Here is a 57,671-nt window from a genome sequence, read left to right as displayed (position 1 = left end):
TCGGACTTCGCTGCGAAGGCTGCCATGCCTATCGAATCAATGGTTATTATTATTTGCTGTTCATTGAATGGCCGAAAGCAGGCTTCGGCAACGGCCGGCGTAGACAAATCTGTTACCGGTCACGGGAATTGCTCGGCCCCTATGAACGAAGAATCGTATTGGATGACGATCTCAGATACCGTAAGAAGGGAATTGCCCAGGGAGGAATATTCGACACGCCGGATGGCAAGTGGTACGCGATGCTGTTCCAGGATCATGATGCCGTCGGCAGAATCCCGTGCTTGGTGCCGGTGGCCTGGGAGGAGGATTGGCCGGTGTTCGGCATGGAAGGCAAGGTGCCGGAACGGTTTGATGTCGACTTGCCGCAAGGCGCGGCGAAGCCGCTCGTGATCAGCGACGAATTCGAATACGAATCGGATAAGCTGGCGCTGAATTGGCAGTGGAACCACAACCCGGATCATCGGCTGTGGTCGGTGACCGAACGCCCCGGTTTTCTAAGACTGACGACGGGCAGCTTGGCTGCAGGCGTGCTTCAGGCGCGCAATACGTTAACGCAGCGTACGGAAGGGCCTGCTTGCATGGGATTGGCCTTGCTGGATACGTATCGTATGAAGCCGGGCGATCGAGCTGGGCTTGTTGCCCTGCAAAGCCATTTCGGCACCGTAGGCGTTAAGGTGGCAGAAAACGGCGACAAGTTCATCGGGATGAGCGTGAACGATGGGGATGGCCTAGAGAAGGAGCTGGAAACCGTACGTTTTCACGGCAGGGATGTGCATTTGAAAATCCATTTTGATTTTGAAAACAGCAAAGATGTGGCTTCCTTTCATTATTCTGTCGACGGGTCGGAGTGGATGCCGATCGGCGGAGAGCTGAACATGCGGTATACGTTAGATCACTTTATGGGTTATCGGATCGGGTTATTTTATTATGCCACCACGCAAATCGGCGGCCATGTCGACTTCGATTATTTCCGCTACGAAAAAGCCGAACGGTAGAGCAGGAGGATGACGAGCCATGGCAGACCATGGGACGACAGCGGCAAATGAAACGGAAGGCCCGGCCGCACCGCAGAATCCGGCAGTCGGACGCCGCGGACTTTACATCCTATATGAGACGATGATCGAAGCGACGATTCGTCCCGATGGGAAGTATACGCAAGAGATTTACCTGGACGGGAGCCAACTCGTCGATAAAGCCCGATTTACGGGAGGTGTGACGGATGAAACCATTCTTGAGCTGCTAAAGAGCAGCAGCGGTCTCCGCCGGCTGGTGGACTGTATCGGGATCTCCGTTCATGCTCATGAACGAGACGTATCGAGCGCCCTATTCACATTTTGGAACTGGGGAAAAGCGAATCCATACGAAACGGGATCCCGGCAGACTATAACCTGTCCAGCCAACGGAACGGAAACGCTCTTGGTTCTGGATAACGACGAGGGTCGATATTCGGATGACCATGTTCCGGGCAAATTCGTCTTGGAGTTTGAGCGAGGGGGCGTGTTGGCAACGGCAAGCATCGTATTCTATCTTCATGACGGTTACCAAGTTCCCGAGGTTGAAGCCGACCCGCCGGTCGATGTGGAATCACAAGCATATCAAGACATGATTAAAAAATCGCTCATAAGCCCTGGCCATAACAAGCGACTAAAAGCGGCGATCGAAAAAGCGAAGCGAGGCGAGCCCGTAACCATCGCCTACATCGGTGGTTCCATCACCCAAGGGGCCGGTGCTGTTCCGCTCCATTCCCAATGCTACGCATACCAATCCTATGACCTGTTCAAGCGAAGGTTTGCACCAGCCGCCGACAGCCCGATGCGTCTGATCAAAGCCGGCGTAGGCGGCACGCCGTCGGAGCTGGGCATCGTCCGCTATGATCGGGATGTGCTTCGAGAAGGGGAGGTGCAGCCGGATATCGTGATCGTCGAGTTTGCCGTCAACGACGCCGGCGACGAAACGAAAGGAAACTGTTACGAGAGCCTGGTCCTCAAGGCTCTTCGTGCCGATCACAAGCCGGCGGTGATTTTGCTGTTCAGCGTATTCGTGAACGACTGGAATCTTCAAGACCGGCTAGCCCCCTTAGGCTGGCATTACAACCTTCCGATGGTCAGCGTGAAGGATGCGGTCACGGAACAGTTTCGATACAGCAAGGAGCAAGGCAACGTGATTACGAAAAGGCAGTTTTTCTACGACATATATCATCCGACCAATGCAGGACATCGGGTGATGGCCGATTGTTTGGGCTGGTTATTCGAGATAACCGATCGTTCCCCCACCGACGAGGAAGACTTCACGGATGTACAGCCTCCGCTGATCGGAAACGACTTCGTTTTAACGAAGCTGCTCGACCGTCTGAATGGCGACCGTTTCGCCCGCATTGATGCCGGCGGTTTTTCGGACATCGACACGGATCTGCAGACGGCGGAAATGGACGATCATGCATACGGGACGCCGCAATTTCCGCACAACTGGATGCACACGGCCGATTCCGGCAAGCACAGCTTCAAGATGATCTTCCGGAGCAAGAGTCTCATCCTTGTTTATAAAGACTCCGGCAGCCGGGAATTCGGGACCGCGAAGATATGGGTGGACGGGGAGCTGAAGAAGACCGCCGATCCGCTTGAAGTGAACTGGACACACTGCAATGCTGTGATTTTATACAATGATCCAAATTCGGATGAACATGCGGTAGAAATCGAAATGGCGGAAGGCCACGAGGATAAGCGATTCACGATTCTGGGCTTCGGTTATGTTCCATAAGGTTGTATTAGAGCACAGTTTGCCAATTCGGTGAGATTGCTTGGATATCGCCCGGCGCTAAACCTATGAACTGAAGGGGAGAGGAACATGAAGGAGAAGGCCCCGGCCGGATTCGACCGGCAACGGGAACATATCGCCAGGGGAATAATCGAAACGGTGGAATATGCATCCGAAACGGTAGGCAACTTTCGAAAGGCGACGATCTATACGCCACCAGGGTATGGCGATGATAAAACGTACAACGTGCTTTATTTATTGCATGGGATCGGTGGTGATGAGTCGGAATGGCACCGCCATGCGGATCCGCAGACGATTCTGGATAATCAATGCGCGGATGGGAAACTCGCGCCGATGATCGTCGTTTTTCCCAATGGCCGTGCGATGCCGAACGATCGGGCTGAAGGGGACCTGTTTGATCCGGACAAAGTGAAAGCATTCGAGACGTTCGAATTCGATTTGCTAAACGACCTGATTCCCTTTGTCGAGTCGCGTTATTCGGTATCGACAGGTCGGGAAAACCGTGCGATTGCGGGGTTGTCCATGGGCGGGGGGCAATCCTTGAATATCGGTTTGAAGCACCTCGACCGTTTCGCATGGATCGGCGCTTTTTCCCCGGCTCCCAATACGAAATCTCCTGAACAGCTCGTCCCGCATCCGGATGAAGCGTCGGCCGGGCTCAAATTGCTGTGGCTGTCATGCGGCGACGAAGACAGTCTTATGCCAATTAGCGACCGGACGCATGCGTATTTGGCGGAGCACCAGGTTCCACATATTTGGTTTGAGGAACCTGGCGGTCATGATTGGTCCGTATGGAAGAACGATTTGTATCATTTCTCACAGCACCTTTTTAAAGATAGCTAATGTGCAAGGAAGCCTTGCCCGTTTATGGCCGGGCTTTTTACTTTCAGCCAAAATGACCGAAAGGCGAAAAGATCATGACGTTACTTCCGAAGGAAATCATGTCCATGTTGGACAGAAAAGGTACAAAAGCCGCTGATCTGGTGCACTGGATGGAGTGTGACCGGTTGCTGGACGGCGGCTATACGGACGGATATCTCGTCTTGTCCAGGGAATATCTTCACATCTTTCGTGGCAGCGTCACTTCGAAGGAGAAGACGTTTTGGAGTGATGCAGCCCGCCGGAGCAAGGACGCTGGCAAGCCGGGGAGAGACCGTTCCGTCGATTGGGCATTGGAACGCATTCCCGTCGAACGATTGGAATCCCTGGTCATCGTTAATCTGTTCGCTTCCGGCATGGTCGTGGCCAAGGAGCGGGAAGAGCGAGTGATCGGCGCATTCACGAGCGGTCAAATGAAACAGGCCGTCCGATTTGCGGGAGCCTTCGACAAAATGAAGAAAAACGAGCGGTTGGAGGCCTTCGAACAAGACGAAGAATCGGAAGGGGCTTCCTGCCCGACATGCGGATTGATATACCCTGAAGAAGGCAGGCCATTCTGCCCGAAATGCATGAAGAGGCATGCCGTCTTCGCACGTTTGCTGTCGTTTGCGGGCAAGTATAAGCTGTCCATCTTATTTATCGTTTTGTTTATGCTGCTCAACTCGGCGACCGGTCTCGTCATTCCTTATTTTCAAGGCACGGTGCTATTTGATCAGGCGCTTGCCGGAAGTGGCGCTTTCGCGGGGAAGATCGGTCTTGTCATTGTGATCATTCTCGCATTCCGAACGCTATCGCTGTTATTCGGGGTCATGTTCGGCACCATTATCGCAAAACTGGCGGCAAAGGTCGCATTCGATTTGAAATCGGCCGTATTTACCGCGTTGCAGCGGTTGTCGCTCGATTTTTTCATGCGTAGGCAGACCGGTCATCTCATGACCCGAGTGAATAACGACGCACAGGAACTACAATATTTCTTCGTAGACGGGCTTTCTTATTTCATCGTAAATGCGTTGAACATCATCGGCATCACCGCCGTGCTTCTTTGGATGGATTGGCGGCTTACGCTGATTTGCCTGCTGCCGATGCCACTGGTCCTTTGGCTTGTCCGGAGCGCGTTTCCGAAGCTGTGGCGCTTGTCCTGGCGAAGGCACCGCAGGGTGAGCGCCCTGAATTCAATCATCAGCGATTCGGTTCGCGGCTCGCGGGTCGTCAAGGCATTCGGTAAAGAAAAGGTGGAGATCCGCCGCTTTCAGCGGGCGAACGATGCATTCTCCGGGGCCGAACAGCGTTTCAACAAATTGAGCGGAACCGTGTTCCCGGTGCTCAATTTTCTGACGCAGGCGGGCGGGATCTTGATCTGGGCGTTCGGCGGTTGGTACGTGATGCAAGGCCGGATGTCGTTCGGCGCCGTGCTGACGTTCGTCAACTATATGATGATGCTGTATGGGCCGATTCAGTTCATGAACAATATCGTCGGCTGGTGGTCCAATTGCATGGCGGCGGCGCAGCGTATCTTCGAGATCCAGGATGCCGTGCCGGATGTAGCTGAGCGTCCTGGCGCCGTTCATTTGCCGGCGATGAAAGGCGATATCGTGGTCGATAACGTTTCGTTCGGCTACGAGCCGAACAAACCGATTTTGAAGCAGGTGTCCTTGTGCGCGAGACCGGGGCAGATGATCGGCGTCGTCGGCCATTCGGGTGCGGGGAAATCGACGCTTGTCAATCTGGTGTCGCGATTGTACGACGTAACCGAGGGGGAAATCCGGATCGACGGCGTCAATGTCAAGGATCTTTCGACAGCTTCACTGCGGCGTCATATCGGGATCGTATCCCAGGATGTCTATGTGTTCTCGGGCAGCATCGCCGAAAATATCGCGTACGCCGATCCCGATTGCCAGGCGGAGGACATTCTGCATGCGGCCAAAATCGCGAATGCGCACGATTTCATCGAAAAGCTGCCGGACGGCTATGATACCCAGGTCGGATCGGGCGGTTACAGCTTGTCCGGCGGGGAGAAGCAGAGGCTGTCGATCGCCAGGGCCGTGCTGCACAACCCAAAGGTGCTCATTCTAGACGAGGCGACCGCCTCGCTCGATACGGAGACGGAGCTGCAAATTCAGCAGGCGCTCGATTCGCTTGTCAAAGGACGGACGACGATCGCGATCGCCCACCGGCTGTCCACGTTAAGGCAAGCCGATTTTTTGGTTGTGATGGATAAAGGCGTCATCGTCGAAGCGGGCACGCACGACGAGCTGATGGCGATGGAGGGCGTCTATAGGGAACTGGTCCGCAAACATGACGAAGCGCTCAGAATGAAGGGGGAGATCATCGCATGACGACGATGGACGAACATCGGGGGACGGAGCTGGCGGATGCGGCGGGCATCCGATATTTGACCCCGGATAATACGGATTTCACGGAGACGAACGGACGTATGCTATCGGTTAGTACCGGGGGCGAAGTGCATTCGCCGGTTTACGTGCATTGTTCTTTTCCGCATACGAACCAGCGCTCATTCTTGTCGATTCGTACGGCGGATAACAAGGAGATCGGCATGATCCGCCATCTTGACGATTTTCCCCAAGGCACGGCCTCCCTGATTGAAAGGCAGATGATAATCCGCTATTTTACGCCGGAAATAACGAAGGTTATTGCCGTAACCGAGGAGTTCGGCTATTCCTATTGGGAAGTTGCAACGACTGCCGGACTGTGCCGGTTTACGGTGCGAAACGGCAGCGGCAACGTCAAGTTCGCCGCGGAGAATCGCCTGCTGATTATCGACGTCGACGGAAACCGATTCGTCATCCCGCAGGTGGACCGTCTGAGCGACAAGGAATACCGAATGGTCGAAATGAGATTGTAAACGGCGGTAACGGAGGAAAATCGATGAATTTGAATTTCACGCTTTCAGAGCAGGATTTAGCGGCGGTACGGCAAGTCGTCGGAGCGGAGATCGCTTATTGCGTCCCGGCCGACCTGTCGCTGGAAGGGCGGCGGGTGGAAGGCTATCTTGCGATCGGCGGTGGCAGGTGGGCCTATGTGCAAGACGGCCAGGTGCGAGACGAGGGAAACATCGCGGACGCCAGCGATTATAAGCTGGTGCCGTTCGTTGGCAATGCAGTGCTCGAAGCCACGGAGAACGAGACGAAGCGAATCGTCGTCCGGGTGACGATGCAGCATGCGGCCAGGTACGGCTATATCGCCCAAATCTTGAATGACATGGCTGCCACTCGCCCCATCCGTATTTATCATGATGAAGCGGATCCGGTTTGTGCAGCTTGCGGACGATCGCTCGTCCCGGGTACGCGGGTGTGTCCCCGATGCATGAGCAGAACAGCCGCTTTCAAACGACTGCTTCTCGTGTCGAGAAGGCACTGGCGAGGCTTAATGCTTGGGCTTGGCGTTCTGATCGTCGCTTCGGGACTGGCGATGGCTGGACCCTATTTCCAGAAGCTACTCGTCAACGCTGCGCTGCTGCCCCCCGCCGGGCAAGAAGCGAACGTTAGGGTGTTCTTCCTTGCCCTCGCCGGGATGCTGTTCGCCCTGGCCTTCGGCGAGCTGCTCGGCATCGCCAAAAACCGGATCATGGCCAGCGTCAGTACGGGCATTGCGGCCGATTTGCGCAAAACGGTATTCGATCGGATTCAGAACATGTCGCTCGGATTTTTGACGTCCCAGCGGGCAGGAGACCTGATGAACAGGGTGACGGCCGATACGGACCGCATCCGTCATTTGATTCAGGAGATGTGCACAACGGCCATCTACCAACTGATCATCCTGGTCGCGTCAGCGGCGCTGCTCTTTACCGCCGATTGGCAGCTAGCGCTGGTCGTGCTCCTTCCCGCTCCGTTCGTTGCTTATCTGCACTACCATATTTGGAGACGCGTGCTGCACAAGCTGTTTCACAAGCAGTGGCGAATCTCCGATAAGGCGAACTCATTCCTTCACGACGTTCTAAGCGGCATCCGGGTCGTGAAGGCGTTCGGCCAGGAAGAGCGGGAAATCCGCAGATTCCGGAAATACAACGGCGAATTTGCCGCAGCCGCGATCAAGAGCGAGCAATTGTACAGCGTTTTATCGCCGATCTCGAATTATTTGATTCAGATCGGCCAATATCTCGTCCTCATGATCGGCTGCTACATGATTATCGGCCGGGAAATGAACGTTGGCGAACTGATTCAGTTCAGCGCTTACGCCGCAATGATATTCGGGCCGATCTCCTGGTTGATGTTCATGCCGCGCTGGATCGCGAATGCCGTCATATCAATGCATCGTGTATTCTCGGTGATCGACGAGCAGCCGGAAGTCATCGATGCAAAGAACGCGGTGGGCCACCGGATTCGGGGCTCGATCGAGTTCCGCGACGTTTTTTTCGGTTACCGATCGTATGAGCCTGTTCTGAAGGAAATCAACCTCACCGTGAAGCCGGGGGAGATGATCGGACTCGTCGGCCATTCCGGATCGGGCAAATCAACGACGATCAATCTGATTTCCCGTTTTTATGATGTGAACGAAGGGGAGATTCGGATCGACGATATCGATATCCGGATGATCCGGCAGGAAGATTTGCGCTCGCAGATCGGAGTCGTGCTGCAGGAGACGTTCCTGTTCAGCGGGACGATCGCGGAGAATATTCAATACTCGAAGCCGGGCGCGAAGCCGGAAGAGGTTATTGAGGCGGCCAAAATCGCCAACGCGCACGATTTTATCATCAGCTTGCCTGACGGTTACGACACGAGGCTGGAAGAGAACGGGAACAATCTGTCGGGAGGCGAGCGTCAGCGGATCGCCATCGCGAGGGCCGTTCTGAACGATCCGAGAATCCTCATTCTGGACGAGGCAACGGCTTCGCTTGATATCGAGACGGAAGAGGCCATCCAGGAGGCACTGAAACGGGTGACGAAGAATCGCACGACGATCGCTATCGCGCATCGCCTCTCCACGCTGCGCCATGCCGATCGGCTCGTCGTTCTCGACAGGGGGCGGATCGCCGAGATCGGCTCGCATCGCGAATTGATGGATAAGCGGGGGATCTATTACAAGCTGATTGCCGCCCAGCGCGGCATGTCCGGCAAGAGCGACCCTTCCGTGGTGGTATGACGCCGCCAGATGCTTACTGTGAAATAGACGGGCTGAAAGATTAAAAGCTCGTTCTGCCGACATATCGAAAGGAGGAACTCAATGAAAGCATTGAGAGGCAAACAGGTCATTTTGAAAGAGCAAGAACTGATTCGCAGGGAACGAGCGAACAGAAGCTATCTGATGAAGCTGGACAGCGGTCATCTGTTGTTTAATTATCATTTGGAGGCCGGAAGATTTCATGGAAGAACGATTCCCGAAGGTGCGCACGGCGGTTGGGAAACGCCGGTCTGCCAATTGCGCGGCCATTTTCTTGGTCATTGGTTGTCTGGTGCGGCGTTGCATTATGAAGAAAGCGGCGACATCGAATTAAAGGCCAAACTGGATGCTATTGTGCATGAATTGCATGAATGCCAACGCGATAACGGCGGTCAGTGGGTCGGTCCGATACCCGAAAAATATCTGCACTGGATTGCAAGCGGAAAAAGCATCTGGGCGCCCCAATACAATTGTCACAAAATATTAATGGGGTTGGTCGATGCCTGGCAATATGCCGGAAATCGGCAGGCCCTGGATATCGTGGATCGGTTCGCGGACTGGTTTGTCGAATGGAGCGGCACATTCACAAGAGAGCAATTCGACGATATTCTCGATGTGGAGACAGGCGGAATGCTTGAGGTTTGGGCCGATCTGTTGCACATAACCGGAGCGGACAAATATCGTGTGCTGTTAGACCGGTATTATCGCAGTCGGCTGTTTCAACCCTTGCTGGAGGGCAAGGATCCGCTTACGAATATGCATGCTAACACTACGATACCGGAAGTGCTCGGCTGTGCGAGAGCTTATGAGGTTACCGGAGACGACAGGTGGCTGTCCATCGTCCAAGCGTATTGGAATTGCGCTGTAACGGAAAGGGGAAGCCTTGCGACAGGCGGTCAAACCGCTGGAGAGGTCTGGATGCCGAAGATGAAGATGAAGGCCCGCCTAGGTGACAAAAATCAGGAGCATTGTACTGTCTATAACATGATCCGACTAGCAGATTTCTTATTTCGTCAATCTGGCGACCCTACCTACGCGCAATATATCGAGTACAATCTATACAATGGCATTATGGCGCAAGCCTATTATCAGGAATATGGTTTGACTGGTAGTCAGCATAACTATCCTAGAACCGGCCTGCTGACCTATTTCCTCCCCATGAAGGCCGGTCTGCGCAAGGAGTGGAGCACGGAAACCGACAGCTTCTTCTGCTGCCACGGCACGATGGTTCAGGCGAATGCGGCCTGGAACATGGGAATTTATTATCAGGACGGGGATATCGTCTATATCAGTCAATATTTCGATTCCGAGTTGGACGCAAGTATCGCTGGAACCCTCATACGGATCGTACAGACGCAGGACAAAATGAGCGGTAGCCTCCTATCCTCGTCTAACACGGCCGGGTACCAAGCTATTAATGATACAGCGTCGATAAATGAAAATATACCTACTTTTCGCAAATACGATTTCATTGTATCTGCTGCCGCACCGACAACGTTCACGCTCCGCTTCCGCATACCTGAGTGGATCATGGCGGGAGCATCCGTGTACGTCAATGACGTTCTGCAGGGGACGACTCTGGACAGCGAGAACTTCTATGACATTCACAGAGCATGGAAGGAAGGCGATACCGTCTCGATCATGCTGCCAATCGGCATTCGGTTTGTTCCGCTACCGGACGACGAACGAACAGGTGCCTTCCGATACGGTCCAGAAGTGTTGGCAGGCTTGTGCGAATCAGAACAGCAGCTCTATATGAGGGATGAGGATATTGCGTCCGCTATCGAGAACGAAAATGAACGTGAATGGGGGAGTTGGCGGTATTTCTTCAAGACAGTCAACCAGGAACCTGCCATCACGTTCAAACGAATTCGGGATATCGGGTACGAACCTTATCAAATTTACTTCAAAGTAACGCGTACAAAATTATAGTGAAGAGAGAAAAATAAAATATTCTGTGTGTCCAGCCGATCAACATCCATTCCTGCGATAGATCTAGGCTGATGACTAGTACGATCAAACAGGCGGATACTGAGATCGGTAAAATTGCCATTTCCGTAATGGAGATTTGAGAGATGTAAGCTGTCGGAGGTCTCATATAACGTTCCTGTTCGGCGGGACGACCGGAGTGAATATTCATTACTCGAAGCCGAGTGCAAAGCTGGAAGAGATTATTCTTGAAAAGCCTTATCCGTTAGGAGGGAAGGAGCAGCGTATGGAAAATGAAATTCTCAGCGTTCTCTGCTATACGAGAGAACCGCTTGAACCGGAAATCTATTCCCCGAAGCTTGCATATAGCATGCATCTCGCTTACACCGAAGACGGGATGAGTTATCGGGAGCTTAATCACAACTCGGGGGTGCTGTTCGCTAAAGCCGCCGAGCTCTCAAACGCCACGCTGTCCGCCAAGAGTTTGAAGAATCCGTACCTGTTCCACTTGGCTGACGGAAACTTTGGCGTACTGGCCATTCGGACGGAAGCGGACGGTTCTCCCGATCAGCAGAGCAAGGGCTCAGTGCTTTTGTTCACTTCCCCGGACTTGCTGCAGTATCGGGAGCTCGGTCTGTTGAACCTAACGAACGGGCTTCATGTACAAGATATCATGTGCGAATATGAACATGCTTCCCGAAGGTATATCCTTCGTTGGCGTGAAGAAGACGGAAGGTATTATCAAAGGGAAATGGCGGATGTGACATGCCCGGACGACGCTGCCAAGCCGAAGCCGTGCGAAGCTTTCACGCTAAGCCCGAGACGCGTCGACATTGAAGGAGCAGTGCCCCGCAATGCGATACGTGTATCGCGAGGCGTGGCTCAGAGGCTGATTCATAAGCTTACGGTACCGGTTCATGTGCGTAATGAACTGCCGGAGCGTGTGGCCGTTACGTCCAAAGAACAGTTACAAGCCGTTAAAGTGACGGCGATATACAGTGATGGCACAACCGCGATCAAGCCGATTGAGTGGGATGCGTCCGAGATCGATTGGAGCCGTCCCGGAACTTATCGCATTTCTGGAAGCATTCGGCAGGATCGCTATACGTTTCCGATGGCGACGAACCGTGCCGACCCTTGCATTGCGCAGTGGGACGGAAGGTATTATTTTGTCGCGACCAATGATGCCGACGGCAACCATACGATATCGATCCGGGAGGCGGATTCCATATTCGGTCTGGTCTCGGCAGAAGAAACCAAAATCCTGGATACAGGCATGCATGATCATCTGAAGCGATTTCTGTGGGCGCCTGAACTTCATGGCATCGGCGGCGATCTGTATATTTTTCTTGCCGGCTGCAGCGGCGAATTCAAAGACATTCAATCGCATGTTATGCGGTTAAAGAATGGCGGCAATCCGAGAATGGCTGCGGATTGGGGGACCCCAATCCGGGTCGCCAGGAATGACGGAAGCCCGCTGTTTCAAGCCGGCATAACGCTGGACATGACCGTATTAGAGCGGAAAGGCCGTTTATATGTGCTCTGGGCGCAAAGGGAATTGGTACCGCATGACCTGGGCTCGTGGATCTATATCGCCGAGGCGGATCCGAGGGAACCGTGGAGACTGTTATCGGAGCCTGTCCTGCTGTCCAAGCCCGATTACGGCTGGGCGAACAATCAAACGTTCGTGGAGGAAGGGCCCTTTGCACTCATGACAGACCGGAAGATCTTCGTGACGATATCCGGTGCTCTGGTCGATGCCACGTATTGCGTCGGCATGCTCAGCGTCAATTCTGACGCTGATTTGCTTGACCCGAACCAATGGACGAAGCGAAATTAGCCGCTGCTAACCTCCAGAAGCGTGCCGGGCGAATACGGGCCAGGACACAATTCTTATGTGAAGGACGAGGAAGGAACGATCTGGAGCGTATATCACGCTCGTCCAGGCATTGGCCAACCCCGCTGCTCGGGTCTCCGTCGCGTGCATTTCGACGTTGACGGTGAACCGATGCTGGGCTTGACGGAAGAGAAGGACCTGAATCCAGCGCTTGCGTCCGTATACCTGGATGTGCAGGTGGAAGCATTGGTGGAAGACTGACGGAACAACAACTTTTCTGGGTTTGTGCGAATTGTTGAACATGAAGAACAAAAGAAGCGCCGTGTTCCCGTGTGCGGGTACGCAGCGCTTCTTTTGCGTTTTGACGACGTGAACCCGAGGTTAATCCTTTGCCAATGATGAATTCAGATTGGGCACACCGTATAGCCGATGCTCAAGCGCTTTCCACTTTCCGGCCCTTTGCGTTGCCCAGAGCATCAACACTTTTAGAATTTACAAATCATGTTTAGTTTCTCTCTGGTCCGTTAACGCAAGCAGTTATATGATCTTGGTAGCTACAAAATGTAAGCGCTGCAACATGAATGCAGCCATGACCAAGGGAGGGGAATAACGCATGTGGATGCGAAAGATCAGCCTGCTGTTCTGCAGTCTGATTCTGGTGTTCATGATGGCATGCAGCAGCGGTTCGGGCGGTGATCTGAAGTTGAGCGAACCCGGCATAGCGAATGAGGCCGTCAACGAGCCTGCAGTGAAAGACGAGGAACCGGCAGACGAACCAAGCGGCCAGGAAGACATATCCGGTTCGCCGGAAATGGATTTTGATATGGGCGGCAGCACCATCAAATGGGTGTCCTGGTATGACGAGTCCATTCAGGAAGACAACCCTGACAACATTAATCGGAAACGAAATTTGGAAGAGTTAATGGAAAAGCATAATTTTAAAATGGAATACGTAACCGTGGATTTCGGCGAGTATCAGGACAAGGTGACAGCTTCGCTGGTAGCGGGCGAACCGATCGGCGATATCATCCGGGTTGCAAGGCCATGGATGATTCCGACGCTGGTAAATCAAGGTTTGTTCGCGCCAGTGGATGAATATACCAAGAATGAGAAGGTATTCATACAGCAGTACACGAACGAGTACTCCCAATACGAAGGAAGAGGCTACGGATTTCGGACCGGCATCAACGGCGCATCATCCGGCATTTTCTATAATCGCACGCTAATGAATCAATTGGGCATAAAGCCGTTGCAGGAATACGTCAACGAAGACAACTGGAACTGGGACACATTCATTCAAGTCGCGAAAGAAGCGAACAAAGATTCAAATAACGACGGCAAGTTGGATATTTGGGGGCTTGCAACCGCTTCCCTTCTGGTTCCTGCCATGGCTTCGAACGAGGCGAATCTGGTCATTCTCGATCAGCAAGGACTCGAGGATCCAAAAACCTTGGAAGTATTGAACTTCTTATCGCGACTTGCAACCGAGGCGGTTGGCAGGCCTACGGAAGGAGGGGACTGGACTGAGGCGGGCCAATTTTTCCGCCAAGGCAACACATTGATGCTTGCCGGCAGCGACTATGAAATGGAGAACTTCAAGCAGGACATGCCGGATTACGATATCGGCTTTCTTCCATTCCCGAAAGGGCCAAGCGCCACAGGGTATCATTCGCATAATACGATCCCGAACTATCTGACGATTCCAAGCGCGGTAGAACACCCCGAACGCCTGGTTTACATTTACGAGAAAATCAACGATATCGACTCAATCTACGATTATCCGAAACAATCCACGCTGGAAACACTATTCAGCAATGAGGACGATATTCAAAATGCCAAGATGGCCGGTGAGAGCATCAAAGTAGTTGATACCAACGCCGGGTATCCATCGATGCCTTATTACGAATTTACAGGGGAAATTCAGGAAGGCATCCCGGTATCAACGGTTGTCGAGAAATACAAAGCGCCGTTCCAGGCCGCGATTGATACAGTTTGGAAAAAGTGAGCAGGGATCGTCAACCATAACAGCTGCCCTCGCATCCTCTTTCGATTAGGAGGGCGGCTTCAGGTAAAGCCATTCGTGTTGGAAAGCGATTTCGATTAATGCCTCTTAATGGCAGAGGGAGGATAGCCTTTCGATTCCTTGAACACTTTGCTGAAATAGGAAAGGTCATAAAAACCGCAGCATTCCGCGGCTTCCGTAACAGTACAATTGCCCGTCGCCAGCATGATTTCAGCATTATTTACGCGAACGCGCTGCAGGTATTCCTTGTAGGTCGAACCGGTGTTCAGCTTGAATAGCTTTCCAAGGTAGACGGGGTGGAGATTGAGCTGCTCGGCAAAATCGTTTAACGTCAAGTCTTCCGCATAGTGCTCTTCGATGAATGCTGTCAGTTTCTTGATCCGCGGATCCATCAGCATCGTCGTTTGGCGATGCATGCAGCGGAGCAGCCGATGGAGAATGAGTTCGAACAATGCGCGCGCATGGATCATATAAAACGGTTGTTTATTCATCCACACGAGGTTGAACTCACGGATGTAGGAAAGAATCTCCTTGGTGATCAATTTCTTTGTGACCACGCCAAACGGAAGCCGGATATAATTATGCGGCTCGGCCCAGAAAAAATTGAACGGATACGCATGCATGGGCGACTCCTTACATGTATGGGCTTCTCGTACGCTTCCTCCGGGAACGTATATCAGGTCGCCTGCTTCAACTGCAAATTTTTTGCCGTTAATGTAGTAGTTTGCCCGGCCCTCAACAACGAACGTCAAATCATGAAATCCGATTCGGGACTTCTGAATTTTCCAATCCGGATAACATTTACGGTCTACGAACAGAAAGATATTCGGTACGAGATGAGGGTGATATTCAAGCTCCATGCGAAAATCGCCTCCTTTTAAAAAAATTGTAACGTCCTAATGAACTTTTACAACCTGTGATTGGATTGTAATTTTACCATGGAATCGCCGCTTGCTATTATCGAAATTTTCAGCTAAGAAAGGGAATGATTGAATGATCACGTTAACCGGGTTTGCGGATGAGATCTCCCAGGATTTGGAGGAACAGCTGGATGTCCTTGAATCCGAAAGCATCCGTTATCTTGAGCTTCGAGGCGTATGGGGGAAAAACGTGCTGCAGTTGAGGGAAGAAGAGTTGTCTGGCATAAAAGAACGATTATCGCAGCGGGGGGTCGGAGTCTCCTCAATCGGATCGCCGATCGGGAAAATCCAAATCACCGACGACTTTGAACCTCATCTCGAACATGCCAAGCATGCCGTTCGTTTGGCTAAGTATTTCCAAGCGCCTTATGTCCGCGTGTTTTCCTTTTACATTCCCGACGGAGACCACGAGAAGTATCGGCCAGAGGTAATACGGCGCATGCTTCGGCTCGCTCAGTTGGCAGAGCAGGAAGGCATTGTACTGCTTCATGAGAACGAAAGCCATATTTACGGAGACACCGGCGAGCGATGCTTGGAGTTGCTTCAATCAGTTTCGTCCCCCCATTTGCGGGCGGCGTTCGATCCTGCGAATTTCGTGCAGTGCGGCGTGAAACCCGTAGGCGAGGCCTACCCATTGGTCGGCGACTATACGGCGTATATCCATGTCAAAGACGCCATAATGGGGAAGGGGATGGTCGTGCCCGCAGGCGATGGTGACGGCGAGCTACGTCTGCTCCTTCAAGAGCTTTGCCGCAGGCGGTATTCCGGCTTTCTGTCTTTGGAGCCGCATCTGCGGGCCGCCGGAAGGTTCGAGGGATTCACCAATCCCCAACTATTCGTCGAGGCTTCCAAAGCGATAAAGCGATTGCTAGCTGTGGAAGGGATGGAGTGGAATTGAAAGGTCGGATATGAATTCAACCGAGTGCATCCTGACACGAATCCAAAAAAAAATTTTTGGGAGGAGCAGTCTCATGAATCGTTTCTTGATTTCACGTTATAAGAAAGCCATAAGTGCATGTTTGGCCCTTGTCCTTGCGTTGTCCCTTTTGCCGGCACCTGGCGATGTTGCCGCAGCCAGCGACGCCGTTGTGAATGTATCGTCGGAGAAACAAGTGATACGCGGTTTCGGAGGCATCAACCACCCGGCATGGATCGGAGATTTGACGGCAGCACAGAGAGAAACCGCATTCGGAAACGGAAACAACCAGTTAGGATTCTCGATATTAAGAATCTACGTGCACGAAGACCGAAATCAGTGGTACCGTGAACTGGATACGGCCAAACGAGCGATTGCCCTTGGAGCTATCGTATTCGCTTCGCCATGGAATCCGCCCGCCGACATGGTCGAGACCTTCAACCGCAACGGCGATACGTCGGCAAAGCGACTTCGCTACGACAAGTATGCCGCGTATGCCCAGCATCTTAACGATTTCGTAACCTACATGAGAAACAATGGCGTGAATCTTTACGCGATTTCCGTCCAGAACGAGCCCGATTATGCGCATGACTGGACGTGGTGGACGCCGCAGGAAATGCTTCGCTTTATGAAAGAAAATGCCGGATCGATCAACAGCAGAGTGATCGCACCGGAATCGTTCCAATATCTGAAAAATATGTCGGACCCGATTCTAAATGATCCCCAGGCGCTTGCCAATATGGATATTCTTGGCGCTCATCTGTACGGTACCCAAGTTAGCAATTTCGCGTATCCACTATTCAAACAAAAAGGAGCGGGAAAAGACCTCTGGATGACCGAGGTGTATTACCCGAACAGCGACAACAACTCGGCGGATCGCTGGCCTGAAGCCTTGGATGTGTCTTACCATATCCACAATGCGATGGTAGAGGGAGATTTTCAAGCTTACGTATGGTGGTATATCCGCAGATCCTACGGTCCGATGAAAGAGGACGGCACGATCAGCAACCGCGGCTACAATATGGCTCATTTCTCCAGGTTTGTCCGTCCCGGCTATGTCAGGGTGGATGCTTCGAAAAATCCAGAAACGAACGTTTACGTATCCGCCTATAAAGGCGACAACAAAATCGTTATCGTTGCCATAAACCGGAACAACTCCGGGGTCAATCAGAACTTTGTCCTTCAGAATGGATCCGTTTCGCAGGTATCAAGGTGGATCACGAGCAGCAGCAGCAATCTCCAGCCAGGAACGTCTCTCAATGTAACAGGGAGCAATTTCTGGGCTCATCTTCCCGCGCAAAGCGTTACGACTTTTGTGGGTGAACTCGGACGGTAACACATCGTCTACGGTACTGTTAACAAAGCGTATGATAAGGGCTGTCTTCAAGTCACAAGGGTGACTTGGAAGGGCAGCTCTTTGTTCTGGGCTGGTAATCAGTAAGGAAATCCACGAAGTGCCGACACAGAGCTCGCAGTGGTTCCTGCCAAACCCCTTAATGTTTATATTAACTCCGATTGATCATATTGCCTCGTAAAGGAATTTGCGTCCTTTCGCTCCTAGCCTATTGCCATATCGTATGCAATTGTACTCCGAGGAAGGAATTGTACCTTTTTCTTGCGAACAGTCAAGTGTATCATCGAATTGCTTCATATTTGAAAACGCTTTCTATTGAGGAGGGTACATATGCAGCGTTTATGGTCCAAGTTCTCCCCGGTGTTCCGCAGATTTCTGATTTCCTACCTGATTGTGCTGTTAATCCCCCAAATCGCAGGTTATGCATCGTACAGGGCTTCGATTGAAGTAGCAAAATCAAGCTCGATCGAAAACAGTCTGAGTTCATTGAATCTGGGAAAAGAGATCATCGAGCGGCATCTGGTGGAGGTGGAAGCCTTCACGAAGCAGCTTGCGATCAATCAGGATTTATATCGTCTGATCGCCGATCCCAAGCCGCTCGACAGCAACAACGTTTACGGCTTGGGGAGGATGCAGCGCAGTCTGTCCATGTACAGCAGCACGAACGATTACCTGTCTAATTTCTTCATCTACATACGCAATTATAACGCCATTATTACGCCGAGCACCGTCTATTACCGGCCTGAGCATTATTACGAGGCGAATCGGCTTGAAGGAATGACGTTCGAGGAATGGGAAGAGGCCGTATTAAAGAAACCTCATCTAAATGAGTTGATTCCGCTTAAGAAATATAGGCGGGAAATCCGCGATACGGTGTTTGTCGAAATGCCGGCAGTCACGTTTCTGCAGTCGATACCGCTTAACAGCTTCAACAATCCACAGGCGATGATCGGCGTTATGATCGATGAAGATCATATGGGCAGCCTGCTGCAAAACATCGTGGACCAATACGGCGGCTGGGCGGTGGTTGCGGACCGGGAAGGCAGCTTGATCCTGTCCCGCGGCATCGGCGAAGAGGAAGCCAAGCGCTTCTCCGAAGCTCCGGGAGACGAGAACGGAGAAGTCAGCCCCACGGGCGACGGCAAACTGTTGATTACCATTCGGTCCGACCTGAACGGGTGGACCTATATGGCCGGAATACCCGAGCAGGTGCTGTTGACGAAGGCCGACAAAATCCAGCGGGTCACGACGACGTTTACGCTGGCTGCGCTGGTCATCGGTTTGCTGATCGGACTTGTGCTCGCGTACCGGCACAGTGCTAAGCTCCATTCGCTCCTGTCCGTGTTTCGCGAGCAAAACCACATTTCTCGGGAGAAGATCGGTAACGAGTATGATTTCCTGGCCGGCAATATCGCGGCGCTGATCGCAAACAATGAATTGCTGGAGTCTTCACTGAACGATCAGCTCCCGCTGCTTAGGGATGCGTTTATCAAGCGGCTGCTGACAGGCGACTTCTATACGCTGCGCGAGATCGAGGCGGTCTCCGGTCAAACCGGAGTCCGCCTCCGCGGCGAGCATGGACGTGCAGGCATTCTAAAAGTTGCCGGATATGGCAGCGCTGACAGTGAGGAAATCATCCAGGAACTCAGCGTCGCAAGGTTGATCGTCCGGCAGGGCTTGAGCCGGCTGGAATCCGATGTGCTGGTTACGGACTGGGGTTCGGACCAGATCGCTTTCGTGCATGCGCTTGCCGGAGAGCCGCTGGACGATTTACATCGTCGCCTGGAAGCCGGTTTGCTCGAACTAGTCGATACCGTATATCGGCAGCATCGATTGTCGATCACGATCGGGCTGGGTTCGGTGTTCGACGCGTGGAACGGCGTAGCTGACTCGTTCAACGAAGCGCAGCAAGCGTTGGAATATGCCGTCCACACTGGGGCAGTCGGCATCACCCGGTTCGAGGATGCGATGAAAGCAACGGAGCTGTACTATTATCCGATTGAATCCGAACAGCGTATGCTCAATACGCTTAAGGCGGGTGAACTGGAGGAAACAAGCCGCCTTCTTGACCAGCTGTTCAGCCGGAACTTTGAAGAAAGGGAGCTGTCGTACGATATGACGCAGCAGTTTGTGACGGAACTCAAGGGAACTTTTTTGAAGCTGGCCGAACAAAAAATATTCCACGACGAGTCGTTGACCGACCATATCAAGGAACAGATCGCGGCCGTTACGACGACGGACGGGGTCGATCAGCTCAGGGACAGATTCGGGAAGCTCATTCATGATATCTGCATGGACGTCCGGAAGAAAAAATGCGACATGCATGCCGAGACCGTGGGTGAGATCATCCGCTATATCCACGAGCGTTACTCCGACGCAGAGTTGACGCTTTATCGTATCGCGGAGCATATTGGCAAGCCCGAAAAGTATATCTCCCAAATGTTCAAGGAACATACGGGAACGAATCCTTCGGACTACGTTGAGCTGGTGAGGATCGGCAAGGCGGCCGAGCTGCTGCAGGAGAACATATTGACGATTGACGAGATCGCCGCGCAGGTGGGGTATAACAGCGCCCATTCATTTCGGAGGGCCTTCAAGCGGGTTCGCGGCGTGTCGCCGAGCACATTCCGGCAAATGGCCGATTAAGGAGACGGCGATCTCGCCAATCTTTTGCGTAAAAGGGAGGTCAGCCGTCTGCTTAATCAAAGGGGATCGAACGTGTTGGCGGACGTTTTTTAATCGAATCCGCCTAATGAAAAACCTAGTAAAATCAAGGCTTAGAAAGCATCCGTTTCCGAAATTGTACGGCAAGGGAGAAAGTGTGCCTTTACGAAGCCGAGCGTGCAATTTTATGATTACGCACAAGAAAGCGCTGCCAAATAAGTTCTGGCTTCATTGGCAGCTACTCATCGAAGGAGGGATGGAACTGAGTACTCTATTTTCCAAGTCCAAAACGGTCAGAGCCCCGAGCGGCAAGCGCTCGGAAATCGGAAGAGCCGCCTATCGAAGCTTCAGAAGACATTGGCAACTGTATCTGCTGGTCATTCCGCCGGTCTTGTACTTCATCATCTTCAAGTACTTGCCCATGGCAAACGCCGTGCTAGCATTCAAGAATTATAACGTAATGAAAGGGATTTGGGGGAGTCCATGGGTCGGCACACAGTATTTCGAGATGTTTTTTCGCAACCCTGCGTTCGTGACACTGATCAAAAATACGCTGTACATTTCGTTCTATCAATTGATCGTCGGGTTTCCGATCCCGATTCTGCTGGCGTTGGCCTTGAACGAGGTGAAGAGCGCAAGGTTCAAAAAAACCGTGCAGATGGTCACCTATGCGCCATATTTCATCTCCACGGTGGTCATGGTGTCCATCATCATGCTGTTCCTGTCCCCACGTCTTGGGATCGTGAATACCATTGCTGGCGCGCTTGGCTTTGAAGCGGTCAATTATCTTGGAGAGCCTGGCATGTTCCGCACGATCTACGTGCTGTCCGATGTATGGCAAACCATGGGCTATTCCGCGGTGATTTATCTTGCTGCTCTGGCGGGAGTGGACCCGTCATTATATGAAGCGGCCAAAGTGGATGGCGCCAATCGGTTCCAGAAAATCCTGAACGTCGATCTTCCCGGCATTCTGCCGGCCGCGGTCATCATTCTGATTCTCAGTGTAGGCAACATCATGGCACTCGGCTTCGAGAAAATGTACTTATTGCAGAATCCGCTGAACTTGTCCTCGTCCGAGATCATTTCCACGTATGTGTACAAAATCGGATTGCTGAACGCGAACTACAGCTTCGCCACGGCGGTAGGATTGTTCAATTCCTTGATCAATCTGGTGCTGCTCCTAGTCGTCAACGCCATTGCCAAGCGGGCATCCAATACCAGCCTCTGGTAAATTTCACGAAAGGGGGGGAGTGACATGAACGCATTGCGGGCCCATTCCGGAAGCCGACGGAGCGTGAGGATCAAGGAGTCGCTGGGGGACCGTATTTTTCTGAGCGTAACCTACATCTTGCTGATCTTGGTTTTAATTGCCGTCCTGTATCCGCTTATTTACATCGTAAGCTCGTCCCTGAGCAGTCCAAGCGCCGTCTCTGCAGGCAAGGTGTGGCTGTGGCCGGTCGACGTATCGCTGGCAGGGTACGAGGCGGTGTTCCGAAACGGCCAGGTGCTGACAGGCTATGCCAATTCGCTGTTTTATACCGTTGCCGGTACGTTCATCAGCGTATCCCTGACCATCATGGTCGCTTACCCGCTGTCGAAGAAGTCGTTTTTCGGCCGCACGCCGCTTATGGTTTTCATTACTTTCACCATGCTGTTCTCCGGCGGGTTGATCCCGACCTATCTGGTCGTCAAATCGATGGGCATGATCGATACCCGCTGGGCGCTGCTCATTCCGAATGCCGTTTGGGTATGGCAGGTCATTATCGCCAGAACCTTCTTCCAGACCTCGATCCCGGATGAGCTTTCCGAGGCGGCAGACATCGACGGGTGCAGCGACATCCGCTACATTTTCAGCGTCGTTCTTCCGCTTGCCAAACCGATTATCGCCGTGCTCTCGCTTATGTACGCGGTGGGGCAGTGGAACGCCTATTTCGATGCCTTGATCTACTTAAAATCGCAATCGCTCTATCCGCTTCAGCTCATTCTCCGCAGCATTCTCATCCTGGGAAGCGGAACGGGCAATATGGACGCCGGGGAGATGGTGAAGCAGCAGCAAATGGCCGAGCTCATGAAATACTCGCTTATTGTGGTGGCAAGCCTTCCGGTGCTGGTGATCTATCCGTTCGTGCAGCGCTATTTCGTGCAAGGCATGCTGATCGGCTCCGTGAAGGGCTGATCGTGGGCAGAGCCCGTTATGTTGCATTACCAATTCATGAGGGGGAGATTGATTTGAGAAAAACAGCAACTCGTCTGCTTGTTCTCATACTGATGCTTAGTTTTGTGCTTGCCGGATGCTCCGGCGGAAATGACAACCCGGGAAGCGCAGGGAAGGAAGGCGGCATGCCGGACTCCGGCGAGAAGGTAACGATCAACGTTTTTTCCCATCAAGGATCGGATATGGATCTGAAAACCAACAAGTTTACGAAAAAAATGGAAGAGCAATTCGGCATCAAATTCAATTGGACAACCGTTCCGTTTGACGGCGCGGCCGAAAAACGGCAAATCTCGCTCGCGTCCGGCGACTATCCGGATTTGTATATGCTTATTCCATGGGTAGACCGTTTCTCGCAGACGGACTTATTGAAATTCGGACAGCAGGGGGTAATCATCCCGCTGAACGACCTGATCGATGAGCATGCTCCGCACATTAAGGAAGTGCTGGAGAACAACGATTATTATAAAGCGATGAACACCGCGCCGGATGGCAACATTTACGGATTGACCGGCTTAAACGAATGCTTCCACTGCTCCTACCCGAATAAAATGTGGATCAATACGAAGTGGCTTGATCAGCTCGGGCTTGCGCAGCCGACGACGCCGGAAGAATTCAAAGCGGTTCTCGAGGCCTTCAAGACACAGGATCCGAACGGCAACGGCAAGGCGGACGAAGTGCCGCTTAGCGGATCCGTCGAAAATTTCGGCGTTCACGTAATCCCTTACCTTATGAACGGCTTTATATACAACGACGACAGAACATATCTCATCATGAAGGAGGGCCAGGTAGACACCGCCGCGAACAAACCGGAATGGCGGGAAGCGCTGGCCTACATCAAATCGCTTTATGATGGGGGGCTCATTGACCCGGGAGCCTTTACGCAAAATGCAGGCGCGTACAAAAAAATCGGGGATAACGCGGACGCACAGCTGTTGGGCGCCGGGGCCGGCATGCATCCCGCCTTGTTCCTGACGACGGGAGAAGACGCGCCGTACAGCAAGGACTATAACCCGCTTTCGCCTTTGCGAGGACCGCATGCCGATTATGCAACATTCAACTATCCGATAGATCCGGGCGCATCCTTCGTCCTGACGAATAAAGCGAGCAAAGAGGCCCAAATTGCCGCCATTCAAATGCTGGACTATTTCTACACGCAAGAAGGCGCGATGCTTTCCTACCTCGGTGAAGAAGGCAAAAGCTGGCGCAAGCCGCAGGATGGAGAAATCGCGCTGAACGATAAAGTGGAGCCGCTCTATAAAGCGATCCCGCTTGAACCCGGGGAGCAGCCCCGCAATGACAATTGGGGAGCATTAACCCAATATAACCATCACCGGGCATACCGCGATGCCGAGGTTCAGGGCACAGATATTTACGCCGATGACGGTTACGAACGCCGCCTGTACGAGGCAACGCTATTGATGGAAGGCAAGGAGCCGCAAGATATCTTCCCGCACTGGGCGCTATGGGTCGACCCGCTGGTTGCCGACGAAGCCAGCATGATGCAGACGAACATCAAGGACTATATTGACCAGAACGCCTTGCTGTTCATCACCGGTGCCAAGAGCCTGGATAAGGATTGGGATGATTACGTGAAAGGGCTGGAGGGTCTGAACATGCCGCGTTATATTGAAATCATGCAGGCTGCTTACGATTCATCGACAATATCGAAATAAACCGTGGCCCGATAAGCCCGGCTTCTTGGAGGCAGGAGTCTTTGCTCAGGACGCGGGGCTCTTGTCTTCCTTATTTTTAAAGTTCGGCGTTTAAGTGATCTTCGATTTGGGACCGTGACATCAAAAAAAGGTACAAATATGCGGAATTCGGCAATTTCTATTCTGTTATCGGATGTTGCAACAAGGTGGAATGGAGGTTGTGTTCGATGCGCATTGACGCCCATCAGCATTTTTGGAAAATCGAACGCAACGATTACGGATGGATGACGCCCGAAATTCCGGTGCTTTACCGCGACTATTTGCCTTCCGGTCTCAAACTGCATTTGCAGAGACACGGCATCGGCCATACGATTCTTGTTCAGGCTGCGCCGACGATCGAGGAAACCGAATTCATTCTGAAATTAAGCGAAACGGCCGTACGAGCAGCGCCTCGTCGATGGAAAGCGCCTTTGGGCTCGTCGGCCACGGCGGTTCCTTGACGTTTGTCGGGTTGGTAAAAAGCACGATTACCTTTAACGATCCCGATTTTCACGCGTGCGAAATGACGGTGCAGGGCAGCCGAAATGCGACGCGGGAGGACTTCGAGCGGGTGATTGCGGCCATAACCGGCGGCTGCATTGACATCGGCATTACATTACCCACCGAAGCTCGCTCGAGGACATGATCGACAACTTCGACAGCTGGCTCTTGCCGGAATCGAAGGTGATCAAGGCGTTGGTGGAGCTGAACTAGTTCAAATTGCGATAGCGGATTGGAGGAGAAGCATGACAAGTTTGAATGGCATGGAACTGAAGCATCGCTTGTGGTATAGGAAACCGGCGGCCGAATGGAATGAGGCGCTGCCGATCGGAAACGGCCGGCTGGGCGCGATGATCTTCGGCGGCACGGCCGAGGAGAAGCTGCAGCTTAACGAGGATTCGGTGTGGTACGGGGGCCCGCGCGACCGCAACAACGAAGATGCGCTGCCCCATTTGCCCGAGATCCGCAAGCTGATTATGGAAGGCAGGCTGCAGGAAGCGGAGGAGCTGGCGGCGATGACGATGGCGGGGCTGCCCGAAGCGCAGCGGCACTATGTGCCGCTCGGCGATCTGCTGCTGTCGTTCGGCCAGCATGGCCAGCTTGCCGAGGATTACATGCGGGAGCTTGATTTGGAGCGCGGTGTATCCCGCGTCAGCTATCGGATCGGCGGGATCAGGTATACGCGCGAGCTGTTTGCCAGTTATCCGGATCAGGCGGTCGTCATCCGCATCACCGCCGACAAGCAGGAGGCGGTCACGTTCAAAGCCCGGTTCAACCGCCGGAACTGGAGGTACGTGGAGAAGACGGACAAATGGGAGGCGAGCGGGCTGGTCATGCGCGGGGATTGCGGCGGCGAAGGAGGCAGCTCCTTCAGCGCCGTCTTGAAGGCGGTCCCGGAAGGCGGCGTCTGCCGCACGCTTGGCGAGTATTTGCTAGTGGACGGCGCAAGCTCGGTCACATTGCTGCTTGCCGCCGGAACGACGTTCCGGCATCCCGACCCGGAGCTTGACGGCAAACGGCGGCTGGAGGAGTTGAGCCGAGTTCCGTATGCCGAGCTGTTAGCCCGGCATGTCGCCGATTACCGCGAGCTGTACGGACGGGTCGAACTGAAGCTGCCCGAGAATCCGGACAAAGCCGCGCTCCCGACCGACGAACGGTTGAAGCGGTTCCAACACGGCGAGGAAGACCACGGCCTGATCGCGACCTATTTTCAATTCGGGCGCTACCTGCTCATTGCCTCCAGCCGGCCGGGCTCTTTGCCCGCGAATCTTCAAGGCATCTGGAACGACAGCTTTACTCCGCCGTGGGACAGCAAATTCACGATCAATATCAATGCGCAGATGAATTATTGGCATGCGGAAAACTGCAATTTGGCCGAATGCCACGAGCCGTTGTTCGAGCTGATCGAACGGATGCGGGAGCCCGGGCGGGTTACGGCCGGCGTCATGTACGGCTGCCGGGGCTTCACCGCGCATCACAATACGGATATTTGGGCGGACACGGCCCCGCAGGATACGTACCTTCCTGCTTCCTTCTGGCCGATGGGCGCCGCCTGGCTGTGCCTGCATCTGTGGGAGCATTACCGATTCGGTCAGGACCGATATTTTCTGGCGCGGGCATACGAGACGATGAAGGAGGCGGCGTTGTTCCTGCTCGATTATTTGATCGAGGACGGCGAAGGGCGGCTCGTGACTTGCCCTTCCGTTTCCCCGGAGAACCGCTATAAGCTGCCAAACGGCGAGACGGGGGTGCTGTGCACAGGGGCCACGATGGATTTCCAGATCATCGAAGCGCTGTTTGATGCCTGCATGCAGAGTGCGGAAATTTTCGGGCGGGATGAGGCGTTCCGCGAGGAGCTCGCTGCCGCCTTGAAGCGGCTGCCCAAACCGCAGATCGGCAAATATGGGCAAATTCAGGAGTGGATGGAGGATTACGAGGAAGTGGAACCGGGACATCGCCACATCTCCCATCTGTTTGCGCTTTATCCGGGCGAAGGCATGAACGTGGATTCCACGCCGGAGCTCGCCGCAGCGGCTCGGACGACTTTGGAACGAAGGTTGGCTAACGGCGGCGGACACACCGGCTGGAGCCGGGCGTGGATCATCAACTTCTGGGCACGACTGTTGGATGCCGACAAAGCTTACGAAAACGTAAGAGCGATGCTTCACCACTCTACGCTGCCTAACCTTTTCGACAACCATCCGCCGTTTCAAATCGATGGTAATTTCGGCGGCACGGCGGGCATTGCCGAGATGCTGCTGCAAAGCCACGCTGGTTTGATCCGTTTGCTGCCTGCTTTGCCTAACAGCTGGAGCGATGGGGAAGTCAGAGGGCTGCGGGCACGTGGCGGCTTCACCTTGAATTTCACCTGGACGAAGGGACAGGTTACTGAAGTGGTCGTGTCCTGCTCAGTCTCCGGTCCATGCCGTTTACAAGCACCTGGACTTGACCCTGTTTCGTTTACGGGGGAAGCCGGCCGCTCCTACATGTTCACCAAGAAAAGGGATGAGTGATCATCAAATAACTTAATAGCTCGTGATACGCATTCTTAATGAGTTACTGACCCGGCTCATAATCTAATGACTGCTGCTGGACTCCGTTTCTGTATTCACTGGGCGCCATCCTCGTCCACCGCTTGAACTGGCGGCTGAAATGCGCATTGGTCTTATATCCTAGCATCATCGCGATATGGTCCATGCTTAAATCCGTTTGCTTTAACAGCCGCTGAGCTTCGCCCAAAAGGGTTTCTGACAAGAACTTGCGAGGTGCTTTGCCGTACACTTCACGAAAGATCCGATTCACCTGCGACGGACTAAGGTTCAGCGACTTGGCGATGTCATGGATCCAGGTTCGCTCGGTCTCCTGAATTTCACCGTGAAGATGGATATATCTTACGGAGTCTTCAATTTGCTCGGCGATCTGACGGGCGATTGCTTCTTTTTTCGATAAGATGACGGATGGGGTCTGAGATAGCTGTCCGACCAGGGAGCCGAGCAGTTCGAATACGGCAGCGTGGACTCTCATCTGTTTGAAGGCCGGCAGCGGGCTGGATAAGTGCTCAGTGGCCAGACTGTAGAGTGTAGAGAGAGAAGAAGACAGTCCCTGGGCTAAAACCGAATCAGCCGGATAATAAATGTCCTTGCAGCGGTTGAGTTCTCTACAAAAGGATGTATCGTGAACGCTGAAATGGACGGAAAAGTAAGTGAAACCTTTCGGACCGGCGCCAGTGCAGGAATGCGTCATACCGGGGCGGATGAACAACAAGTCTCCAACGGACTGTTTGTACAGCTGTCCATTTACCACCATATTCATCTCTCCGTCCATCATCCAATGAATTTCGTACATGGAATGCTCGTGGGACGGATAAGTCCAGCGGGAACCCACTTTTCTTGCATGCAGCCCCAATAATTGAAAAGACATGCGAACATCGGGCAGACGGCCTAAATATACGGCTTCGGAAAACTTGGTCACAGCAAACCTCCTCGGTATGTCCTGTTTTCCAGTAACGGTTAGACTCATCTTAACAGAAAAATCATGCGTGAAAAGGGTAAATCGTCGTAGAGATTAGCGCATCGTCATAGACGATCGGTGGTGCTATGGTAGTAATATCAACCCGAAGGGGAAGAAATGGGGGCAAGCCTGAATGAGAATTATACGATTTCTGGACGGACAACAGAAGCGGCTGGCAGCCGTTACGGATGATGAAGCAGCCTATCGTCTGCCGCAGCCGGATTTTATGACTTTGATCCATCAAGCCAGGGAGCGCGGGATCTCTCCTGTCCAACTGGTTGAAAGCGCTTTTAGTCCTGCGAATGAGTTGGCTGGTGACTGGACTTCTCTGCGCCTTATCACGCCAGTGGAAGCTCCGGAGGTATGGGCGGCAGGCGTTACATATCAACGGAGCCGGGAAGCACGTAATTATGAAGCTACGGATGGAAAACTGGATGCGGAAACATTTTACGACAAAGTTTATGAGGCTGAGAGGCCGGAAATCTTTTTCAAATCCACGGCCGCCCGCACCATCGGACCGAACGAGGCCGTCACGCTGCGCAGTGATTCCACATGGCAGATCCCTGAGCCTGAGCTGGGATTGGTGCTTGGCGCAGATGGCAGCATTGTGGGATATATCGTCGGCAATGACATGAGCTGCCGCGATATCGAAGGGGAGAACCCGCTGTATTTGCCGCAAGCGAAAATATGGCGCAAATCCTGCTCCATCGGACCGGCCATCCGGCTTGCGGAAACGGTGCAGAATCCATATGCATTCAGCATCGTCTGCGAAATTTACCGCGAGGGGCGCATGGTCGTTAAGAGCGAGGCCAGTACGAGTGAATTAAACCGAAAGCTGGATGAACTGGTCTCCTTCCTGGCAAAAGACAATGATTTGTTTGACGGTACGGTGCTTTTGACAGGCACAAGCATTGTGCCGCCTAATGAGTTCACGCTTGAGCCCGGGGACCGGATTGAAATTTCAATCAGCAGTATCGGTACGCTGGTGAACCCTGTTTTATCAAACTAGTTTTTAATAAGGAGGACGTACTTCCATGATGGCATTTCAAGGAGAGCAAGTATACAGGAACTATATCAACGGAGAATGGATGAAGGCGGCGTCCGGAGAAAACGAACCCAGCATCAATCCGGCAAACCGGAATGAGGTAGTCGGGTATGTACCGGTTTCCGGTATAGAGGATCTGAACCGTGCTGTCGCAGCGGCCAAAGCAGCAGGCCGAGCCTGGCGGCGATTAACCGGCTCGGAACGCGGCAATGTTCTGTACAAGGCGGCGAATGTGCTGGAACGCCGGGTCGACGAGGTCGCCGAGGCGATGACGAGGGAAATGGGCAAAACGCTCGCAGAAGCTAAGGGAGAGACGATGCGCGGCGTCGCGATCCTTAGGTATTACGCTGGCGAAGGGATGCGAAAAATCGGCGATGTCATTCCTTCCACGGACAGCGAAGCACTGATGTTTACGACCCGTGTACCGCTTGGCGTCGTGGGCGTGATTGCCCCATGGAATTTTCCCGTAGCGATTCCGATTTGGAAGACGGCCCCGGCTTTGATATACGGCAATACCGTTGTGTTAAAGCCGGCGCAGGAAACGGCGGTCACGGCAGCCAAACTGATGGAATGCTTTGAGGAAGCGGGAATTCCGGCAGGCGTTCTCAATCTTGTATGCGGCAGAGGTTCGGTGATCGGATCTGCGCTTGCCGAGCATCCGGATGTCAACGGGATAACGTTTACAGGTTCCAACGAAGTCGGAAAACGGGTCGGCGCCGCCGCTTTGGGGCGGGGAGCCAAGTATCAGCTTGAAATGGGCGGCAAAAATCCGATCATTATCGCGGCAGATGCGGACCTGGACTTGGCAGTCGAGGCCACCATCAGCGGCGGCTTGAAATCCACCGGCCAAAAATGCACCGCCACCAGCCGGGTCATTGTTGAGCGGAAAGTATATGAAGCCTTTAAAGAAAAGCTCCTGTCGCAAATTCGGGAGATCCGGTTGGGCGACGGCATGTCTTCCGAAAGCTGGATGGGACCGTGCGCGAACGAAGGACAGCTCGAAACGGTGCTGAACTATATTCATAAAGGGCAGGATGAAGGTGCCGTGCTGCTGACCGGCGGAAAAAGAGCGGACGGTCCAGGACTTGAAGAGGGATTCTATGTCCAGCCAACCGTATTTGAGGGTGTCGAACCGCATATGTCCATAGCCCGGGAAGAAGTCTTCGGTCCTGTGCTTGCATTGATCGCGGTGGATTCCCTGGAGGAAGCCATAGAGACGGCCAATGACAGCGACTTTGGCTTGAGTGCCTCCATCTATACGCAAAATGTCGGGGCAATGCTGTCATTCATCCGGGATATGGATGCCGGATTGGTCAGGATCAATGCGGAAACGGCCGGTGTAGAGCTGCAGGCGCCGTTCGGCGGGATGAAGATGTCAAGCTCGCATTCCAGGGAACAGGGTCAAGCAGCGATCGAGTTTTTCACTTCTATCAAAACGGTCTTCGTGAAGTCATAAGCTGCGGGAGGGTGCCATGCACGATCAGATTATGTCGATAATGGGAGAGATGGACTCAAGCCGTTTCGATATTACAGCACAAGCTCCGGGGGCAGCGGGACGGCTGCCTTTAACGGATGATTTGCTGCGGAACGCTCCGAGCGGCGACTTGTTCGGCATGTCCCAGAATGTCGGAATGGGCTGGAAGCCTGGGGAATTGAACGGAAAACAGTTTCTGATCCTGAGCACGCAGGGCGGAATTCGCAATGAGGACGGCAGTCCTGCAGCCCTCGGTTACCACACGGGCCACTGGGAGGTCGGTCTGCTCATGAAGGCCGCGGCGGAAGAGATATCGGACCGCGGCGGAATTCCGTTTGCCGGCTATGTCAGCGACCCCTGTGACGGCAGATCACAGGGCACGACAGGCATGTTCGACTCGCTCCCGTACAGGAACGATGCCGCGCTCGTGTTCCGCAGATTGATTCGCTCCCTGCCGACGCGCAAAGGCGTGATCGGCGTCGCCACTTGTGACAAAGGTCTGCCGGCGATGATGTTAGCGCTTGCGGGAATGCCGCAGCTGCCGGGAGTAATCGTTCCCGGGGGCGTCACCCTTCCGCCTGTCGATGGAGAGGACGCCGGCAAAATTCAGACGATCGGCGCACGGTACGTCAGCGGCGAGCTCTCCCTGGAAGCGGCGGCGGAGCTCGGCTGCCGGGCATGTGCTACACCGGGGGGAGGCTGCCAGTTCCTGGGCACGGCAGCAACGGCCCAGGTCGTCGCCGAGGCGATGGGAATGACGGTGCCGCATGCCGCACTTGCACCTTCCGGGCAGCCGATCTGGATCGAAATGGCGCGCCAATCCTCACGCGCACTGATGGCGATGGAGTCCAATGGGCTGAGAATGGCGGACGTTGTCACCGATGCGGCGATTCGCAATGCGATGGCTGTTCATGCCGCATTCGGCGGCTCTACCAACCTGCTGCTGCACATTCCCGCCATTGCCCATGCAGCCGGTTTAAACGTGCCTGCGGTGCAGGACTGGATCCAGGTCAACAAACATGTGCCGAGACTGGTCAGCGCCCTGCCGAACGGCCCGATCTTCCACCCGACCATTCGGGTGTTTCAGGCTGGAGGCGTGCCCGAAGTGATGCTTCACCTTAGGCAGCTTGGCGTACTGGATGAGTCCGTGCTTACCGTAACAGGTACGACGCTGAGCGAGGTTCTCGACTGGTGGGAATCGTCGGAACGCCGTCATCTGCTGCGGAAGCAGCTGAAGGAGAAGGACGGGATAGATCCGGACAGTGTCATTATGAGCGTTGAGTATTCGCAGCGTCTTGGCATTACCTCTACCGTGACATTTCCAACAGGGAATATCGCTCCGGAGGGCTCTGTGATCAAATCCACATCGATCGACCCTACGGTACTGGATAACCAAGGCGTGTATCGTCACAAAGGTAGAGCAAAAGTGTTTACAACCGAACGCGAAGCGATCCGTGCAATTAAGACCGGCGGTGTTCTGGCAGGCGACGTGGTCGTACTTCTCGGGCGGGGGCCGTCAGGGACCGGGATGGAGGAGACTTACCAACTTACGTCTGCGCTGAAGCATTTGTCTTTCGGCAAATACGTATCGCTCATTACAGATGCCCGGTTTTCCGGTGTTTCCACCGGGGCGTGCATTGGCCACGTTGGCCCTGAAGCACTGGCAGGCGGGCCGATCGGCAAGCTTCGGAACGGTGACTTGATCGATATCGTCGTGGATCGCAACACGCTGGAAGGCAGCATGAACTTTGTCGGTGAAGGGGAAATCGAGGTTTCGCCGGAGGAGGGAGCTCTCATCCTTGCACAGAGGCCCTTCCATCCGGATATGCGGCCGGATGAAGCTCTGCCGGATGACACCAGGCTGTGGGCTGCGCTGCAGTCCGTCAGCGGAGGGACATGGAGAGGGAATGTGTACGACGTGGAACGGATCATAACCGCTCTGGAAGCCGGCAAAAAAGTACTGGGCTGGCACTGAAATCAACCATTTTGTACAATCATCATTTTCATACCGGAGGGAACTTAAATGAATATGATCACGAACCCCGTTCTTCGCGGTTTTCATCCCGATCCGTCCATTTGCCGGGCGGGGGAAGATTATTATATCGCCACGTCCACCTTCGAATGGTTCCCGGGTGTACGGATTCACCATTCCCGGGACCTGGTTCATTGGAAGCCGATACAATCTCCGCTTAGCCGGACTTCGCAGCTGCATATGGAGGGCAACATCGATTCCGGAGGAGTATGGGCTCCCTGCCTTAGCTATGACAACGGCGTGTTTTACCTGATTTACACGGATGTCAAAAGCCGGATCGGCGCTTTTAAAGATACCCATAATTATCTTGTGACGGCAAAGGATATCGAAGGCCCGTGGTCCGAGCCGGTATATTTGAACAGCAGCGGATTCGATCCATCCTTATTCCATGATGAGGACGGACGCAAGTGGCTGGTCAATATGATTTGGGATCACCGTAAGGGAAAGAACCGGTTCTCGGGCATCGTGCTCCAGGAATTTTCCGTTCAGGAACAGAAGCTGATAGGGCCCGCCGTTAACATATTCAAAGGCACGGAATTAGGGCTGACGGAAGCGCCGCATCTGTACAAATATAAGGATTTTTATTATTTAATAACGGCTGAAGGGGGAACCGGTTACGAGCATGCGGTGACGGTAGCACGCTCCCGCATGTTACAGGGACCTTATGAGGTCGATCCTGCCAATCCGATCCTGACTTCATACGGCAGGCCGGATTTAATGCTCCAGAAGGCCGGTCACGGCAGCCTCGTCGAGACGCACACCGGCGAATGGTACATGGCCCACCTGGTCGGCCGGCCTGTCAATGGACAATTTTGCACACTTGGCCGTGAGACGGCTCTGCAGCAATGTGTTTGGAGCGAGGACGGCTGGCTGCGGCTTGCGAGCGGTGACCGCTACCCCGAAGTTCAGGTGCCTGCACCGAAAATTATGCCACACCCTTTTGAACCGGCACCGAAAATGGACCACTTTGATCAACCCATGCTTCGGAGCGATTGGAATACGCTTCGTATTCCGCCGGACTCGACGTGGCTGAGCCTTACGGAACGTCCCGGTTGCTTGCGCCTGCGCGGCATGGAGTCAATGAGCTCGACGCACAGGCAGAGCATGGTCGCGCGAAGACTGCAGGCTTTTGCGTGTGAAGCCGAAACTTGTCTGGAGTTTGCACCGGACCATCCGCAGCAAATGGCAGGGCTGATTCTGTATTACGACACGAAAGACTATCTCTATTTACGGGTAACGTATCACGAAGAGAAGGGACTGTGCCTCGGAATCATTCAGTCCCGATACGGGATATACGACGAGCTGCTGGATGATATCACGCTGAAACCGGTGAACGGGATCCGGTTAAAGGTTGTGATCGATCATGACCGTGCCTGTTTTTACTATGGGTTACAAGATGATCCGTCCTGGCATCCGGCAGGCGGATGGTTCGATATCACGCATCTGTCGGATGAATCTCCTGAATATATCCGGTTTACGGGAACCTACATCGGTCTTTGCGTGCAGGATCTTGGCGGGACCCGGAAACACGCTGATTTTGATTATTTTGTATATAAAGAAATGTAAATGGCAAAGGCGGTATCAGACCATTAAGTGCACCCCTTAGAATAGACATTGGAATCCCCTGGCTATTCCGATGATTTCTAGGGGTGCATTTTATGATGCAAATAAAGAGCAAAATTCAAGCATTTTCAGAAGACTCAAGTAAGAAGCCATCCGGCTTCATGTGTGGGAGAAGTGGAGCTATCGACAAATCAACGAACTCGGCCACTAGCTAGCCTGGATGCATTAAGACAACACGATTTCAGCAACGCAGCAGGCGGGAAGGTGCATATCCAGACGGTTGTCCTTAATTGGAATAACCGGCATCTTTTTTATTTCGACTTGCGGGGGACGTCCGAACGCGTTGTGGCTCGTCATGGTCCCAGAAATGTAACGAACTTCTGCAGAGGAAAACGCTTGACCATCTAACACGCAAAGGAGCTGCTGGGACTCATCTGCGGACAAGTTCACTACTGTCGCGTGAACGCGGCCGTCCGCCCGTTTCGATGCGCTGACGTGCAGAGCCGGCACCTCGGCTTCGGTCGTCCCCGTCAGCTGCGGTTGTATATAGCTTTCGATCCGTGTCGAATCTTGATGCCCTTTATAGAGATCGAATACATGGTACGTCGGTGTGAGCACCATATCCTCGCCTTCCGTCAGGATGACCGATTGGAGCACATTGACCAGCTGCGCCAGATTGGCCATCTGAACCCGATCGCTGTGGGCGTTAAATATATTCAGGGACACTCCGGCGACAATGGCGTCTCGCATCGCATTTTGCTGAAACAAGAATGCCGGGTGAGTCCCAGGCTCCACCTCGTGCCAGGTTCCCCACTCGTCGATAATGATCGACACCTTCCCATTGGGGTCGTAGCGATCCATGACATGTTTATGCCGGGTAATTAATTCATCCATATACAACGCTCGGCGCAGGGTGCGATAATAGGTCGGCTTGTCGAACTCCAGAGCCGGACCTTTGCGCTCCTCGGGATATTCGTCAGATTTGTAATATCCCGGCATGGTGTAATAATGCAGAGACAATCCATCCATATTTGTGCCCGCTTCGCGCATCAAGGTTTCCGTCCAGGCATAATCGTTGCCGTCGGCACCGCAAGCAACCCTGAAAATCCGATGATTGCCGTAATTGCGAACATAAGTGTTGAATTGCTTGTACACATCGGCATAATATTCCGGCCGCATGTGCCCGCCGCATCCCCAATTCTCATTTCCGATGCCGACATATTCAACCTTCCACGGTTCGTGCCTGCCGTTCTGGCGCCTCCAGTTCGCCATTGGCGAGTCTCCGTCAAAGGTCATGTATTCAATCCATTCGCTCATTTCTCTAGGGGTACCGGAGCCGACGTTGGCGGCGATATAAGCCGAGCAGCCGATCTGCTCGCATAGATCCAAAAACTCGTGGGTGCCGAATGAATTGTCCTCCACGACGCCGCCCCAGCCTGCATTCACGATGCGCTTGCGCTCAGCACCTACGCCGTCTTTCCAATTGTAATATTCAGCGAAGCATCCGCCTGGCCAGCGCAGCACCGGCACCCGGATATGCCGCAATGCCTCCACAACGTCGGTGCGTATCCCGCGGATATTGGGAAAGGGGCTGTTTTCGTCGACATAAATGCTGCCATAAATACCTCGTCCCAAATGCTCTGAAAAATGCCCGTAAACATTTTTGTTGATTTTTCCGTACTTCCGCCCTGAATCGATGAACAGTAACGCCATAGCCTTCCTCTCCATTCGGAAAAATATATGTTGCTAGACCTGTGAACTTCCTTGCGATGTTCCATTATAGCGCTTTCATTTTAACGGTTCAACCCGATTTCATGCTCCCGAACGAGGTCGTAAAGAAATGCTAAACTTGTTGAAAACTGCGAGCATGGGGTGAGACAAAAGCGTAAACAAATGTTAGAAATGTAACAGCTCGCCTGTATTCATTCCTAAATTTCAGGGTTAAAATGAAACGTGATTCAAGGTAAAAACGATTTCAAGGGGGTTATTAGCATGAAACGAAGGGTTTACCCGAAAGTCGTCCTCATCTTAGCAACAATACTTTTAACAGGATTGATCACCGCATGTAGTTCCGACTCAAACAATCAACAGTCAACCAATCCGTCAGGAAGCAGTTCAGGCAAATCATCTGAAGGGGGAGCCACCGCAGCGGAAGGACCGTTCGGCAAATATGAAGAACCGCTTACGATTCGATTTGCCCGCGATGTAGACAACGATATGCAGGATAACATCATACCCAAAACACCTGGCGAAACAGTGGAAGACAACCGCTGGTTGAAAGCGTTCTCGGAAAAACTGGGAATCAACGTAAAATACGATTGGACGGTCAGCGGCGGGGATGCTTATACCCAAAAGGTTAACGTAACGTTGACATCCGGGGATATTCCGGACATGATCCGAGTCACAGCCGCACAAATGAAACAGATGGCTGAAGCAGATATGATCGAGGATCTCACACCGTACTGGGACGAATATGCTTCTGACCAAATGAAGGAGCTGTACGCGGTGCAAGGGCCTGCGGTCCTTCAGGCCGCTACGGTTGATGGTAAGATGATGGGGCTTGGTCCGCCGGAGGTATACGGAGACGGCGTATTTATCTGGCTTCGTGCCGACTGGTTAGAGAAACTCGGGCTTTCAGAGCCCAAAACGATGGATGATGTGATTGCAATCAGTAAAGCGTTTACCACGCAGGACCCGGACGGGAACGGGGTCAACGACACCTACGGTCTAGCAATTACGAAGGATTTGTACGGCGGAGCCATGGGGCTGGAAGGTTTTTTTGCCGGCTACCACGCGTATCCGAACATGTGGATCGATGACGGATCGGGAAATCTGGTTTGGGGCAGTACGCTTCCTGAAGTAAAGGAGGGATTGAAAGCGCTGTCTTCGATGTATAAGGCCGGTGAAATCGACAAGGAATTCGGAGTTAAGGACGGCGGCAAGGTGGCTGAGACGATAGCCGCCGGCAAGGTGGGCATGGAGTTCGGGCAACAATGGAATCCGATGTACCCGCTCATCAGCAACTATCAGAACGATCCGGGTGCAGATTGGAAAGGCTACGCCTTGGTTTCGGTGGACGGGGAACCGGTGCTGTCACCGCAGAAATTTGCCGCATCGGAGTTCTGGGTCGTCAGAAAAGGATTTTCCAATCCGGAAGCCCTGGTGAAAATGTTTAATTTGCACATTGAGTTGAACTGGGGAGAAAGCGGAGATTTCGATTATTATTATATGCCTTCCGCCAATGACAGTGTAGGCGTGTGGAAATATTCGCCGGTACAACCCTACCCGCCATTTAAAAACGTGAATGCGTTCCAGGAAATCGAGGAGGCGCGTAAGAATAAAACTTTGGATCAGCTAACCGGCGAGGCACTGTCGATTCAGAAAAATATGGAAGCCTTCAACAATGGAGAAACCACTTTATGGGGATGGCCTAAAATTTATGGGGAAGACGGCGTGTTCCAGCATAGCGTGAAGTACCTGGAGAACGACCATTTCATGCTTGAGGCGTTTGCCGGACCGCCTACCCAAACGATGGCGGAAAAGCAGTCCACACTAAAAGCGCTGGAAACCGAGGTGTTTGTCAAAATCATTATGGGCGCCACTTCGATTGATGAGTTCGACAAGTTCGTAGAGAACTGGAATACGCTTGGGGGAGCCGATATGACCAAAGAAGTCAATGAGTGGTACGCATCTGTAAAATAAGTACCTAGGACCATGAGAAAGGATGCTGCATTGATCTGGGGCATCCTTTCCCTTCCTCATTCTCATCTTAAGAAACGGGTGATTTATTATGCAAAAAAGAAGCTGGAAAAGGGAATTGCCTCTGCATGTTATGATTTTGCCGGGTTTTCTTTTTTTGCTGGTATTCAACTACCTTCCCATTGGCGGAATCATTATTGCGTTCCAAAAGTTTATACCGGCGAAAGGTTTGTTCGGCGATCAGGACTGGATTGGTCTGCGCAACTTCGAATATGTAATGAACCTGCCCAACTTCGATAACATCATGTGGAATACGTTTTATATCGCGATGATGAAAGTCATTCTAGGATTGCTTGTGCCCATTGTGATTGCGATTCTATTAAACGAGGTCCGGCATATGGCACTGAAGAGAGGAGTGCAGACCGCGATTTACTTGCCCCATTTTTTATCCTGGGTAGTATTGGGCGGAATCTTTATCGAAATTCTGTCACCGAATGACGGCTTGGTCAACCGGGCGCTTCAATCCTTCGGGATTGAACCGATCTTTTTCCTTGGGGACAATCGGTGGTTCCCAAACACCATGATTTTGACAGACGTATGGAAAGAGTTTGGATATGGAACCATCATATATCTGGCCGCGCTTACAAGCATCAATCCGAACCTGTACGAAGCGGCGCAAATTGACGGAGCGAGCCGTTGGAGGCAGACGCTTCACGTGACGCTGCCTGGGATGCAGATGGTTATCGTATTGCTTATGGTTCTTAATTTGGGGAATTTGCTGAATGCCGGATTTGACCAGATTTTTAACATGTACAGCCCGATGGTATATGAAAGCGGGGATATTCTCGATACCTTCGTGTACCGCATCGGACTGCTGGATGCGCAATTCGGGGTTGCAACCGCAGTAGGATTATTCAAGTCCGTTATCGCGCTTGTTCTCGTGTCCGTCTCCTATTACATCGCGTATAAAGTTGCGGACTACAGGATTTTCTAAGGAGGGACCGATATGCCTGTAAAAAAGAGGCTGGATTGGTTTGTTGTGTGCAATAGTATATTCTTGATCGCAGTCGGAATGTTGTGTCTGATTCCGATGATACACATCCTGGCCGTGTCATTAAGCTCCAGCGCTGTCGCTGCAACAGGAACCGTAACCTTGTGGCCGAAGGAATTTACGTTGAAATCCTATGAATTTGTCGCACATCGTTCAGCCTTTTGGCAATCGATGCTCGTTTCCCTGGAGCGCATCGCATTGGGAGGGACGCTGAATCTCGTTTTGATCGCTACAGTCGCATATCCGCTTTCGAAAGAAAAGGGAGAATTCCGGCTGCGCACCTTTTATTCATGGGCCTTTTTTATTACAATGATATTTGGGGCTGGATTAATTCCGACGTATATGGTTGTCAAGCAGCTCGGGTTGATCGACACGATCTGGGCGCTGGTCTTCCCAACTGCAATTCCTGTATTCAGTGTCATTTTGCTGTTGAATTTTTTTCGAGCAGTGCCAAAGGAACTGAGTGAGGCCGCGTTTATCGATGGTGCCGGACATTGGCGAACGCTGTGGCAGATTTACGTTCCGGTATCCTTGCCGGCTCTTGCGACCATTCTGCTATTTTCACTGGTCACGCACTGGAACAGCTGGTTCGATGGGTTAATCTATATGAACGATCCCAGCCATTACCCGATCCAGAGCTACATTCAGACGATCGTCGTTCAGCGCTCGTTAGCCACGATGACGCCGGAAGAGGCCAAGCTCATGGCGGACATTTCGGATAAGACGCTGCGTTCGGCCCAGATTTTCCTTGGAGCTCTGCCGATCATCTGCGTGTATCCGTTCCTGCAGCGTTTCTTTGTCAAAGGAATTGTACTCGGGAGCGTGAAAGGATAAACACGAAAGGCCGACCTCGTTTCCCGCAATAATAATCGTGAATAAGGGAGGGAGGGCAGATCAAGAACAGCATTTTCGCACGATTGATCGCGTCCTTCTTATTGGCGATCGTCCTAATTATTTTCTTGGGCATCTATTTGTACAATTGGAGCCTGAACACCGTAAAAAATGAAATTATTAATTCTTCGACTGCACAGGTTTCGTTCTACCTTACAAGCCTGGAGGAGGAGATCGAACGCATTAAAATTTTGCAACACGAAAGCTTGACTGATGAATACCTGGGCAAACTCGCGGTACGGTATTCCATCATGGACGAGTATGAAATCATGGAAAGCATGCGAAAGCTCCATCAGCGTCTCGTCACTATTCATAACAGCAGCTCCTACACCTCGAATGTAAGCGCACACATTTTACCGATTCAAAAAACCATTTCCTCCACCGCTACCGTAAGTCCGATCGATATGGACAAATTCGATCAGATTCGCGTTCCGGCGGGGGAAACTGGCGCGCAGCTGGTACAATACAAAAATAATCTTTACATAACCACTCTACATACCGAGAATGCCGGCTTGCCTCAAAAGTACATGATCGAGATTGAGCTGGATACGACGGCGTTTCAAGAGGCGCTGGGCCAGTTTCATACTTACGACAACAGCGGATCCTTTTTAATTGATCTCACGCACGACATCGTCATTAGCGGCAAAGGCAACGATGCAAATGTACGCTTACAAGATTTGGCGGGAAACTACCATGAACTGAAGAGCGGGAACGTCACATACAGCAACATAAACGGTCAGAAAATGTATGTGGTGTCTGTCAAATCGGATTATTTGAATATGCTCTTACTGCGTTATATTCCCCAAGAGCTCATCTTTGTGCCGCTGCGGGATTTTTATATCTGGCTGTGGGTATTCACCGGTGCAGGCGCAATGATTATGTTGTTTTACTCTATCTACACCTATAACTTAATTCACAAGCCCATGCGTAAGCTTGTCGGATCGTTCCGACACGTCGAGAGCGGAAATTTTAACGTCTCGATCCACGTAAACAGCAAAAACGAGTTCGGTTATCTTTATCAAGGCTTTAATTCCATGGTACAGAACGTATCTGCTTTGATCGAGCAGGTGTACAAGCAGAAAATTCTAAACCAGAGAGCGGAGCTAAAGCAATTGCAATCGCAAATTAGTCCGCATTTTTTATATAACAGTTTGTTTTTGATCAACACGATGGCCAAACTAGGGGACGATAATTTAATCCCGTTTACTAAGCTGCTGGGTGATTATTTTCAGTTTATTACAAGAAATGCTTCGGATTTTTTGCCGCTGCGTGAAGAAGTGGAGCACGCACGGACCTATAGCGAGATCCAGTTCATGCGTTTTCCAAGCCGGCTGACGATCCAATTTGAAGATCTTCCGGATGAGGTCAAGGAAATTCAGGTGCCTAGATTGATTCTTCAACCGATTCTTGAAAATGCATTCAAATATGCCGTGGAACAAACCAAAGTCAAAGGCTTGATCACAATGCGCTTTCAGCAGGAGGACCGCGCTTTGCGTATTATTGTAGAGGACAACGGAACGGATCTGTCGGAGTCCAAATTATCCGCGCTCCAAAAGCTCCTTAACGATACGTCCAATATCGAGACCTCAGGTCTGATTAACATTCATCGCCGGCTTCGTTTGATATATGGTGATGAACACGGCCTGTTTTTGGAACGAAGCGCAATGGGCGGCTTGAAGGTGACGCTGCAACTTGACCCGAAAGCGAGTGTGTAAGGGATGTACAGACTCCTGATTGTCGATAACGAAGAGATTATAGTGAATCATCTTTATGAAATTTTTCGAGGATTTGACCATTTGGATCTCGATGTCTATAAAGCATATGGGGGAGAAGAAGCCATTGAGTGGCTCAACCGTACAAGAATTGATATCGTGTTGACCGATATCGACATGCCCCACATTGACGGTCTGCAGCTCATGGAGGAGATTTTTCGAAGCTGGCCTCAGTGCAGAGTGATTTTTTTGACAGGGCACAGTGAATTCAGATATGTATACAAAGCGATTCAGTATCAGGATGTCAGCTATATTCTGAAGACCGAGAATATCGACAAAGTGATTCAGGTGGTCGAAGAGACCGTATCAAAAATCCGCCAGGAAATCAAAACGGAAGATCTGATCCGGGAGGCCAAAGAGCAAATAAACATAGCGCTGAATTTGTTTCAAGAAGATTATCTTCTAGGCATGTTAAAAGGCAGCCGCGGGTTACAAGCCAGCCAATCACAGTTCGAAGAATTGTCGATCCCGCTGAATGTTAAGTGGCCGGTTGCCCTGGTCGTGGGCAAGATCGATAAATTCCCCGACTCTACCGGTTATATGCAGAAGATGCAACAAATCTATGCCGTACGTCAAATCATGCATAGGTACTTAGCCACCCGTGTCAATTTTGTGATTGTGCTGGATGATAGTCGCAGATTCGTGATTTTTATTCAGCCTAAGGAGTCGTTGTCCGCTACCGGTACTGAGAATGCGGAGACGATCCTGCAGACGTTCAATAAAACAGTGTCGTTCCTTAAAGGAATATTGGAGGTCATCCAGTCGGCATGCCAGGAAAATATCGGACTTCCGATCAGCTTTACAATCGGCAGCCAAGCGGATGGATGGGAATCGGTTTCCAATAAGTATCACTCGCTCCACCACTTGCTCAATTACCGGATCGGACTCGAAAATACAGTTCTTCTGATCGACGATGCGGTTAGTCATGATGAACCCGATGAGGCAGGCAACGTTCAGGGTTTGAAGGAAGAGGATCTCGAAGGAGAAAGGCTTGGGCGGGTGCTTAAGTCCAACGATCTTTCGCTTATCGAGCAATATCTGGAGGCAGGACAAAGGAGTAAGTATTTTGAAGCCTTGGAGCTGCTTCTTGGTCCGATCAGAGACGTTCGCACGAAAAATAATGCTTTTGCCCAGGAAATTTATTACACCGTGTCCCTGTATTTGATGTCCTATATCAATCGATGGGCACTCAATGAGAAGATTGAAGCTCAGTTGGGTCAAAACAGACTGATGCGGATCGATTTTTTTGACAGTTGGAGCGAAGCTTCCTTATATTTGACGGAGTTATCGTCTGTGTTGTTCGACATGCAAAAAGTAGAGCAGAAAAAACGCGCGGATCATATCATCGATTTTTTGCAGGAATTCATTCGGAATCATTTGGATGAAGACCTGTCTTTGGTGCGATTGGCGGAACAAGTATATTTGAATCCGTCATATTTATCCCGCATCTACAAACAGGAAACCGGAAACAATCTGACGGAGTTTATCGACTCCACCCGTCTTATGCAAGCGAAGCGTTTACTTCATAGCGAGAATCTTCGAGTCGGTGAAGTTGCCCGCCGTGTGGGCTACGAAACCGCATCCTCTTTTACTCGTTTTTTCAAAAAGGCTACCGGCTGTTCACCGCAGGAATACAAGGAAAAGCATATGATTCAAAAGCCATAGCCGGCCTGCCAGGCGGGGTGGATAGAGCTGTTGCTTCTCATCTACTGTGTCCCATTTCAATTCCTGACTTAAAGAGATCCAGTCTGCCGTTCAAATGAGCGGGATCGACAAATTGATTGCGCAACTGCCAAATGGGTTGTCGTCTGCCGTCGGAGAAAACGGCTCTAATTTTTCCGAGGTCAACGCTGTTGCGCGGGCGCTGATTCGAAACATGCCGATTCTTATTCTTGACGAGGGCACCTCGGCTGCGGATATGCAGACTGCTATCGTAAGAGGGAACAGAAGCTAGCTTACTCGACAACCATGAGAAATTACTATTTTGTCGGGCACAAGAACATAATCCCATTAAAAGTCGCTAATTTAGCGGCTTTTTTTTCGGTACAAGTTCTTGGCCCGAGCCAAGGACAAGAACATTGTCCGGTTGCCGATTAGATAAGTTTCTAACTACGATACCATGCAATTTCATTATGCTAACGGGCAGGAAAGCGGTGCGCTATGCCGAATACCTAGTTTTAAGTTGATTTTCCTGTAAGGTAATGGTAAATCAACACAAAGGTGCGATAGCCTCTGTTTGTGAAAGTTTATGAGTACCGTTTGACGGAAGTGAGGAGTATTTGGATATTCAGGTAAACCAATGATCAAATAGATTCAGGACAAAAACCAGCATATTAAATAGGAGCGTTCATATGGGAGATAAACTGAACTGGGCCGGGAATTATCGCTACTGTTCGATGGAGTTGCTTGAGCCTAAAAGTCTAGAAGAAGTTAAGGACCTAGTTGTTAGCCGCACAAGCATACGCGTGCTTGGCTCGCGCCATTCTTTTAACGGGATTGCTGACACCGGGGGCAGCCATCTTTCGCTTCGAAAGATGAATCGGGTAATCGATCTCGACCGTGTACAGAGAACCGTAACCGTCGAAGGTGGCATTCGGTATGGCGATCTGTGCCGCTATTTAGATGATCATGGCTATGCTTTGCATAATTTAGCATCGCTGCCGCACATCAGCGTGGCAGGCGCCGTTGCGACAGCCACGCACGGCTCGGGCGATCAGAATGCAAGCCTGGCGTCTTCTGTACGTGCTATCGAGCTAATGAAATCGGATGGAGAAGTAACGGTACTCACGCGCGGGATAGATCCCGAGTTCGATGGGGCGGTTGTCGGACTCGGCGGACTTGGAGTCGTCACAAAGCTTAAACTGGATTTAGTACCCTCGTTTCAGGTAAGTCAGACCGTATATGATCGTCTTCCTTTTTCTGCACTGGATCATGGCATAGACGAAATTTTATCTTCCGCATACAGTATCAGCTTGTTTACGGATTGGGCAGAGCCCATATTCAATCAAGTGTGGGTAAAACAAAAGGTGGGAATAAACGGGGAGGATGAGATATCTCCAGAGTTCTTCGGGGCTTTGCCAGCTCCGAAAAAACGGCATATGGTAACTGGCCAATCTGTAGAGAGCTGTAGCGAGCAGCTAGGCGCTCCTGGACCATGGTATGAACGGTTGCCTCATTTTCGCATGGAATTTACCCCCAGCGCGGGCAACGAACTGCAAAGTGAATATTTCGTTCCGAGGCGTCATGCGGTCGAGGCAATGCGTGCGCTAGGTAAACTGCGTGATAGAATTGCGCCTCTGCTCTTTATCTCCGAGATTCGAACCATTGCATCGGATACCTTTTGGATGAGCCCATGCTACCGGCAAGACAGTGTTGGTTTTCATTTTACATGGAAGCCGGATTGGGAGCGCGTGCGCCAATTACTTCCGCTTGTAGAACGTGAACTCGAACCGTTTGGAGCACGCCCACATTGGGCGAAACTGTTTACGATGGAGTCGGAAATGATACAAGCTCGGTATGAGCGGTTAGCTGATTTCCGTCAGCTACTACTTCGATACGATCCAATAGGGAAGTTTCGAAATACGTTTCTGGATCATTACATTATGCATTGATGTTAAGGATTAATCACCATTTTAGAAAAAGTGATCTAATGGAATGAAACAAAAATGTTAATTTTTTGCATTCGTTAAGACCTCCACCACTGGCAATATAGGGTTGGAGGTTTTTGGTTAGAAACAGAATATATATTCCGTTAACTTCTTCAATAGTTAAGGAAAGGGGAAACGTATGGATATAGAATGTATCTCAGAAATGATAGATACAGGTTGGCTTCGTACCTTATCAAACAACTATCTTCACTCTGAAAAAGGAATCGTTACGAACTGGTCCTGCAATTCGATCGGTGCGGTTGACATTGGATTTGACACTTCTTAAGAATAAAAGTGCAACCTTTGTTTGGGAATTCATGTTCACACGCTCCACCTATCAGACAGCCGATATGATAGAGCAGCATAAACTCCTTAATGAAGTCGCACGTCTCGTGGGCCAAGGTATCATACTGACGACCATTGCATAGAAGTTGGAGCCAATCAACGCGGAGAACCTGCGTAAAGCGCACGTTCTTTTGGAGACAGGCCGGACAGTGGGTAAAATCGTTCTGCAGCACTTTTAAGATAGTGAAGTATACGAACTAACTTGGGACTGTCTCGATGAAGTTTATCTGATATTGGGAATCAAAGGGCGGGATAAAAATTTGTTTTGATGAACTAGAAGTAGACTTGGAAAATAGACTAGAAGAACGTAACAGAAATCCTCAATGACTAAAACACAAACCTACTTAATAAGTTAACGGGCAAAATTGTTTAATTTACTATCCTCCATTTTACTAAAGTTGTATTCGGTCTGGCCCAGACTGTTCATATCAGCAATCTATGAGAAACATGGCCTGCTTTTGGATGATAAAATGTAGGCATAAGGAGGCTGCATATGGGACGTATAATCCTGATGATGAATGTGACACTGGACGGTTGCTGTGACCACACGCAGGTAATTGCGGATGAGGATCTCCACCAGTATACGATGGACTTGATGGACGAGTCTGATGGTCTGCTTTTCGGACGTGAAATCTACCAGTTGATGGAAAGTGCTTGGCCATCCATTGCCAGCAGCGGCGACGGACCTCAGTTCTTGGTCGACTTCGCACGCAAGCTCGATCGGAAACCCAAGTACGTCTTTTCGCGGACGCTGGATCACGTGTCGTGGCAGAACTCTTTCTTGTTGAAAGGGCCTGTTTCCGAGGAGGTGCCGCGACTTATGGCTGAAGGGAAGAACCTAGTCGTTAACGGCGGTCCCGGACTCGGGTCCACCCTGGCACAACTAGGCTTAGTGGATGAGTATCACTTTCTGGTGCAGCCCATCGTTGCCGGACATGGCCCCCAATTATTGGGGGGAGTTCGTGATCGACTGAATCTGAAGCTGACCGAGACCAAGCCTTTCGGCTCCGGCGTCGTGGTGCTCCACTACACGCCCGTTCGATAACAATGCCTGGCTGATCACCGCGGCTTGGCACTGCTATACGAGCCAAAATACATTTGTCGGCTGCTTCGTTTATATTACAAGGAGCAAATTCAGAGGGGAATACTTGGTCTGGCTGGAAACTGAAAATTGGAGGGCGTTATTGAAATGGCTAAACTGATCTACGCAGCAAACGTATCTTTGGACGGTTACATTGAGGACGAACACGGCAATATCGAGTGGACGATCTCCGATGACGAGGTATTTGCGTTCTGGACTGACTTCGAGCGGCCGATGGGCACCTACCTATACGGGCGCCGAATGTACGAGTCGATGGTGTACTGGGAGACGGCGAGCGCCAAGCCCAATGATCAACCAGAGGTAATACGGGAATTCGCACAGATTTGGCGAACAGCTAAGAAGATCGTGTTCTCCCGGACACTTCTGGCGGTTTCAAGCGCCAGGACTAGGATCGAGCGCGAATTCGATCCTGAAGCGATCCGGAGGCTGAAGGAGTCTTCAGGAGCCGATATCACGATTGGCGGCCCCGAGCTTGCTGGGGAGGCGATGAGAGCGGGACTGATCGACGAGTGTCATCTGCTTCTTAATCCGATCGTCTTGGGTGGAGGTAAACGAGCATTGCCGGACAACCTCTGCATGCGGCTCGAGCTGCTCGGTGAGCGCCACTTTCCAAGCGGCGTTGTTCATCTTCACTACCACATGATTGTCTGACAACGACGCTAGAGTGAATACAAGAGATGTCTTGTTATCAGATACCGGTATGGCGATAGGCTGATATAAACAAAGTCGCACAATGTGCGGCTTTTTATTGTGCTTAAAATAATCAATAAGCATCACATTGGCAGGAACGATCACAAACCCATGATGACCTTGTTATTCGTAATCATGTCTATCGTGCTCGATGTCTGCAGGGCAAGAGGATTGTTCTTTAACGACAGTAAGACGAATGACCACAGCGTTGTCGGCAAACTGGCTGTGGCGAAGGGAATGGCTTCATTGCCAACGATATATACCTGGATGATGTTCATACCGTACAACACGTGAGCAAGCAGCTCCTCACCGCAGCACAGCAAGCGGAAGAGCGGACATTCTGTATTGCAATAGGCCATGTAGGCGTGTACGGAATTCGTACGGCAGAAGCGCAGAAAAATCCATTCCGGAGCTCCATAAAAGAGTAGAGTTTGTCAGGATCAGCGATCTGGTCAGAGAGCATTCAAGCTGGCGGCCTGATCCGCTGCGTGCGTACTAGGGCAAGCAAAATCGAGAACGGGAGGTGGAATCGGATTGCTGTGACGCCTTCGTATAATACTTCACGCATGACGAAGACCCTGCCTGTATAATTCAGGTGGGGTCTCTTCATATGAATTAATATATAGGCGTACCCCACAGAGCTTATTGATCAATGGTCTCCAAAACAACAGCCTTATCAAAATCTTCTCTTTCGCAAGTTTAGCGTAATAAAATAAATGATATCCGTAGGCTGCTGTACGTATCGCGCTTCTCCGATGCGGCATTAGACTATATCAGGACTTCAGGGCGAATGCCTTGAACCTACAAATGTCTAGTCTTCAGTAGGAGGATATATCTGTGCCGCTCAAAAAATATGTTACCCCGTTGGCCATTCCCCCGATTCAAATGCAGAAGCTCCGCTGAGCCAGGGGTACCTATTACGAAGCGAAAATGAAGCAGGTCAAGCAAAAGCAGTACCGGAATCTGCTACCCTTTTAAGGAGGAAGTCGGTTGAGCATGAGTAGAAATGAACGTATTTGCGGAAGGTTTGCCAAAATCATTGGAGGAACTCCCGGATTTGCAGGCGGAAAATGCGTCGCAACCATTTCGCGGAATCGAGTAAAGGCAACGATTTTAAAGAAAAGGTTTATGTTAACCTCATCATTCTCGTTTGAATCGTTAAATGCTGTGACTGGTAGAGCGTTGTGTTTGGGAAGAGTTGCCCTGTTGCAAAAGGAAACGGATCGGTTTATCGCAAGCCTTCTTAAACAGGACATCATCGTTTCGTCCATTCATAACGAATGGCTGTTCGAGCGCCCCAGATTGATCTATGTCAACATCGAAGCGGTACAAAAGCCGCTCATTTTCGCCAGAAAAGTCAGAAGAGCGCTTGACTTGCTGTAACCACTAGGCTCGCCTCCGCTTGGTCAGTTTAGCCGTGGTGGCTACTAGATTCACCATATAATTAAAATCCAACTACACCGAAGCGCGTGGTACCGCTTTTTAGTTGTTCTAGAAGGGGGAAGAGCAAGTAAAGCCACCTGCAATGCAAGCGGCCTTCGCTCTACCTGTTCAGGACAGAAGACTGAGAGTTGAAGGATCATCTGTCCCAGTTTTGTACCCGTCTCACATACACTGCCTCATGTGGCCTTGCAAGCAATAAAAATGATTTGAAACGTTGATGAACAAAGGGATGAAACGGATATACAGGCAAATGAGGAATTCAAAATGGAAGAAGGACTGGAAGACATTACGGGTTTTACTCAATAATATCGTACAGTCCCTTCATCCGGATCGGCCGCTTAGCATCTCCGTCTTCTTAAGCGAGAGAGACGATGCGTGGTGTCTGACAACGGTCAAGGCATACCACTGCCGCAACAGGAAGAATATCTTCGAGCGGTTCATCCGCGGCGAGAACAAGAAGCATGCCGTTCGCGGCCAGGTCTTGGCCATACGTTCGCAGGCAGTTGGCGCAAGCTCAAGGCAGGCAGCTAACGATTAGGGAAAGCTCGGAACAAGGAAGTGTATTTGTCCTGTCGCTTCCTTCTATTGAATTGAGGGGATTGTTGCAGGCATTAGACCCGGTTCGTTTTCCGGTAAGCGGAAGGACTGACTTTCATCAGCTTCGTGAACACGCGGCTGAGGTAGAAGCCATTATTGAAGCCGCAAGCTAATGCGATCTGCTCTAAATTCAGATGGGTATCGACGAGCAAGGACTTTGCTTGCTCCAGCCTAATATGGCTTAAATAGCGCGAAGGAGTCATCCCCACGCTTCGTGTGAATCTGCGGGTGAGCTGAACGGGACTGATGCCCAGCTCTTCCGCAAGCACCAGTAAGCTCATGTCCTTATAGGCGTTCTGCTGGATATAGAGCCGTGCTTGTTCCATCAGAGGATCGGCAGGTTTTTTGTCTTCGCCAACCACACCGACCGCTATCGACTGCAAACAAAAGAGCCAAATATCGTTCAGCGCATGGTTTTGCCAATAGCTCCGCTGATCGATCTCCGCGGCAGCTTCGTCCTGCCTCTTGAAATATCTCAAATTATCGGCAAACCTCTCCTTATGCGCGACGGCGGGCTTGTAGGCAGAAGCCGCTAAACGATGGTGGACGTCCTGCACTGCCTCTTGCCCTTCAACCGCCTCTCCCGATATAAAGCCTAACCAAAATCCGATGAAATGAAAGGACGGCGCATGGATAACGTCGCGATGAAAATCGATGCCCGGCGGACAAACGATGACGTCGCCCATCTGCGCCGTACCTTCGCTATCGCCGATCCCATAACGGAAGCTGCCGCCCTCCACCGCAAATAGAACCCAATGTCCGTAGGTGTCCACGCTGTATTGAAATTGCTTCTTATGATTCCAAAAGACATGATGCATTAGACTAGGATATAGGATGGGGCTTCGATTTAACATCATCACGGCAATCCGCCTCCAGAATGAAATAAAGTATATGCCAATATGATAGCGCAGTGCATGTTAAATAACGACCCCCTCGATTAAGATGATAGTAATTCTAAGCATGGGGGGATTCGATTGAAGTTTGAATTAGTAAAATCCGACATTACCGTTATTGGCGGAGGCCTGGCCGGCGTATGCGCTGCCGTTGCAGCGGCACGTCTTGGCCAAACCGTGTCGCTCGTGAACAACAGACCCGTACTCGGAGGCAATTCTAGCAGCGAGGTACGGGTGTGGGTATGCGGTGCTACGGCGCATGGTACGCAGCGTTACGCGAGAGAAACCGGCATCATGGGAGAAATGTTCGTCGAGAATCAATTCCGGAACCCGGATGGAAATCCGTATTTATGGGATCTCGTCGTACTCGAGACGGTCCGAGCAGAGCCGAACATTGCCTTGTTTCTCAATACGGATGTGCACGAGGTCGAAGCAGAGGGCACGGAGGAGGAGCGCATCATGAAGTCGGTCACGGGCTGGATGATGGGCTCCGAGCGGAAAATCCGGTTTGAAAGCGATATGTACATAGATTGTACAGGAGATGGCCTTGCGGGTTTTTTGGCAGGCGCTAAATATCGGATCGGCCGCGAGGCCGCAGAGGAATACAACGAGGACTGGGCACCGGAGACGGCGGACGATATTACGCTTGGCAGCACGCTCCTGTTCTATACGAAGGAAGCCGATCGGCCGGTCAAGTACATTCCGCCGAGCTTTGCGAAGGACATTACGCAAACGGCGATCCCGATGAAGCGGGTCATTCGCAGCGGCGACTCAGGCTGCCACTATTGGTGGATCGAATGGGGCGGCGAGCTGGATACGGTGCATGATAATGAACGAATACGCGATGAGCTCTGGTCGGTCATTTACGGGGTATGGGATTATATCAAAAACTCCGGCAATTTCGATGCCGATCGCATGACGCTGGAATGGGTCGGATCGCTCCCTGGCAAACGGGAGTATCGCCGATTCACAGGAGATTATATGTTGAACCAAAACGATATTATCGCGCAGGAGCCCTTCACCGATCGCATCGCCTTCGGAGGCTGGTCGATAGATCTTCATCCGCCGCAAGGCATGTATTCGACAGAGAGCGGTTCAAAGCATTTATTTTCGGACGGCATCTATCATATTCCATTTCGGTGTCTGTACTCCAGCAACGTCAGCAATCTGATGTTCGCAGGCCGCGATATCAGCGCAACTCACGTCGCATTCGGTACCACGAGGGTAATGGCAACCTGTGCGGTCATCGGCGAAGCAGCCGGAAGCGGTGCCGCACTGTGCGTGCAGAAAGGGATATCGCCGCGTGCGCTGCACCGTGACCATATGAACGACCTGCAGCAGACGATGCTCAGGCAGGATGCGTCGATTATCGGGATCGCGGCAGACGACCCTTACGATCACGCCAAGTCGGCCCGTATTACGGCATCCAGCACAATGACCAAAGTTTCGCTGACGGACTCAACCTATACGCACCCGTTGGATAAAGAACTGGGCATCCTGTTTCCAGTGAATCCCTCGCTTGAATCAGTGAAGCTGCTGATCGATGCGGCAAAGGCTGCTACTCTTGAAGTGGAGCTGTGGCATACGGATAAAGGTGAAAACTACGTGCCAAAGCAGATGGTAGCTGAAGCATCGGTGTCAGTAGCCGAAGGTACCGGGCAGTGGGTTAAGCTGGACTTATTTTGGCAGCCCGATGCAGCCTGTAATGCATTCCTTATTATTAAGGCGAACGAAGCGATTCAGCTACACGGATCGGATTGTCCGATGACCGGCGTGCTGTGCTTTGAGAAGGGACCAAAGCCGATCGTCTCTACGCTTTTAGAGGATCGTCAACCGGATCAGCCGGTCGTACAGTGGAGCATGCGCCGTTGGAACCGCAAGCCGCTGTGTCTGCAGGTTACGCCAAATACGGAAGCGTACGCTGCCGCAGCGGTGACGGACGGGTATATTCGGCCGTTCGCCGGTCCGCATTTATGGATGTCCGAGCCGATGTCTCCAGGCAAACCGGAATGGCTGCAGCTGGAGTGGGCTGAAGTGCAATCGATCGCCGAGATCCACGTCACCTTTAACGACGACGTTAATGAAGATTTAATCAATTTGCACCATCATCGCACAGCTTTCGAAGCGATTCCCGAGCTCGTCCGAGCTTATCGGATCGAGGCGCTCATCGGTGAGGAGTGGGTTACACTGGTTGAAGAGAAGCACAACCATAAGCGCAAAAAAGTGCATAAGCTCAGCCGTTCCATCTCGTCGCATACGATTAGACTATGGATCGACGAAACGAACGGAGGACCACGCGCGGAGGTTGCCGAAATAAGAGTTTATGCTCTATAATGGAATAAAATAAATGACAGCGCTTTCATTATAGGGCGTAAAGGAGAGGATATCATGGTCATAAAGCCGCTTGGCGTATTGATCGTCGAAGATGAAATTCCTCTGCGGCAAGAGCTTCGGCTATTTCCATGGGAGGCGTGCGGAGCCGAATGGATAGGGGAAGCGAGCAACGGCTCGGAAGCGATGCAGCTATGTGCTGAACGCACGCCAGATGTCGTGATAACGGATATTACGATGCCGGTTATGGACGGCATTGCTCTCATTCGGGAACTCCGGAAGCGGCACCCGCACGTTCAGATCATATTGTTAACCTGTCACAGCGATTTTCATTACGTACAAGAAGCGCTCCGTCTTGGAGCGCTTGAATATATTTTGAAGGTGTCATTGGAGGAAGAAGAGCTTAAGCAGGCGATGGACAAAGTGAGAGCTGCGGTCGTCAAGGAGCGCATGGTGCTGGAGCATGCGAGAAGGGAACAGAGGCAGCTGCAAGCCGCCTTATTCGGCAAGCTGCTTCATGGGCAAGAGCCAGCCGGCTCCGATTGGCAATCGATGACGCTAAGCGTAGATCGTCCGATTCGGCTGGTACGACTTCAGCTAGACATTCCTCCATTTGCCTATCTACCCGTGAAGGAAACGGTTCGGCAGAGACTGACCGAGCAGGAAAAAAGGGATCCAACTTGGCTGACTTGGCTGACGGTACGGGAGCGGGAATATTTTGTTCTGCTTGAAGGCAGAACTTCTGCCAATGCTGTTCTAGAGTCACTCCGCACGGTCGTTCAGCATTTGACGGAGCTGTTGAATAGGGAAGAGACCAAGCAGGGACGGTGGGCGACAGTATGTGCCCTATTTAGCAAACCGGTCGCATCGAAGGAAGAAATTGCATCGGCGCTCGCCTATTCGAACCAGTGGAAAGATGCGCTGTTTTACGACCGATGTCCCGAGGAAAGCGCTGTGTACGCGCAGCATTCGCTGCCTCTATCGGATCTGACGGAAAAGAAAACGAAGGAATTAAACGAGATGCTGAGAAAAGCATCATTGTCTCTTGCGAGCTTGAAGGAATGCTTGCTTGGCGAGTTCAGGGATTGGTGCATCGCTGAGCGAGTGAAGCCAAGTCAACTGAAGGAACGGATACTCCATTGGCAGGTTGACTGGCACAGGCAGCAAGAGGGCGCTGACCTAAGCGCAGTCCGTATGGGGCTATTAATGGACGCAGGAACGTTAGCCGAGATGATTACCAATATTGTTCAGGTTATGGAAGCTGTCGAGCTAGGGAAGTCGCGTTCGCGCTTTGAGATTCGGTTGGCCGTGCAATGGATCAAAGACCATCTCAAGGAGCCGATCTCACTGCCCGTTATTGCAGAGCAGGTAGGATTGAGCCCACACTATATCAGCAAATTGTTTCGCGAGGAAACGGGGAGTACGGTCAATCAGTATATTACCCGTCTTCGTATGGAGAAGGCGATTGAGCTTCTTAGGCATTCGAATAAGAAGGTATATGAGATCGCGGAAGAGGTCGGCATTCCGAGCTACCGCTATTTTACCGTTACGTTTCGAAATTGGACCGGGGTATCGCCGACGGACTATAAACGGAATGGCTGAGAGCATGGGAGCGTCAGAACGGGCGCGAAAGAAGGGGGATAATGACGAAACTGTTTCATTGGTATGCCAGCCTTGGTCTCGCTACCAAGCAGTTTATTTATTTGTTCATCGTGACGCTGCTGCTCGTTCAAGTGCTTGCATGGCGAAACCTCCACGAGGCTGAAAGTCTGCTTCAGAATCAAGTCATTCGCGATGCAGAGCTGCTCGTCAGCCGGACGAATCAATATATCGATGCAAGTTTGGACAATGTGGAAAATATGCTGCTGCTACTCTCGACCCGCGCCGATTTGCTGGAGGAAGGGAATGAGGAGGCAGCCGTCGAGACGCTTCGCAAGTTTGCGGGGATTAACAACTCCATCGCCAGAACTTTGTACATGATTCGAGCTGACGGCCAAGTATTTGCAAGCTCGCAGGTCGTTTATGACATCATCGGCAATCCAAATCTGAACCAGCTCTATGAGCTGGCGCTTATTAACTACGGGGCCATTAACGTGAGCGAACCTTATGATTCGCCAATGTCGGGGCGAACGCTTGCTTACGTACTGCCTATTGCGGATGCTGGCAAAAAGTTGAAGGGTGTCGTAGTCGCCGAACTTAATCTCGATTTGCTCACAGAGCGTATTGCGCCGATGATCTATCAATCTTATATACTGTTCACGAAGGAAGGCAGCGTCATTAATCGGCTGGATTCCCGCGATAAGCTGCTCCCCTTCCAAGCCGCCTCGTATCCGCCGAAGCTGGAGGAGAGCTTTCGCGGGCAGCTCGCCTTGCTCAAAGTCGGCGTCAGCGGCATAGAAGGGGATTCTTTGAATCCGCTCGTTGCCGTGAAGTCGTCCAAAAACCGTCTAGGCTGGTCGCTTGCGGCGTTCATCGAAGAGGATTATTTCTATCAGGACCTTCAGAGGCTGAACAACAACTACCGGACCGCGAGTATCGTATGGATCATTATGCTTCTGATCAGTGCGTATCTGCTCAGCCGATCGTTCACACATCCGATTCGCCGATTTGTCGAGAAGATGGACCGTCTTAACAACTTTGAGGTTGTGGCGAAGCTGCCTGTTACGAGAATGGACGAAATCGGCAAGCTAACGCAGAGCTACAATGCCATGCTCGAGAGGATTCAGAGCCTGCTCCAAAAGACGAAAAATGCGGAGGAGCAGAAGAAGGAATACGAGCTGAAGATGCTGCGAAGCCAGATTGCGCCCCATTTTCTGTATAATACCCTTGCCTGCATAAGCAGCTTGGCAAAGCAGCAGCGTATCGACGAGTTACGCGATACGATTCGTTCACTGGTCAAGCTGTTAAGCTTCAGCTTCGACAAGCAATCAGAATACGTATCCCTTGAGGAGGAGCTGGAAGGGCTGCGAATGTACATGCATATTCAGCAGGTGCGCTTTGGGGAACAATATCAGTTTAGGATTGATATCAATCCTGATCTTCTGCAGTATCGCATACTTAAGCTTACGCTGCAGCCGCTCGTAGAAAATGCACTCTTCCATGGACTAACGCCGAATCACGGCGGGCTTATCGTCGTGAATGGCGGGCTGAGGAAGGGGATTCTGAGACTCTATGTGCGCGATAACGGGATAGGCATCAGGCAGGAGAAGCGGAGGAGGCTGCTGTTGGAAAATCAGGACGGTGGGCAGGGCTCCATGTACCGGTTTACGGGCATCGGGCTGCGGAACGTACATGAGCGGATTCGGATCCATCACGGAGAGGCGTACGGCTTGCGGATCGGAAGCGCGGAAGGGGCAGGTACTGTTATCCGCGTCGATATGCCCGTCCTGACGGAAAGCGACGAACGATTAGGTATTTGGCGTTAACCAATAACGATACCAAGGCTGTCACGTGGTTTCTTCAGACCATTCGTGACAGCCTTTACTCATTTATCGTTGATATTGATGCAGTTGGATCCATGTTCGATGTTAATGATGATGAAGGAAATGCTTACATTTTTTACGTTTTTGTGTATATCGAGGAGACGTCAGGACCTTTATACTTACCTTAATTGGAAGCGCATTCACACTAGGGAGGGATACGATGGAAGCCAATCATAGCCTAACGCCAGCCCCTCGGATACGGTTTTCTCTGCGGACAAGGCTGCTCATGATTTTAAAGTTAGCATGGCGGTTTAAAGCCTTTTACATCATGCTGCTGCCCGGCATTATTTATTTTGTCATATTTCGGTACTTCCCGATGTACGGAGTCATTATCGCTTTCAAAGATTTTGCAATCCTGGACGGCATAACGGGCAGCTCGTGGGTTGATCCGTGGTATAAGCATTTTCAGAGCTTTTACGAGTCGCCTTACTTCAGTCAACTGCTGACCAATACGCTTTTGATCAGCCTCTACAAGCTGTTATGGGGGACGCTGCCGCCGATCATGCTGGCCATACTGCTGAACGAATGCCGCATTCGCTGGCTGAAGTCGATTGTACAAACGCTGACCTACATGCCGCACTTCTTGTCTTGGGTCATTATTTTCGGCATTCTTTTGACGCTCTTCTCCCAGAACGGCGGTCTCATCAACCGCTGGATTGTGGAAGCGGGGGGAAGCTCGATCCCGTTTCTGACCTCGACGGAATATTTCCGCAGCATACTGGTTGGATCGGAGGTATGGCAAAATCTCGGCTGGGGTGCGATTATCTATTTAGCCGCGATGGCGGGCATCGATCCGACGCTTTACGAGGCGGCGAAAGTGGATGGTGCGAGCCGAATGCGAATGATCTGGCATATTACGCTTCCTGGCATTAGAAGCATTATCGTCCTGCTGTTCGTTCTGAAGCTTGGCCATCTGCTTGATGCAGGCTTTGATCAAATTTACATTCTGTACAATATTCAGGTATACCCGGTTGCGGACATCATCGACACATGGGTTTACCGAACCGGTCTGCAGCAGCTTAATTTCAGTTTGGCGTCGGCAGTCGGATTGTTCAAATCGGTCATCGGACTCATCCTTGTGCTAGGAGCTAACCGTGTGGCGAAGAAATGGGGTGAGGGCATATGGTAAGAGGCCTCGATGATAAAATTTTTAACGCAATCATATACGTCATTCTCGGAATATGCGGACTTGTCGCCATTCTGCCGATCCTTTATGTCGTATCCGTATCCATCACTCCGTTCGGAGAAGTGCTGCGTAACGGCGGATTCATATTGTTCCCGA

41 protein-coding genes and 3 pseudogenes (2 of these 44 only partly in view) are annotated in these 57,671 nt (G+C 51.7%); 40 read left to right on the top strand and 4 right to left on the bottom strand.

The window, feature by feature from the left end:
- The 10 genes from GYMC10_RS16320 to GYMC10_RS16280 all read left to right on the top strand — a co-directional run.
- Positions 1 to 995: the 3' portion of a glycoside hydrolase 43 family protein gene (locus GYMC10_RS16320; RefSeq protein WP_015735521.1), read on the top strand. 526 nt of this gene lie to the left of the window's left edge; 995 of the gene's 1,521 nt are visible here — the last part of the coding sequence; its start codon lies beyond the left edge, outside the window; the stop codon is at positions 993 to 995.
- A 19-nt stretch (positions 996 to 1,014) separates the two neighbouring features.
- Positions 1,015 to 2,757 (top strand): SGNH/GDSL hydrolase family protein, encoded by a 1,743-nt coding sequence (locus GYMC10_RS16315; protein WP_015735520.1) that lies wholly within the window; start codon positions 1,015 to 1,017, stop codon positions 2,755 to 2,757.
- An 87-nt stretch (positions 2,758 to 2,844) separates the two neighbouring features.
- On the top strand, positions 2,845 to 3,618 hold the full coding sequence (locus tag GYMC10_RS16310; RefSeq protein WP_015735519.1) for an alpha/beta hydrolase: 774 nt from the start codon (positions 2,845 to 2,847) through the stop codon (positions 3,616 to 3,618).
- 104 nt (positions 3,619 to 3,722) lie between these two features.
- Positions 3,723 to 5,990, top strand: a complete 2,268-nt coding sequence (locus GYMC10_RS16305; RefSeq protein WP_261979270.1) for an ABC transporter ATP-binding protein — start codon at positions 3,723 to 3,725, stop codon at positions 5,988 to 5,990.
- Complete coding sequence (locus tag GYMC10_RS16300) at positions 5,987 to 6,517, top strand: DUF1854 domain-containing protein (protein ID WP_015735517.1); 531 nt, start codon at positions 5,987 to 5,989, stop codon at positions 6,515 to 6,517. Before GYMC10_RS16305 ends, GYMC10_RS16300 begins: the two co-directional genes overlap by 4 nt.
- Positions 6,518 to 6,540: 23 nt before the next feature.
- Positions 6,541 to 8,754 carry an ABC transporter ATP-binding protein gene (locus tag GYMC10_RS16295; RefSeq protein WP_015735516.1) on the top strand — a complete coding sequence of 738 codons (2,214 nt, stop codon included), beginning with the start codon at positions 6,541 to 6,543 and terminating at the stop codon, positions 8,752 to 8,754.
- Positions 8,755 to 8,835: 81 nt separating this feature from the next.
- Entirely contained in the window at positions 8,836 to 10,704 is a 1,869-nt protein-coding gene (locus GYMC10_RS16290; RefSeq protein ID WP_015735515.1) for a beta-L-arabinofuranosidase domain-containing protein, read from the top strand.
- Between the two features lie 283 nt (positions 10,705 to 10,987).
- Entirely contained in the window at positions 10,988 to 12,541 is a 1,554-nt protein-coding gene (locus tag GYMC10_RS16285; RefSeq protein WP_261979269.1) for a family 43 glycosylhydrolase, read from the top strand.
- 57 nt (positions 12,542 to 12,598) lie between these two features.
- On the top strand, positions 12,599 to 12,799 hold the full coding sequence (locus tag GYMC10_RS33045; RefSeq protein WP_261979268.1) for a hypothetical protein: 201 nt from the start codon (positions 12,599 to 12,601) through the stop codon (positions 12,797 to 12,799).
- A gap of 352 nt (positions 12,800 to 13,151) precedes the next feature.
- Complete coding sequence (locus tag GYMC10_RS16280; RefSeq protein ID WP_015735514.1) at positions 13,152 to 14,543, top strand: ABC transporter substrate-binding protein; 1,392 nt, start codon at positions 13,152 to 13,154, stop codon at positions 14,541 to 14,543.
- A gap of 95 nt (positions 14,544 to 14,638) precedes the next feature.
- Here GYMC10_RS16280 and GYMC10_RS16275 read toward each other — a convergent pair whose 3' ends face one another.
- Positions 14,639 to 15,421, bottom strand: coding sequence for a helix-turn-helix domain-containing protein (locus GYMC10_RS16275; RefSeq protein ID WP_015735513.1), 783 nt, complete (start codon positions 15,419 to 15,421; stop codon positions 14,639 to 14,641).
- Between the two features lie 133 nt (positions 15,422 to 15,554).
- On the opposite strand from GYMC10_RS16275, the gene GYMC10_RS16270 reads away from it, so the two are divergent.
- From GYMC10_RS16270 to GYMC10_RS16230, 9 genes and pseudogenes are all read left to right on the top strand, one after another.
- A complete protein-coding gene (locus GYMC10_RS16270; protein ID WP_015735512.1) occupies positions 15,555 to 16,379 on the top strand; it encodes a sugar phosphate isomerase/epimerase family protein in 825 nt (274 codons plus the stop codon).
- Positions 16,380 to 16,464: 85 nt separating this feature from the next.
- The gene (locus GYMC10_RS16265) at positions 16,465 to 17,733 is read left to right on the top strand and encodes a glycoside hydrolase family 30 protein (protein ID WP_041622197.1); all 1,269 of its coding nucleotides are present in this window, start codon (positions 16,465 to 16,467) and stop codon (positions 17,731 to 17,733) included.
- A 348-nt stretch (positions 17,734 to 18,081) separates the two neighbouring features.
- The gene (locus GYMC10_RS16260; RefSeq protein WP_015735510.1) at positions 18,082 to 20,397 is read left to right on the top strand and encodes a helix-turn-helix domain-containing protein; all 2,316 of its coding nucleotides are present in this window, start codon (positions 18,082 to 18,084) and stop codon (positions 20,395 to 20,397) included.
- Between the two features lie 274 nt (positions 20,398 to 20,671).
- Complete coding sequence (locus GYMC10_RS16255; protein ID WP_176502406.1) at positions 20,672 to 21,646, top strand: ABC transporter permease; 975 nt, start codon at positions 20,672 to 20,674, stop codon at positions 21,644 to 21,646.
- Positions 21,647 to 21,670: 24 nt separating this feature from the next.
- Positions 21,671 to 22,591: a carbohydrate ABC transporter permease gene (locus tag GYMC10_RS16250; RefSeq protein WP_015735508.1), complete on the top strand. Its 921-nt coding sequence runs from the start codon at positions 21,671 to 21,673 to the stop codon at positions 22,589 to 22,591.
- A 53-nt stretch (positions 22,592 to 22,644) separates the two neighbouring features.
- Entirely contained in the window at positions 22,645 to 24,303 is a 1,659-nt protein-coding gene (locus tag GYMC10_RS16245) for an ABC transporter substrate-binding protein (protein ID WP_015735507.1), read from the top strand.
- Between the two features lie 206 nt (positions 24,304 to 24,509).
- Positions 24,510 to 24,713, top strand: a pseudogene (locus GYMC10_RS16240) (amidohydrolase family protein); the annotation flags it as partial.
- Positions 24,714 to 24,739: 26 nt separating this feature from the next.
- On the top strand, positions 24,740 to 24,967 hold the full coding sequence (locus GYMC10_RS16235; RefSeq protein WP_144374251.1) for a hypothetical protein: 228 nt from the start codon (positions 24,740 to 24,742) through the stop codon (positions 24,965 to 24,967).
- A gap of 100 nt (positions 24,968 to 25,067) precedes the next feature.
- Positions 25,068 to 27,335: a glycosyl hydrolase family 95 catalytic domain-containing protein gene (locus tag GYMC10_RS16230; protein ID WP_015735506.1), complete on the top strand. Its 2,268-nt coding sequence runs from the start codon at positions 25,068 to 25,070 to the stop codon at positions 27,333 to 27,335.
- 43 nt (positions 27,336 to 27,378) lie between these two features.
- Here the strand turns inward: GYMC10_RS16230 and GYMC10_RS16225 are convergent, their stop codons facing one another.
- Positions 27,379 to 28,293: a helix-turn-helix domain-containing protein gene (locus GYMC10_RS16225; protein WP_015735505.1), complete on the bottom strand. Its 915-nt coding sequence runs from the start codon at positions 28,291 to 28,293 to the stop codon at positions 27,379 to 27,381.
- 172 nt (positions 28,294 to 28,465) lie between these two features.
- On the opposite strand from GYMC10_RS16225, the gene GYMC10_RS16220 reads away from it, so the two are divergent.
- From GYMC10_RS16220 to GYMC10_RS16205, 4 genes are read left to right on the top strand one after another with little or no spacing between them, the layout of a single operon-like run.
- Positions 28,466 to 29,341 (top strand): fumarylacetoacetate hydrolase family protein, encoded by an 876-nt coding sequence (locus GYMC10_RS16220; RefSeq protein ID WP_015735504.1) that lies wholly within the window; start codon positions 28,466 to 28,468, stop codon positions 29,339 to 29,341.
- A gap of 25 nt (positions 29,342 to 29,366) precedes the next feature.
- Entirely contained in the window at positions 29,367 to 30,833 is a 1,467-nt protein-coding gene (gene gucD, locus GYMC10_RS16215) for an alpha-ketoglutaric semialdehyde dehydrogenase GucD (RefSeq protein WP_015735503.1), read from the top strand.
- Between the two features lie 16 nt (positions 30,834 to 30,849).
- The gene (locus GYMC10_RS16210) at positions 30,850 to 32,826 is read left to right on the top strand and encodes a YjhG/YagF family D-xylonate dehydratase (RefSeq protein WP_015735502.1); all 1,977 of its coding nucleotides are present in this window, start codon (positions 30,850 to 30,852) and stop codon (positions 32,824 to 32,826) included.
- A 48-nt stretch (positions 32,827 to 32,874) separates the two neighbouring features.
- Positions 32,875 to 34,449, top strand: a complete 1,575-nt coding sequence (locus GYMC10_RS16205; RefSeq protein ID WP_015735501.1) for a glycoside hydrolase family 43 protein — start codon at positions 32,875 to 32,877, stop codon at positions 34,447 to 34,449.
- Between the two features lie 222 nt (positions 34,450 to 34,671).
- On the opposite strand, the gene GYMC10_RS16200 is transcribed toward GYMC10_RS16205, so the two are convergent.
- Entirely contained in the window at positions 34,672 to 36,159 is a 1,488-nt protein-coding gene (locus GYMC10_RS16200) for an alpha-N-arabinofuranosidase (protein ID WP_015735500.1), read from the bottom strand.
- A 279-nt stretch (positions 36,160 to 36,438) separates the two neighbouring features.
- Between GYMC10_RS16200 and GYMC10_RS16195 the strand changes: the two genes are divergently transcribed.
- The 12 genes and pseudogenes from GYMC10_RS16195 (at position 36,439) to GYMC10_RS33315 (ending at position 49,617) form a co-directional block, all read left to right on the top strand.
- Entirely contained in the window at positions 36,439 to 38,148 is a 1,710-nt protein-coding gene (locus tag GYMC10_RS16195; protein WP_015735499.1) for an extracellular solute-binding protein, read from the top strand.
- Positions 38,149 to 38,236: 88 nt separating this feature from the next.
- Complete coding sequence (locus GYMC10_RS16190) at positions 38,237 to 39,139, top strand: ABC transporter permease (protein WP_015735498.1); 903 nt, start codon at positions 38,237 to 38,239, stop codon at positions 39,137 to 39,139.
- 12 nt (positions 39,140 to 39,151) lie between these two features.
- Positions 39,152 to 40,030, top strand: a complete 879-nt coding sequence (locus tag GYMC10_RS16185; RefSeq protein ID WP_015735497.1) for a carbohydrate ABC transporter permease — start codon at positions 39,152 to 39,154, stop codon at positions 40,028 to 40,030.
- 326 nt (positions 40,031 to 40,356) lie between these two features.
- Positions 40,357 to 41,802, top strand: coding sequence for a sensor histidine kinase (locus tag GYMC10_RS16180; protein WP_235201639.1), 1,446 nt, complete (start codon positions 40,357 to 40,359; stop codon positions 41,800 to 41,802).
- Positions 41,803 to 41,805: 3 nt separating this feature from the next.
- On the top strand, positions 41,806 to 43,524 hold the full coding sequence (locus GYMC10_RS16175; RefSeq protein WP_015735495.1) for a response regulator: 1,719 nt from the start codon (positions 41,806 to 41,808) through the stop codon (positions 43,522 to 43,524).
- Between the two features lie 686 nt (positions 43,525 to 44,210).
- Positions 44,211 to 45,470, top strand: a complete 1,260-nt coding sequence (locus tag GYMC10_RS16165; protein WP_015735494.1) for an FAD-binding protein — start codon at positions 44,211 to 44,213, stop codon at positions 45,468 to 45,470.
- Positions 45,471 to 45,772: 302 nt separating this feature from the next.
- Positions 45,773 to 46,030, top strand: a pseudogene (locus GYMC10_RS33040) (zinc-binding dehydrogenase); the annotation flags it as partial.
- 314 nt (positions 46,031 to 46,344) lie between these two features.
- Positions 46,345 to 46,896 carry a dihydrofolate reductase family protein gene (locus GYMC10_RS16160; RefSeq protein ID WP_015735493.1) on the top strand — a complete coding sequence of 184 codons (552 nt, stop codon included), beginning with the start codon at positions 46,345 to 46,347 and terminating at the stop codon, positions 46,894 to 46,896.
- A gap of 144 nt (positions 46,897 to 47,040) precedes the next feature.
- Positions 47,041 to 47,604 carry a dihydrofolate reductase family protein gene (locus tag GYMC10_RS16155; RefSeq protein ID WP_015735492.1) on the top strand — a complete coding sequence of 188 codons (564 nt, stop codon included), beginning with the start codon at positions 47,041 to 47,043 and terminating at the stop codon, positions 47,602 to 47,604.
- 150 nt (positions 47,605 to 47,754) lie between these two features.
- Positions 47,755 to 48,071 (top strand): annotated as a pseudogene (locus GYMC10_RS33320) (divergent polysaccharide deacetylase family protein).
- A 568-nt stretch (positions 48,072 to 48,639) separates the two neighbouring features.
- Positions 48,640 to 49,026 (top strand): DUF1259 domain-containing protein, encoded by a 387-nt coding sequence (locus GYMC10_RS16145; protein ID WP_041622196.1) that lies wholly within the window; start codon positions 48,640 to 48,642, stop codon positions 49,024 to 49,026.
- 435 nt (positions 49,027 to 49,461) lie between these two features.
- Positions 49,462 to 49,617, top strand: coding sequence for a hypothetical protein (locus GYMC10_RS33315; RefSeq protein ID WP_144374250.1), 156 nt, complete (start codon positions 49,462 to 49,464; stop codon positions 49,615 to 49,617).
- A gap of 80 nt (positions 49,618 to 49,697) precedes the next feature.
- On the opposite strand, the gene GYMC10_RS16135 is transcribed toward GYMC10_RS33315, so the two are convergent.
- Positions 49,698 to 50,540: a helix-turn-helix domain-containing protein gene (locus GYMC10_RS16135; RefSeq protein WP_015735490.1), complete on the bottom strand. Its 843-nt coding sequence runs from the start codon at positions 50,538 to 50,540 to the stop codon at positions 49,698 to 49,700.
- Positions 50,541 to 50,657: 117 nt separating this feature from the next.
- Here GYMC10_RS16135 and GYMC10_RS16130 point away from each other — a divergent pair, with 117 nt between their 5' ends.
- From GYMC10_RS16130 to GYMC10_RS16110, 5 genes are all read left to right on the top strand, one after another.
- Positions 50,658 to 52,910 (top strand): FAD-dependent oxidoreductase, encoded by a 2,253-nt coding sequence (locus GYMC10_RS16130; protein WP_015735489.1) that lies wholly within the window; start codon positions 50,658 to 50,660, stop codon positions 52,908 to 52,910.
- Positions 52,911 to 52,964: 54 nt separating this feature from the next.
- On the top strand, positions 52,965 to 54,509 hold the full coding sequence (locus tag GYMC10_RS16125) for a response regulator (RefSeq protein ID WP_015735488.1): 1,545 nt from the start codon (positions 52,965 to 52,967) through the stop codon (positions 54,507 to 54,509).
- Between the two features lie 41 nt (positions 54,510 to 54,550).
- Positions 54,551 to 56,332: a sensor histidine kinase gene (locus GYMC10_RS16120; protein ID WP_015735487.1), complete on the top strand. Its 1,782-nt coding sequence runs from the start codon at positions 54,551 to 54,553 to the stop codon at positions 56,330 to 56,332.
- Between the two features lie 283 nt (positions 56,333 to 56,615).
- Positions 56,616 to 57,518 carry an ABC transporter permease gene (locus GYMC10_RS16115; RefSeq protein ID WP_176502431.1) on the top strand — a complete coding sequence of 301 codons (903 nt, stop codon included), beginning with the start codon at positions 56,616 to 56,618 and terminating at the stop codon, positions 57,516 to 57,518.
- On the top strand, positions 57,512 to 57,671 hold the 5' end (the start) of the coding sequence (locus tag GYMC10_RS16110; protein WP_015735485.1) for a carbohydrate ABC transporter permease. 701 nt of this gene lie beyond the right edge of the window; only the first 160 of its 861 coding nucleotides appear in the window; its start codon is at positions 57,512 to 57,514; the stop codon falls past the right edge of the window. Before GYMC10_RS16115 ends, GYMC10_RS16110 begins: the two co-directional genes overlap by 7 nt.

Origin of the sequence: Paenibacillus sp. Y412MC10, from assembly GCF_000024685.1 — a bacterium.
Taxonomy (GTDB): domain Bacteria; phylum Bacillota; class Bacilli; order Paenibacillales; family Paenibacillaceae; genus Paenibacillus_AQ; species Paenibacillus_AQ lautus_A.
The sequence above is the reverse complement of the archived record's forward strand: the minus strand, read 5'-3'. Positions and strand labels throughout refer to the sequence as shown.

Bases quoted from the DNA above. Each gene is read 5' to 3' on its own strand.
- GYMC10_RS16315 (WP_015735520.1), top strand. From the start codon at position 1,015: ATGGCAGACCATGGGACGACAGCGGCAAATGAAACGGAAGGCCCGGCC.
- GYMC10_RS16310 (WP_015735519.1), top strand. From the start codon at position 2,845: ATGAAGGAGAAGGCCCCGGCCGGATTCGACCGGCAACGGGAACATATC.
- GYMC10_RS16305 (WP_261979270.1), top strand. From the start codon at position 3,723: ATGTTGGACAGAAAAGGTACAAAAGCCGCTGATCTGGTGCACTGGATG.
- GYMC10_RS16300 (WP_015735517.1), top strand. From the start codon at position 5,987: ATGACGACGATGGACGAACATCGGGGGACGGAGCTGGCGGATGCGGCG.
- GYMC10_RS16295 (WP_015735516.1), top strand. From the start codon at position 6,541: ATGAATTTGAATTTCACGCTTTCAGAGCAGGATTTAGCGGCGGTACGG.
- GYMC10_RS16290 (WP_015735515.1), top strand. From the start codon at position 8,836: ATGAAAGCATTGAGAGGCAAACAGGTCATTTTGAAAGAGCAAGAACTG.
- GYMC10_RS16285 (WP_261979269.1), top strand. From the start codon at position 10,988: ATGGAAAATGAAATTCTCAGCGTTCTCTGCTATACGAGAGAACCGCTT.
- GYMC10_RS16280 (WP_015735514.1), top strand. From the start codon at position 13,152: ATGTGGATGCGAAAGATCAGCCTGCTGTTCTGCAGTCTGATTCTGGTG.
- GYMC10_RS16275 (WP_015735513.1), bottom strand. From the start codon at position 15,421: ATGGAGCTTGAATATCACCCTCATCTCGTACCGAATATCTTTCTGTTC.
- GYMC10_RS16270 (WP_015735512.1), top strand. From the start codon at position 15,555: ATGATCACGTTAACCGGGTTTGCGGATGAGATCTCCCAGGATTTGGAG.
- GYMC10_RS16260 (WP_015735510.1), top strand. From the start codon at position 18,082: ATGCAGCGTTTATGGTCCAAGTTCTCCCCGGTGTTCCGCAGATTTCTG.
- GYMC10_RS16255 (WP_176502406.1), top strand. From the start codon at position 20,672: ATGGAACTGAGTACTCTATTTTCCAAGTCCAAAACGGTCAGAGCCCCG.
- GYMC10_RS16250 (WP_015735508.1), top strand. From the start codon at position 21,671: ATGAACGCATTGCGGGCCCATTCCGGAAGCCGACGGAGCGTGAGGATC.
- GYMC10_RS16235 (WP_144374251.1), top strand. From the start codon at position 24,740: ATGGAAAGCGCCTTTGGGCTCGTCGGCCACGGCGGTTCCTTGACGTTT.
- GYMC10_RS16230 (WP_015735506.1), top strand. From the start codon at position 25,068: ATGACAAGTTTGAATGGCATGGAACTGAAGCATCGCTTGTGGTATAGG.
- GYMC10_RS16220 (WP_015735504.1), top strand. From the start codon at position 28,466: ATGAGAATTATACGATTTCTGGACGGACAACAGAAGCGGCTGGCAGCC.
- gucD (WP_015735503.1), top strand. From the start codon at position 29,367: ATGATGGCATTTCAAGGAGAGCAAGTATACAGGAACTATATCAACGGA.
- GYMC10_RS16210 (WP_015735502.1), top strand. From the start codon at position 30,850: ATGCACGATCAGATTATGTCGATAATGGGAGAGATGGACTCAAGCCGT.
- GYMC10_RS16205 (WP_015735501.1), top strand. From the start codon at position 32,875: ATGAATATGATCACGAACCCCGTTCTTCGCGGTTTTCATCCCGATCCG.
- GYMC10_RS16200 (WP_015735500.1), bottom strand. From the start codon at position 36,159: ATGGCGTTACTGTTCATCGATTCAGGGCGGAAGTACGGAAAAATCAAC.
- GYMC10_RS16195 (WP_015735499.1), top strand. From the start codon at position 36,439: ATGAAACGAAGGGTTTACCCGAAAGTCGTCCTCATCTTAGCAACAATA.
- GYMC10_RS16190 (WP_015735498.1), top strand. From the start codon at position 38,237: ATGCAAAAAAGAAGCTGGAAAAGGGAATTGCCTCTGCATGTTATGATT.
- GYMC10_RS16185 (WP_015735497.1), top strand. From the start codon at position 39,152: ATGCCTGTAAAAAAGAGGCTGGATTGGTTTGTTGTGTGCAATAGTATA.
- GYMC10_RS16180 (WP_235201639.1), top strand. From the start codon at position 40,357: ATGGAAAGCATGCGAAAGCTCCATCAGCGTCTCGTCACTATTCATAAC.
- GYMC10_RS16175 (WP_015735495.1), top strand. From the start codon at position 41,806: ATGTACAGACTCCTGATTGTCGATAACGAAGAGATTATAGTGAATCAT.
- GYMC10_RS16165 (WP_015735494.1), top strand. From the start codon at position 44,211: ATGGGAGATAAACTGAACTGGGCCGGGAATTATCGCTACTGTTCGATG.
- GYMC10_RS16160 (WP_015735493.1), top strand. From the start codon at position 46,345: ATGGGACGTATAATCCTGATGATGAATGTGACACTGGACGGTTGCTGT.
- GYMC10_RS16155 (WP_015735492.1), top strand. From the start codon at position 47,041: ATGGCTAAACTGATCTACGCAGCAAACGTATCTTTGGACGGTTACATT.
- GYMC10_RS16145 (WP_041622196.1), top strand. From the start codon at position 48,640: ATGAGTAGAAATGAACGTATTTGCGGAAGGTTTGCCAAAATCATTGGA.
- GYMC10_RS16135 (WP_015735490.1), bottom strand. From the start codon at position 50,540: ATGATGTTAAATCGAAGCCCCATCCTATATCCTAGTCTAATGCATCAT.
- GYMC10_RS16125 (WP_015735488.1), top strand. From the start codon at position 52,965: ATGGTCATAAAGCCGCTTGGCGTATTGATCGTCGAAGATGAAATTCCT.
- GYMC10_RS16120 (WP_015735487.1), top strand. From the start codon at position 54,551: ATGACGAAACTGTTTCATTGGTATGCCAGCCTTGGTCTCGCTACCAAG.
- GYMC10_RS16115 (WP_176502431.1), top strand. From the start codon at position 56,616: ATGATTTTAAAGTTAGCATGGCGGTTTAAAGCCTTTTACATCATGCTG.